43 protein-coding genes (2 of these 43 cut by a window edge) are annotated in these 57,671 nt (G+C 64.8%); 22 read left to right on the forward strand and 21 right to left on the reverse strand.

Going from position 1 to position 57,671, the window contains the following annotated elements; all coding sequences use genetic code 11:
- The 4 genes from FHR22_RS20775 to FHR22_RS20790 all read left to right on the forward strand — a co-directional run.
- Nucleotides 1–507, forward strand: partial view of a TetR/AcrR family transcriptional regulator gene (locus FHR22_RS20775; RefSeq protein WP_166945883.1) — the 3' portion only. The gene continues 111 nt to the left of window position 1, outside the view; 507 of the gene's 618 nt are visible here — the last part of the coding sequence; the start codon falls outside the window, past its left edge; its stop codon occupies nt 505–507.
- A 69-nt stretch (nt 508–576) separates the two neighbouring features.
- Nucleotides 577–2,205 carry an NAD(P)/FAD-dependent oxidoreductase gene (locus FHR22_RS20780; protein ID WP_166945885.1) on the forward strand — a complete coding sequence of 543 codons (1,629 nt, stop codon included), beginning with the start codon at nt 577–579 and terminating at the stop codon, nt 2,203–2,205.
- Complete coding sequence (locus FHR22_RS20785; protein WP_166945887.1) at nt 2,202–2,750, forward strand: pseudouridine synthase; 549 nt, start codon at nt 2,202–2,204, stop codon at nt 2,748–2,750. Before FHR22_RS20780 ends, FHR22_RS20785 begins: the two co-directional genes overlap by 4 nt.
- Before the next feature lie 127 nt (nt 2,751–2,877).
- On the forward strand, nt 2,878–5,022 hold the full coding sequence (locus FHR22_RS20790) for a TonB-dependent siderophore receptor (RefSeq protein WP_208417849.1): 2,145 nt from the start codon (nt 2,878–2,880) through the stop codon (nt 5,020–5,022).
- A gap of 51 nt (nt 5,023–5,073) precedes the next feature.
- Here the strand turns inward: FHR22_RS20790 and FHR22_RS20795 are convergent, their stop codons facing one another.
- Complete coding sequence (locus FHR22_RS20795) at nt 5,074–5,994, reverse strand: 4-hydroxy-tetrahydrodipicolinate synthase family protein (RefSeq protein WP_166945891.1); 921 nt, start codon at nt 5,992–5,994, stop codon at nt 5,074–5,076.
- A 173-nt stretch (nt 5,995–6,167) separates the two neighbouring features.
- Here FHR22_RS20795 and FHR22_RS20800 point away from each other — a divergent pair, with 173 nt between their 5' ends.
- Both FHR22_RS20800 and FHR22_RS20805 read left to right on the forward strand, forming a co-directional pair.
- On the forward strand, nt 6,168–7,508 hold the full coding sequence (locus tag FHR22_RS20800; protein ID WP_166945893.1) for a metal-dependent hydrolase family protein: 1,341 nt from the start codon (nt 6,168–6,170) through the stop codon (nt 7,506–7,508).
- A gap of 36 nt (nt 7,509–7,544) precedes the next feature.
- Nucleotides 7,545–10,349, forward strand: a complete 2,805-nt coding sequence (locus FHR22_RS20805) for a M16 family metallopeptidase (protein ID WP_166945895.1) — start codon at nt 7,545–7,547, stop codon at nt 10,347–10,349.
- On the opposite strand, the gene FHR22_RS20810 is transcribed toward FHR22_RS20805, so the two are convergent.
- The 5 genes from FHR22_RS20810 to FHR22_RS20830 are packed head-to-tail and all read right to left on the reverse strand — an operon-like array spanning nt 10,346 to nt 16,413.
- Entirely contained in the window at nt 10,346–11,605 is a 1,260-nt protein-coding gene (locus FHR22_RS20810; RefSeq protein ID WP_166945897.1) for an amidohydrolase family protein, read from the reverse strand. The two genes, FHR22_RS20805 and FHR22_RS20810, sit on opposite strands and share 4 nt — an antisense overlap.
- Nucleotides 11,602–13,002, reverse strand: a complete 1,401-nt coding sequence (locus FHR22_RS20815; protein ID WP_166945899.1) for an amidohydrolase family protein — start codon at nt 13,000–13,002, stop codon at nt 11,602–11,604. The genes FHR22_RS20810 and FHR22_RS20815 overlap by 4 nt, the downstream gene beginning before the upstream one ends.
- Nucleotides 13,003–13,004: 2 nt before the next feature.
- Complete coding sequence (locus tag FHR22_RS20820; RefSeq protein ID WP_166945901.1) at nt 13,005–13,727, reverse strand: hypothetical protein; 723 nt, start codon at nt 13,725–13,727, stop codon at nt 13,005–13,007.
- A complete protein-coding gene (locus tag FHR22_RS20825) occupies nt 13,724–15,007 on the reverse strand; it encodes an amidohydrolase family protein (RefSeq protein WP_166945903.1) in 1,284 nt (427 codons plus the stop codon). Before FHR22_RS20825 ends, FHR22_RS20820 begins: the two co-directional genes overlap by 4 nt.
- Nucleotides 15,004–16,413 (reverse strand): amidohydrolase, encoded by a 1,410-nt coding sequence (locus FHR22_RS20830; protein WP_166945905.1) that lies wholly within the window; start codon nt 16,411–16,413, stop codon nt 15,004–15,006. The genes FHR22_RS20825 and FHR22_RS20830 overlap by 4 nt, the downstream gene beginning before the upstream one ends.
- A 151-nt stretch (nt 16,414–16,564) precedes the next feature.
- Here FHR22_RS20830 and FHR22_RS20835 point away from each other — a divergent pair, with 151 nt between their 5' ends.
- The 5 genes from FHR22_RS20835 to FHR22_RS20855 are packed head-to-tail and all read left to right on the forward strand — an operon-like array spanning nt 16,565 to nt 21,941.
- Nucleotides 16,565–17,767, forward strand: a complete 1,203-nt coding sequence (locus tag FHR22_RS20835) for an aminotransferase-like domain-containing protein (protein ID WP_166945907.1) — start codon at nt 16,565–16,567, stop codon at nt 17,765–17,767.
- A complete protein-coding gene (locus tag FHR22_RS20840) occupies nt 17,764–18,885 on the forward strand; it encodes an ABC transporter ATP-binding protein (RefSeq protein WP_166945910.1) in 1,122 nt (373 codons plus the stop codon). The genes FHR22_RS20835 and FHR22_RS20840 overlap by 4 nt, the downstream gene beginning before the upstream one ends.
- On the forward strand, nt 18,882–19,931 hold the full coding sequence (locus FHR22_RS20845; protein WP_166945912.1) for a polyamine ABC transporter substrate-binding protein: 1,050 nt from the start codon (nt 18,882–18,884) through the stop codon (nt 19,929–19,931). The genes FHR22_RS20840 and FHR22_RS20845 overlap by 4 nt, the downstream gene beginning before the upstream one ends.
- A 37-nt stretch (nt 19,932–19,968) precedes the next feature.
- Entirely contained in the window at nt 19,969–21,105 is a 1,137-nt protein-coding gene (locus FHR22_RS20850; RefSeq protein ID WP_208417851.1) for an ABC transporter permease subunit, read from the forward strand.
- Nucleotides 21,102–21,941, forward strand: coding sequence for an ABC transporter permease (locus FHR22_RS20855; protein WP_166945916.1), 840 nt, complete (start codon nt 21,102–21,104; stop codon nt 21,939–21,941). Before FHR22_RS20850 ends, FHR22_RS20855 begins: the two co-directional genes overlap by 4 nt.
- On the opposite strand, the gene FHR22_RS20860 is transcribed toward FHR22_RS20855, so the two are convergent.
- From FHR22_RS20860 to phhA, 12 genes are all read right to left on the reverse strand, one after another.
- Nucleotides 21,915–23,024, reverse strand: coding sequence for a dipeptidase (locus FHR22_RS20860; RefSeq protein WP_166945918.1), 1,110 nt, complete (start codon nt 23,022–23,024; stop codon nt 21,915–21,917). The genes FHR22_RS20855 and FHR22_RS20860 overlap by 27 nt on opposite strands.
- On the reverse strand, nt 23,021–24,244 hold the full coding sequence (locus FHR22_RS20865) for a M1 family metallopeptidase (protein ID WP_166945920.1): 1,224 nt from the start codon (nt 24,242–24,244) through the stop codon (nt 23,021–23,023). Before FHR22_RS20865 ends, FHR22_RS20860 begins: the two co-directional genes overlap by 4 nt.
- Entirely contained in the window at nt 24,241–26,049 is a 1,809-nt protein-coding gene (locus FHR22_RS20870) for a DUF885 domain-containing protein (protein ID WP_166945924.1), read from the reverse strand. Before FHR22_RS20870 ends, FHR22_RS20865 begins: the two co-directional genes overlap by 4 nt.
- A complete protein-coding gene (locus FHR22_RS20875) occupies nt 26,046–27,857 on the reverse strand; it encodes a DUF885 family protein (protein WP_166945927.1) in 1,812 nt (603 codons plus the stop codon). The genes FHR22_RS20870 and FHR22_RS20875 overlap by 4 nt, the downstream gene beginning before the upstream one ends.
- Nucleotides 27,854–29,824, reverse strand: a complete 1,971-nt coding sequence (locus tag FHR22_RS20880) for a S9 family peptidase (protein WP_166945931.1) — start codon at nt 29,822–29,824, stop codon at nt 27,854–27,856. Before FHR22_RS20880 ends, FHR22_RS20875 begins: the two co-directional genes overlap by 4 nt.
- 43 nt (nt 29,825–29,867) lie before the next feature.
- On the reverse strand, nt 29,868–33,221 hold the full coding sequence (locus FHR22_RS20885) for a TonB-dependent receptor domain-containing protein (RefSeq protein WP_166945934.1): 3,354 nt from the start codon (nt 33,219–33,221) through the stop codon (nt 29,868–29,870).
- A gap of 491 nt (nt 33,222–33,712) precedes the next feature.
- The gene (locus tag FHR22_RS20890; RefSeq protein WP_166945937.1) at nt 33,713–34,690 is read right to left on the reverse strand and encodes a FecR domain-containing protein; all 978 of its coding nucleotides are present in this window, start codon (nt 34,688–34,690) and stop codon (nt 33,713–33,715) included.
- Nucleotides 34,662–35,252 carry an RNA polymerase sigma factor gene (locus FHR22_RS20895; protein WP_166945940.1) on the reverse strand — a complete coding sequence of 197 codons (591 nt, stop codon included), beginning with the start codon at nt 35,250–35,252 and terminating at the stop codon, nt 34,662–34,664. The genes FHR22_RS20890 and FHR22_RS20895 overlap by 29 nt, the downstream gene beginning before the upstream one ends.
- 129 nt (nt 35,253–35,381) lie before the next feature.
- Entirely contained in the window at nt 35,382–36,107 is a 726-nt protein-coding gene (locus tag FHR22_RS20900) for a hypothetical protein (RefSeq protein ID WP_166945943.1), read from the reverse strand.
- 13 nt (nt 36,108–36,120) lie between these two features.
- The gene (locus tag FHR22_RS22720; protein WP_166945947.1) at nt 36,121–37,818 is read right to left on the reverse strand and encodes an alpha/beta hydrolase-fold protein; all 1,698 of its coding nucleotides are present in this window, start codon (nt 37,816–37,818) and stop codon (nt 36,121–36,123) included.
- A gap of 213 nt (nt 37,819–38,031) precedes the next feature.
- Nucleotides 38,032–39,219, reverse strand: a complete 1,188-nt coding sequence (locus tag FHR22_RS20910) for an amino acid aminotransferase (protein ID WP_166945949.1) — start codon at nt 39,217–39,219, stop codon at nt 38,032–38,034.
- Nucleotides 39,216–40,082 (reverse strand): phenylalanine 4-monooxygenase, encoded by an 867-nt coding sequence (phhA, locus tag FHR22_RS20915; RefSeq protein WP_166945951.1) that lies wholly within the window; start codon nt 40,080–40,082, stop codon nt 39,216–39,218. Before phhA ends, FHR22_RS20910 begins: the two co-directional genes overlap by 4 nt.
- A 94-nt stretch (nt 40,083–40,176) precedes the next feature.
- Here phhA and FHR22_RS20920 point away from each other — a divergent pair, with 94 nt between their 5' ends.
- Together FHR22_RS20920 and FHR22_RS20925 are read left to right on the forward strand one after the other, a co-directional pair.
- A complete protein-coding gene (locus tag FHR22_RS20920; protein WP_166945953.1) occupies nt 40,177–40,647 on the forward strand; it encodes an Lrp/AsnC family transcriptional regulator in 471 nt (156 codons plus the stop codon).
- A 208-nt stretch (nt 40,648–40,855) separates the two neighbouring features.
- Nucleotides 40,856–43,252, forward strand: coding sequence for a penicillin acylase family protein (locus tag FHR22_RS20925; RefSeq protein WP_166945955.1), 2,397 nt, complete (start codon nt 40,856–40,858; stop codon nt 43,250–43,252).
- Here the strand turns inward: FHR22_RS20925 and FHR22_RS20930 are convergent.
- Complete coding sequence (locus FHR22_RS20930) at nt 43,236–44,153, reverse strand: LysR substrate-binding domain-containing protein (RefSeq protein ID WP_166945957.1); 918 nt, start codon at nt 44,151–44,153, stop codon at nt 43,236–43,238. The genes FHR22_RS20925 and FHR22_RS20930 overlap by 17 nt on opposite strands.
- 245 nt (nt 44,154–44,398) lie before the next feature.
- Between FHR22_RS20930 and FHR22_RS20935 the strand changes: the two genes are divergently transcribed.
- The 5 genes from FHR22_RS20935 (at nt 44,399) to FHR22_RS20955 (ending at nt 51,963) form a co-directional block, all read left to right on the forward strand.
- Nucleotides 44,399–47,602, forward strand: a complete 3,204-nt coding sequence (locus tag FHR22_RS20935) for an efflux RND transporter permease subunit (RefSeq protein ID WP_166945959.1) — start codon at nt 44,399–44,401, stop codon at nt 47,600–47,602.
- Complete coding sequence (locus tag FHR22_RS20940; protein ID WP_166945961.1) at nt 47,595–48,797, forward strand: efflux RND transporter periplasmic adaptor subunit; 1,203 nt, start codon at nt 47,595–47,597, stop codon at nt 48,795–48,797. The genes FHR22_RS20935 and FHR22_RS20940 overlap by 8 nt, the downstream gene beginning before the upstream one ends.
- Before the next feature lies 1 nt (nt 48,798).
- The gene (locus tag FHR22_RS20945) at nt 48,799–50,187 is read left to right on the forward strand and encodes an efflux transporter outer membrane subunit (RefSeq protein ID WP_166945963.1); all 1,389 of its coding nucleotides are present in this window, start codon (nt 48,799–48,801) and stop codon (nt 50,185–50,187) included.
- Between the two features lie 558 nt (nt 50,188–50,745).
- Nucleotides 50,746–51,324 (forward strand): DUF308 domain-containing protein, encoded by a 579-nt coding sequence (locus FHR22_RS20950; protein ID WP_166945965.1) that lies wholly within the window; start codon nt 50,746–50,748, stop codon nt 51,322–51,324.
- Nucleotides 51,325–51,381: 57 nt separating this feature from the next.
- Nucleotides 51,382–51,963, forward strand: coding sequence for a TetR family transcriptional regulator (locus tag FHR22_RS20955; RefSeq protein WP_166945967.1), 582 nt, complete (start codon nt 51,382–51,384; stop codon nt 51,961–51,963).
- 87 nt (nt 51,964–52,050) lie between these two features.
- Here the strand turns inward: FHR22_RS20955 and FHR22_RS20960 are convergent, their stop codons facing one another.
- A complete protein-coding gene (locus tag FHR22_RS20960; RefSeq protein WP_166945969.1) occupies nt 52,051–52,326 on the reverse strand; it encodes an HU family DNA-binding protein in 276 nt (91 codons plus the stop codon).
- Nucleotides 52,327–52,723: 397 nt separating this feature from the next.
- Here FHR22_RS20960 and FHR22_RS20965 point away from each other — a divergent pair, with 397 nt between their 5' ends.
- The gene (locus FHR22_RS20965) at nt 52,724–53,446 is read left to right on the forward strand and encodes a hypothetical protein (RefSeq protein ID WP_166945971.1); all 723 of its coding nucleotides are present in this window, start codon (nt 52,724–52,726) and stop codon (nt 53,444–53,446) included.
- A gap of 15 nt (nt 53,447–53,461) precedes the next feature.
- On the opposite strand, the gene FHR22_RS20970 is transcribed toward FHR22_RS20965, so the two are convergent.
- Nucleotides 53,462–54,910, reverse strand: coding sequence for a hypothetical protein (locus FHR22_RS20970; RefSeq protein ID WP_166945973.1), 1,449 nt, complete (start codon nt 54,908–54,910; stop codon nt 53,462–53,464).
- A gap of 126 nt (nt 54,911–55,036) precedes the next feature.
- Between FHR22_RS20970 and FHR22_RS20975 the strand changes: the two genes are divergently transcribed.
- From FHR22_RS20975 to FHR22_RS20985, 3 genes are all read left to right on the forward strand, one after another.
- A complete protein-coding gene (locus tag FHR22_RS20975; protein ID WP_166945975.1) occupies nt 55,037–56,596 on the forward strand; it encodes a hypothetical protein in 1,560 nt (519 codons plus the stop codon).
- A gap of 1 nt (nt 56,597) precedes the next feature.
- The gene (locus tag FHR22_RS20980) at nt 56,598–57,341 is read left to right on the forward strand and encodes a hypothetical protein (RefSeq protein ID WP_166945977.1); all 744 of its coding nucleotides are present in this window, start codon (nt 56,598–56,600) and stop codon (nt 57,339–57,341) included.
- A gap of 215 nt (nt 57,342–57,556) precedes the next feature.
- Nucleotides 57,557–57,671: the beginning of a hypothetical protein gene (locus FHR22_RS20985; RefSeq protein WP_166945979.1), read on the forward strand. Its footprint extends 1,091 nt past the window's final position; the window shows 115 of its 1,206 coding nt (coding positions 1–115); its start codon is at nt 57,557–57,559; its stop codon lies beyond the right edge, outside the window.

Here is a 57,671-nt window from a genome sequence, read left to right on the forward strand (position 1 = left end):
CTTGGTGTGACGCGCGGCGGTTTCTATCATAATTTCAAGGATCGGGACGATTTCTTCGACCAGTTGATCCGGCACTGGGAAGACACCTGCCGTTTCCTGCCCGACGCCCCGCCGCCGGCCCGCCCCGCCGACGCGATCGACTGGTTCGACCGGGTGATCAGCCGCCTGATCGATGCCGATGGCTATGACTATCATTTCGACCTCGCAGTGCGCGAATGGGCGCGCGCCGACAAACGCGCCGAATGGGCGGTCGAACGCGCCGACCGCGAACGGCTCGACACGCTACAGAAATTCTTCGAAGCGATCGATTATGACAGCGAGCATGCGGCGATCCGGGCACGCGTCTTCTACTATCACCAGATCGGCTATTACGCGATCGGCGTGCAGCAGAGCATTTCCGAACGGCGGAAGAACGCGCAGCTTTATCTCGACATATTGTGCGGCGAGCAAGCCATAGCGGCCGCCCGCGCGAGTTCGCGAAAGGCCCGCAAGCCGAAGGCTGCCTGACGCTTTCCGCCCGTCGCGCCCGGCCGGCACGATTGGCGCGGCCGCCATTGCCCGCTACAGGCCTCAGCCATGCTTCGCCTGACCGAACTGACACTGCCGCTGCACCACGCACAAGAGGCGCTGCCCGCCGCTATCTGCAAGCGGCTGCGCATCACCCCGCGCGAACTGGTGCGCCATGTCGTGGCCCGGCGCGCGCACGATGCCCGCGACAGGACCAATATCCAGCTCGTCTATTCGATCGATGTGAATGTGAAAGACGAGCGTGCGGTGCTCGCGCGGTTTCGCAAGGACCGCAACGTCCAGCAAACGCCCGACACCAGCTATAAATTCGTCGCAAAGGCACCCGCCGCCGGATCGAAGCGGCCGGTGGTCATCGGCGCCGGACCGTGCGGGCTGTTCGCGGGACTGATCCTCGCGCAGATGGGATTCCGGCCGATCATCCTCGACCGCGGCAAGGTGGTTCGCGAGCGGACGAAGGACACCTGGGACCTGTGGCGGCGCAGCGTGCTGCACCCCGAATCGAACGTCCAGTTCGGCGAAGGCGGCGCCGGGACCTTTTCCGACGGCAAGCTCTACAGCCGGATCAAGGATCCCCGCCATCTCGACCGCAAGGTGCTGACCGAATTCGTCAAGGCCGGCGCGCCGCCCGAAATCCTGACCGAGGCGCATCCCCACATCGGCACATTCCGGCTGGTGACGATGGTCGAAAGCCTGCGCGAGACGATCGAGGGCCTGGGCGGCGAATATCGCTGGCAGCACAGGGTCGATGGGCTCGATATCGAAACCGGCGCGGACGGGACGCGGCATATGCGCGGACTGCACCTCCACGATGGCGGCTATATCGAGGCCGATCATGTCGTGCTGGCGATCGGCCACAGTGCGCGCGACACCTTCGCGATGCTGCACGCGGCGGGGGTGCATGTCGAGCCCAAGCCCTTTTCAATCGGTGTCCGCATCGAACATCCGCAATCGTGGATCGACCGGTCGCGCTTCGGCGCCGATGCCGGCAACCCGATCCTCGGCGCCGCCGAATATCATATCTCGCATCACTGCCGGAACGGGCGCACCGTCTATAGCTTCTGCATGTGTCCCGGCGGCACCGTCGTCGCCGCGACCTCCGAGGAGGGGCGCGTCGCGACCAACGGCATGAGCCAATATTCGCGCAACGAACGCAACGCCAATTCGGGCTTCGTCGTCGCGATCGACCCGGCGCGCGATTATCCCGGCGATCCGCTCGCCGGCCTTGCATTTCAGCGGCACTGGGAATCGCTCGCCTATGTCGCGGGCGGTTCGAACTACCGGGCGCCCGCGCAACGGGTCGGGGATTTCCTCGCCGGCCGCGCATCGACTTCGCTCGGCAGCGTCATCCCCTCCTATCGCCCCGGCGTGACGCCGACCGACCTTGCACAATGCCTGCCCGCTTTCGCGGTCGAGGCGATGCGGGAGGCGATCCCGGTCTTCGGGCGCCAGATCGCGGGCTATGACCATCCCGATGTCGTGATGACGGGGGTCGAGACGCGCACCTCGTCGCCGGTGCGCTTCACCCGCGGCGACGATTTCCAAAGCTTGAATACCGCGGGCCTCTTCCCCGCCGGCGAGGGGGCGGGTTACGCCGGGGGCATATTGTCGGCGTCGGTCGACGGCATCAAGGTTGCCGAGGCGGTGGCGCAAAGCATCGTCGGGGGCATCACGCGGTGACGCTGATCCTGTTCAACAAACCCTATGACGTGCTGAGCCAGTTCACCGATCGCGGCACCGCGGGATCGACGCGCCGCACGCTGTCCGACTTCATCGACATGCCGGGCGTCTATCCGGCGGGCCGGCTCGATCTCGATAGCGAGGGGCTGATGCTCCTGACCGACGATGGCCGGTTGCAGGCGCGGATCGCCGATCCGAAGTTCAAGATGCCGAAAACCTATCTCGTTCAGGTCGAAGGCGATGTGACCGAGGCGGCCCTGGCGATGTTGCGCGGCGGCGTCCGCCTGAAGGACGGCCTGACCCGCCCCGCCGAAGCCGAACGGATCGCCGACCCCGAGCTATGGCCGCGCGACCCGCCGATCCGTGTCCGCAAGAGCGTCCCCGACAGCTGGATCAGGCTGACCATCCACGAAGGGCGCAATCGTCAGGTTCGCCGGATGACCGCCGCAGTCGGTCATCCGACATTGCGGCTGATCCGCTGGAGCATCGGCTCCTGGACGCTCGAAGGGGTGCCGCCGGGGCAATGGCAAAGGGCATCACCCTAAGCGGCAACGGACGTCCATCGCCGTTCCGCAAAAAAGCGTTGCCTGCCGATCCGCCGCGCCTTGCAAATGCGAATAACTATCATTAGGGCGCCCTCCAAATCGGATATATCCGCAAAGGGGGACAATGATGCGTCGTTCATTTCGCTTGCTACTGACCGGATCGGTGTTGATGTGCGCACCGGCATGGGCCCAATCGCAGCAGGACCAGCGGCCGATCGCAGCCGAAGACGAGCAAGGCGATGCGATCGTCGTCACCGGCTACGGCCGCACCGACCAGCCCACCGCCGCCACCGGCCTGCCCCTGTCGCCGCTCGAAACGCCGCAGACGATCAGCGTCATCACGCGCCAGCAGATCGACGATCAGGCGTTCAACTCGATCAACGACGCACTCGATTTCACCGTCGGCATTTCGAAGAAGGACGTCGACCGTGGTCGCAGCTCGATCTCGTCGCGCGGTTTCGAGGTCCAGAATTTCCAGCTCGACGGAGCCCCGTTCGTCAACGGCAACGTCGGCTTTGGCGAGACCAGCACGGCGCAATATGAACGCGTCGACCTGGTCCGCGGCGCCGCGGGCCTGATGCAGGGCGCCGGCGATCCGTCCGCGGTCGTCAACCTCATCCGCAAGCACGCCACCGAGCGCGAATTCGCCGGCTACGTCAGCCTCGAAGCCGGCTCGTGGAACCGCTTCGCCGCGACGGTCGACATTCAGTCGCCGCTCAATAGCGCCGGCACCGTGCGCGCCCGCGCCGTTGCCCAAGCGTTCACGCAGGACGGCTTCGTCAATCTGGAAAAACGAAAGGGCCTCCTCCTCTATGGCGTGATCGACGCCGACCTCGGCGAGCGCACGACCTTGTCCGTCGGCGCCAGTTATCAGCGCGACGAGCGCGACGGCATCATGTGGGCGCAGCTTCCCTATTGGTACAGCGACGGCACGCGCACCGATTGGCCGCGCTCGAAGACCACGGGCACCGACTGGGGCCACTGGAACACCACCGAGATTTCGGCCTTTGCCACGCTGGCGCACGAACTCGGTGGCGGCTGGCACATTCGCGGCGATGTCGGCTATCACAAGGGTCTCGAAGATTCGAAGCTGTTGTGGCTCGAAGGCATGCCCGACCGCGTTACCGGCGCGGGAATGGGAACCTATGGCTATTGGTTCAATGCCAATCCCGAACAATGGCACGGCAGCATCCAGGCCAACGGCCCCTTCACGCTGTTCGGTCGCGAGCACGATCTCGCCGTGGGCGCGATGGCGAGCCGCATCGATGGCGGCTGGACCAATCGCGACCCCATTGATCTCGAACCGATGACCGATTTCAACAGCTTCGACGGCACCCAGATTGCCGCGCCCGAATGGGGCGACCGGTATATATCCGACCATGGCAACACGACGCAGGCGGCGGTTTATGCATCGACCCGGCTCAGCCTGGCCGACGGACTCAAGCTGATTGCGGGCGGCCGCCTCAGCTATACCAAGCGCAACGAACTGGGCGCGACGCCTGACATCGCCGACTATAGCGTGACCTCGAAGGGCATATTCACGCCCTACCTCGGGCTCATCTATAATTTTACGGACAATGTGTCCGCTTACGCGAGCTACACCAGCATCTTCAAGCCGCAGACCTACTTCCGCGACCGCAATGGCGACTTTCTCGATCCCGTCGAGGGGAGCAGCTACGAGGTCGGGTTGAAGGCGCTGCTCCTCGACGGCAAGCTGCTGGCGACGGCGTCGGTATACCGTATCGAACAGGATAATCTTGCCGTTACCGATCCCGGGTTCCTCGTGCCCGGCACCGCGATGCCGGCCTACATCGGCGCCAAGGGCGTCGTCGCCAAGGGCTATGAACTCGAAGTGGTCGGCAAGATCACCCAGCAATGGGACATCAGCGCCGGCTGGAGCGATTATAGCGCGAAGGACGCCGATGGCGTCGACGTGCTCAATTTCCAGCCGCGCCGGGCGTTCAACCTCTCGACCAAATATGCCTTCACCGGCGCGCTCGACGGGCTCAGCCTCGGCGGCGCGGTCAAATGGGAAAGCCGGCCGCCGGTAACGGCGGAAAATCCCGGCACCGGGCTCGAAACCCGCATCGGCCAGCCTGCCTACGCAATAGCCAACATCATGGCGCGCTACGACCTGACCGAAGCTTTGTCGCTCCAGCTCAACATCGACAATCTCTTCAACAAGCGTTTCTACAGCGGCAACGGCTGGTTCCCGGGCTTCGTTTATGGCGAACCGCGTAACGCCCGGGTCATATTGAAATACCGTCTCTGACGGGAGCCAACAGCCGGTCGCCGCTCGGGCCGTGGCGGCGACCGGATGCCATCAGCGCAAGACATAGCCATATTTTGCGTCGAGCCCGAGGTCGCGGATGATCTCCACGCCCGCCGCAACGGCCCCGGCATCGAGTTCGCGAAGCGGTTTGCGCAGCGCGCCGACCGGCAGCCCGCACGCACGCATCAGCGATTTCACCGCGACGGGGTTGATCGCCGAATAGTTGAAATGCATCAGCGGCAGCAGGGCCAGATATTGCTCGCGAAAGGTCGCGGCCTCCCCCTCCCCCGACCATGGCGTCGAGATCGCCGCCATTTCGGCGGGCGCAAGATTGCCGCCCATATTGGCCGTGCCATGCCCGCCCAGCGCCATCGTCGGCACGACCAGGCCGAGGTTGGGGGAATCGCAGCACATCACCGCGACATCGGGCGCCGCGGCCAATAGCTGCGCCACCTGCCCGACCCGCGCCGTCGATTCCTTGTGAATGACGATGTTGGGGTGGCGGAACAGCCGCAACAGCTGATCCCAATGCAGATCGGTCTTCACCCGCGGCGGATTGTTATAGATGCCGAGCGGCAGGTCGACCGCATCGGCAACCTCCAGATAGAATTGCTCGATATCGCTCTCCGACGCGCAGATATAGGGCGGCGGCGCGATGATCGCCCCGTCGGCGCCGTTCGCGGCGGCAAAGCGGACATTCTCGATCACCTGCTGGGTCGACGGGCCGGTGCAGCCGTAGAAAAAGGCGATGCCCTCGGGACGCATCTTCGCCGTTTCGACGACCACCCGCTTTTTCTCTTCGGGCGACAGCAGTGATGGCTCGCCGGTCGACCCCATGAACAGGATCGCGCGCGTGCCGTGACGGTGCTGATGGTCGATCAGCGTCCGCCAGGCGCCGAAATCAATCTCGCCCTGTCCGTCGAACGGCGTGACGGTGGCGACGAACGAGCCGGTGATCTTCGATTTCGACATATGGCAAATTCCTTGGAGCCCTGATGGATATCGGGAACGATGGGTAAGGGCCCCAGAATCCGCTATTCGGGATGGCGGAATTACGCTTCCAATCCATCGTAGGATGCGGGGCGTCCAAATCCCGGCCGGGGTCGGGATCCATAAGACCGTCGAAGATCGCGGGGGATCGTAAAATGCAGAAAGCCGCCCATCGCCTTACGCGTGCCTTTGCCGCCTGCGCGCTGCTGCTCTGCGGCTGGTCCGGCACCGCCGGATCGGCGCAGGATGCGGCGGAGACGACTGTGCTCCGTGCGGCAAGAATGTTCGACGCGACGAGCGAGCGGATGCGCACCGATGCGGTCGTCGTCGTGCGCGGCGGACGCATCGTCGGCGTCGGCGCCGAGGCCGTAGTCCCTGCTAATGCCCATATCGTCGACCTCGGCGACGCGACGCTGCTTCCCGGGTTCATCGACGCCCATTCACACCTGACGCTCGAACCCGACGAAAATTATTATCGCAAGACGCTCAACGAGCTGATGCGCAATCCCACCGAAATGGCGTTCTACGCCGCCGCCAACGCGCGGCGCACCCTTGAGGCCGGGTTCACCACCGTGCGCCATGTCGGCGCGCGCGAATTCATCGATGTCGGGCTGCGCAACGCGATCGCCGCCGACCTGACCGACGGTCCGCGCATCCTTGCGGCGGGCAACGCGATCACCGCCACGGGCGGAAGCTGCGATCGCCCGCCCTTCCCGCCGCAACGCGTCGCGCCGATGACCCCGAAGGAAGGCGTCTGTACCGGCGCCGACCAGTGCCGCGAAGCGGTGCGCAACCAGATCAAATGGGGCGCCGACGTCATCAAGGTGTGCGCGTCGGGCGGGGTGCTCTCCTACGATCCGGTCGACGTGCCCCAATTCACCCGCGAAGAACTCGATGCCGCAATCGGCGAAGCGCACCACTGGGGCCGCAAGGTTGCGGCGCACTCGCACGGCGACACCGCCTCGCGGCTCGCGATCGAGGCGGGGGTCGATTCGATCGAGCATGGCAGCTTCCTCTCCGAAGACACGCTGAAGCTGATGCACGCGAAGGGCGTCTTCCTCGTCCCGACCTTCATGGCGCTCGACTGGGTGAAGCAGAATGCCGACGGCTACCCGCCGAACATCGCCGAAAAGGCGCGCGTTGCGGCGGCATCGCACAGCGGCATGTTCAAGGCGGCGCTGCGCCTCGGCGTCCCGATCGCGCTCGGCACCGACGCGACGGTCCGTCCCGACGGCCATGGCCGCAACGCGATGGAGTTCGGCCTGATGGTCGACGCCGGCATGCGCCCCGCCGCCGCGCTGCTCGCGGGGACGAGCAACGCCGCGCGGTTGCTCGGGCTCGATGCCGAAATCGGGACGCTCGCCGCGGGCAAGGCGGCCGACATCGTCGCAGTGCCGGGCAATCCGCTGACCGATATCCGCGTCACCGAACGACCGCTGTTCGTCATGCAGCACGGCCGCGTGATCCGGCAGGAAGGCAAATCGCTGCTGCGATGACGCCGCGCGCTTTCAACTGAACCAAGGGGAATTTCGATGCGCCGACTGTTGACCGTCCTGCTGCTCGCCGCGAGCCCCCTGCCCTATGCCTCGGCGACCGCGCAGACCGAAGCGGCCGCCCCCGCGCTGCTCGACGTTCCCCGGCTCGATTTCACCAAGCGCATCCTTGCCAATGGCGCGACGCTCTATGCGATCCGCGACACGAGCACGGCCACGGCCTCGATCAACATCTGGTACGATGTCGGCCAACGCGACGATCCGCCGGGCCGCGGCGGCTTTGCGCATCTGTTCGAACATCTGATGTTCAAGACGACGCGTAACCTGCCCGGCGGCGTGCTCGAAACGGTCAACGCGATGGGCGGCAATACCAATGCGTCGACGCTGTTCGACTATACCGATTATTACATCACCGTGCCGGCGAACGAGCTGGAGGGCATGCTCTGGCTCGAGGGCGAGCGGCTGCGCAATCTGGTGATCGACGAAAAATCCTTTCACTCCGAACGCGATGTGGTGAAGGAAGAACTCCGCCAGCGGGTGCTTTCGCAGCCTTATGGCCGCATCCTCTATACGCTGCTCCCGGCCTTCACCTTCGACGGCCATCCCTATGAGCGGCCAATCGGCGGTTCGATCGCCGATCTCGACCGTGCCGAACTCGCCGACGTGCGGGCCTTCCACGCGGCCTATTACCGCCCCGACAACGCCGTCTTCGTCGTGTCGGGCAATTTCGATCCGGCAAAGCTCGATGCCTGGGCCGACCGCTACATCGGTTCGATCGCGAAACCCGCCCGCGCGATCCCGCGCGATCCGGCGAAGGGAAAGCCGATCGCGGCGCGGACGATCGATGCCTATGCGCCCAACGTTCCGCTCCCCGCGCTCGCAGTGGCGTGGCGGGCGCCGTTCGCCGGCGATGCCGATGCCGCGGGGATCGACCTGATCGAGGCGATCCTGACCCGCGGCGCGTCGTCGCGGCTGCGCCGCGCGCTTGTCGATGAACAGGGCGTCGCGTCCGCGGTCACCAGCTACAATCTGCCGGCGCGCGACGGGCATGCCTTTGCCCTCGTCGTGACGCTCGCCAAGGACCGCGAGATGGCCGACGCCGAAGCGGCACTGACGAGCGAACTCAAGCGGATCCGCGATGAACCTGTTGGCACCGCCGAACTCGGCGCGGCGAAGAACGGTCTGTTCGGCGACGCGCTTGCGGCACGCGAAACGGCGCGTGGGCGCGCCTATGAACTCGGCGGCGGCGCGGCGCTGACCGGCGATCCGGCGCTCGCCGACAAGCGGCTCGACCTCATCCGCCGCATGACGCCCGCCGACGTCCAGCGCGTCGCGGCGGCGTGGCTTGGTGATACGAAGCGCGTCACGCTGCGCTATCGCGACGAAAGCCAGCGTCCCGCGGGCTATACGGGGGACCGCATCGCCGATGTCTCGGCGATGGGACCGGCGGTGCCGCCCGTCAGCCAGCCGCCTGTCGTCATCGCCGATGACAGCGCGCGCGAAAAACGCCCTGCCCCGGCGCAAGCAGTGGCGCCCGCGCTGCCGGTACTAACCGAAAGGCGGCTCACGAACGGCCTCCGCGTCGTCGTCGCCAAATCGTCGGACGTACCGCTCGCGACGCTCAAGCTGGTGATCGATGGCGGCGACGCCGCCGATCCCGCCGGTCAGGCCGGGCGCGGCGATATCGCCGCAGCGCTCGCGCTCAAAGGGGCGGGCGGACGCAGCGCCGACCGCCTCGCCAGCGAGATCGCCGCGCTGGGCGGAATGATTGCCGCCAGCTCAGACCCCGACGCGACGGTCCTGTCGATCAATGCGCCGGCCGCGAATATCGAAGCTGCGGCGCGCATCCTCGCCGATGTGGCGATGCGGCCGACCTTGTCAGCGGAAGCATTCGAAAGCGTCCGCAACCAGCAGCTGTCAGCAATCGCCGTGGGCACCAAGCAGCCGATGCAGGTCGCCCTGCGCGCGCTGCCCGCGGCGATGTTCGGCAAAACAGCCTATGGCGCAGTGCCGACCACCGCCTCGCTCGGCGCCGTAACGCGCGACGATGTGGTCGCCGCGCAGCGAGGCGGCTGGAGCCCTCACGGCGCAACATTGGTCATCACCGGCGCGCTCGATCCCGACGCCGCCTTCGCGCTCGCCGAACGCGTGTTCGGCGGGTGGACCGGGGGCGAGGTCAGGGAGAAGTCGTCGCGCGCACCGACCAGCGCCGCGCCGCGTGTCATCGCGATCGATATGCCGGGCACCGCGCAGGCGGCGGTGATCGCGGCGCTTCCGGCCGTCGGTCGCAGCGACGCCGACTGGGCCGCGCTGCGCATTGCCAATGCCCGGCTCGGCGGCGGCTTCCAAGGCTGGCTGACGCAAGAGATACGCGTCAAGCGCGGGCTCAGCTATGGCGCGGGCAGCCTGCTCGATGCGCGTCGCGATGCGGCGGTGCTGATGGCCGTGACCCAGACGAAAAATGAATCGGCGGTCGAGGTTGCCCAGCTCATCCTCGACCAGATCGCGCGGCTTTCGCGCGAACCGGTCGACCGCGCGGGCGCGGCGGAACGCAGCGTCTATCTCGCCAATGGCCTGTCGAACCAGATAGAGCGCGCGGCCGGGCTCGCCGACTATCTGACGACGCTCGTCGCGACAGGCGCGCCGCTGGACACGCTAAAGGCCGAACTGTCCGCCAACGCGCCGCCGGCGCCCGAGGCCGTCGCCGCCGCGATCGCAGCACATCTGCGCACCGATCGGGCAACGATCATCGTCGCGGGCGATTCCAAACAATGGACGGCGGCGCTCCGCGAGCGCTTCCCGGCGCTCGAACGCATCGATATCGACGGAAAGCCGCTGCCCTAGCGCGGCAGGTAGCGGTCGCGCAGTTCGAGCGGACGCGCGGTCAACGGCTTTTCCACGCCCTCGACGAAGATCGCCTGCGGCTGCGACAGCGGCTCGAGGGGATCACCGTTCCACAGAACCAGATCGGCTGCCCGACCCGCTTCGAGCGACCCGACCCGGTCGGCAACCCCGAAAACGCGCGCTGGATTGACCGTGATCGCCGCCACCGCCGCATCGTGCGGCAAACCATAAGCAACCGCATTGCCCGCCCCATAGCGCAGTTCGCGCGCGCGGTGCGCGACCCCGCTGCCGGTCTTGATGATGACCATCACCCCGGCGGCATGAAGCCGCGCGGCATTTTCCATCGTCGCGCCGAGTTCGGAGAAGCTGTGCGGCAAATCGGCGAGCGGATCGAGGATGACGGGGAACTTCGCCGCGGCGATATCGGCCGCGACGCGCCATCCTTCTTCCGCTCCGTCGAAAATGACGCGCAGCTTCTCCTCTCGCGCGAGCGCGATGATTTCGCGGATATCCGATGCCCGATCGACCTTGACGATCAGCGACATCCGCCCTTCCGCAACCGGGATCAAGGCTTCGAGGTCGACCCGCGACAATTTTTGCGGGCGCCCTTCGCCGCGATCATAAGCGACGCGGTGCGCCGCGAAATGCCGCACATCGGCCAGCGTCGCCTTCAGTTCGACGATCGCCGATCCGCGCGCGCCACCGGCGCGTTCGGCCCCGCCCTCGCCCATTTCGAGCACCATCGCGGCGCGCGGCCGCGTCACCATATCGGGCCGCTGTGCCAGGTCGATCACCGCCGCCTGTCCCGCGAACTGGAGGTCGCGGCCGCCGCGGTCGTCGTAGAGCGGCGTCGTCACCGCATGGGTGATCCCCGCCAGCCGCGACACCGGCAGCAGGATCGAGTCGGGATTGAGACCCAGCGAAATGTCGAAGCCCGCGCTGATCGCGGCGCTGTGGGTAGCCCGGTCGGCGCTTGCCGGCACCTGGCTGACCTCGACCGCGCCGAGGGTGCTGTCGGCCTGGATGAAGCCCGGCGTCACCGTGCCCCCGCGCCCGTCGATCACCCGCGCTCCGACCGGGACCGCCACGCCCGGCCCGATCGCGGTGATGCGGCCGTCACGGATGACGATCGTGCCGCGTTCGACCTCCCCCGCCGCCGTCATCGTCATCAGCCGCGCATCGACGATCGCGATCGTCTCGGCGCTGGCCGAGGTCGCAAAGGCGAGCGCCGCAAGAGCGAGCAGGCGGCGGGTCATCGTGTTTCTCCGGGTTGGCCGAGCAGGAAGTCCGAATGGCGCCGATACGCCGGATCGCCGCGGTCGAAGACGATGCCGCCGTCGATCCACACTTTTTCGGCGCGGGCATAGATGCTGAACGGATCGGCGCTCCACAGCACGACGTCGGCGTTCTTGCCGGCCTCGAGGGTGCCGACCTTGTCGGCGATGCCGAGCGCCTTCGCCGGATTAGCGGTGAACCAGCGGATCGCATCGGCCTTGGTGATCCGGATGCCCGCACGCCATGCCGAAGACAGCGCCGCCGCGGCTTCCTGGTTCAGGTGCTGGATCAGGACCGGATCGTCCGAGTGGATGATCGCGCAGCCGCCGGCGGCGTCGACAAGCGCGGCATTTTCCTCCAGCGCGTCGAACACCTCCATCTTGTATCCCCACCAGTTCGTCCAGGTGGCGACGCAGATATCTTCCTTCACCAGCAGCGGCGCGATCTTGTACGCCTCGTTCGCGTGGTGGAAGGTGCGGATCCTGAAACCGAATTCGTGCGCGATATCGATCATGTTCGCCATTTCGTCGGCACGGTAGCAATGGTTCTGGACAAGAATCTCGCCCTTCAGCACCCCGGCGAGCGTTTCGAGTTGCAGGTCGCGTTTCGGGGCATCGCCGACGCGCCCGCCCTTTTCCCATTTGTCCCAGCGGCGGGCATAATCCTGCGCGTCGATCCACGCCTTGCGATAGCCCGCGACATTGCCCATCCGCGTCGCCGGCGAACGCCCGCGCCCGCCATAGACGCGCTTGGGATTCTCGCCGCATGCGATCTTCAGCCCATAGGGCGCGCCGGGAAATTTCATGCCCTGCATCGTCACCGACGGCACATTCTTCAGCGTCACCGTGCGGCCGCCGAACAAATTGCCCGACCCCGGCAGCACCATCATCGTCGTCACCCCTCCCTCGCGCGCGGTGTCGAACCCCGGATCCTGCGGCCAGATCGAATGTTCGGCCCACACCTGCGCGGTATTAGGATCGGTCATTTCGTTGACGTCGTTATTCGCCTCGACGCTGTCGGGCTGCGACCACACGCCGAGGTGCGAATGCGCGTCGATCACCCCCGGCGTCACCCATTTGCCACGCGCGTCGATGCGCGCATAGCCGTCGGGCACAGTAAGCCCAGCGCCCACCGCCACGATCTTGCCGCCGTCCATCAGCACCGTGCCGTTCGCGATCTCGTCCCCCGTCGCGGTCAGCACCGTTGCGCCGACCAGCGCGACCTGGCCCGCCGCCGGCGCGCGATAGGTGCTGGGATAGGGATCGCGGTCGATCGGCGGCGCAGAGGCTTCGGCGGTCGGCGCGACGGACGGCTGCGGACGCTCGCCCGCCGCACATCCGGCGAGCGCGATCGCCGCGATGACGGTGATCGCGCGCATCCTCATTTCGCGTCGGGGCTCACCGAACGGAGCACGGCGCCCTTTTCATCGAGGAAGTCGATCGACGCCTTCCCGTCGGGCGTGACCTTCATCATGATGCGCGGGCGCCCCATCGCGTCGCTCAGCATCACCGCCGACTCGCGATCGCGTGTCTTGCCGACATAGAGCCGCTGGCGGCCAAAGGTGCCGTCCGCCTGTATCTTTTGTAGCGCCGCGGTCCGCTCCGGCCCCTCGGGCATTTTCGAGATACGCTCGGCCATGTCGAAATCGAGCGCGTCTTCGGGCCGGTCGTTGACCACCATCGCCGCCCACCGCTTGCCGTCATATTCATTCTGGGTCAGCTGGATCACCTGATCCTGCTCATATTGGTCGAAGCTCAGATGCCCGCCGCCCGACACTTTGCCGTCGGGGCCCTTCTGGCCGCTGAAGGTCAGGCCGCCGTTTTCGGACCCCTCATTGTTGTAGAAGATGATGCCGGCGCCGCGGTTGCCGCTGGGATGCGGGCGTTCCTTGCCGTGCATGATGATCCCGGGCGACCGGCTGGTGTTCGACACGATCATGCGGATCGTGCCGTCATCCTCGCGGACGTTGATCCGCTTGACGTCGATCTCGTCGAACGCCGCCTTGGCGGGAGCGGTGCCGGCCCCGGCATTGGTCGCAAGCCCGAAGGCGAGCGCGGCGGTCAGCACGCCCGAATAAAGGACGAGCAGCTTGTTGGCATTCATGGCTTTTCTCCATTGGCAGGCGAAAGGACGGTAGGAAGATAACGGTCGCGAAGTTCGGTCGCGCGCGAATGCATCGGCTGTTCGGCGCCGCGGATCAGCACCGCGACCGGGCGCGCCAGCGTGTCGAGCGGATCGCCGTCCCAGACGACGACATCGCCGTCCTTGCCGGGGTCAAGCGACCCGATGCGATCGGACAGGCCAAAGATGCGCGCCGGGTTGATGGTGATCGCGGCCAGCCCGGCCTGCCAGTCGAGCCCGTTCGCGACCGCGTTGCCGGCATTATATCGCATCTCGCGCTCGCGATGATTGCCATTGCCCTGGATCGCGACGGTGACGCCCGCCTCGCCAAGTCGGCGCGCGTTGCTCAGCGTCGCGCCGAGCGCTTCGAACGAGGCTGGCGTATTTTCGACCGGGGTCACCAGCACGGGCACGCCCGCCGCGGCGATGTCGGATGCGACGCGCCACCCCTCGCTGGCGCCTTCGAGGATCAGCTTCAGCCGCTCGCTCCGCGCCAGCGCCAGAACGTCGCGGATGTCCGACGCGCGATTGACGCTGACGAGCAGCGGCATTCGCCCCTCGACCACCGGGACCAACGCCTCCAGATCGGCGCGCGAAAGCGTGTAAGTACGCGTTTCGCCGCGATCATAGGCGGCGCGGCGCGCCTTGAAATCGCGCACCTCGGCAAAAATCGCCCGAAGCGCGACCAACTCCGCCGCGCGCGCACCGCCCGCGCGTTCCGCACCGGCGTCGCCCATTTCGAGCACCATCGCGACCCCGCGCCGCATCAGCATCGGCGCCCCGTCGAGCGCGATCGCCGCCGCCTGCCCCGCGAACAACAATTCGCGGCCCGCCTTGTCGTCATAGGCCGGGGTTGCGATCGCGCGCGTGATCCCGCCCAGCCGGGCGACCGGGATCAGCAGCGAGTCCGGATTAAGCCCATAACCCGCATCGAAAGCCGCGCTCAGGTCGCGTGCGCTGGTCCCGCGATCGTCGGTCGTCTCGACCGTGCGGACCTCGATCAGCCCGAGCGCGGTGCCCGACGCGACAAGCCCCGGCGTCACCGTCTTGCCGGTCGCATCGATAATCTTCGCGTCCGGTGGGACCGCGACATGCGCGCCGACCGCAACGATCCGGCCGTCGCGAACGACCACCGTTCCCCGCTCGATCTCGCCGCTCTGTCCCATGGTGACGACGCGGCCGCCGGTGATCGCGACGGTCTCGGCAGCGGCCGGCAGCGTGAAGACGCACGCCAGCAGCGCGGCGGTTGCGGCGCGGATCATCGGGCGAACTCCTGCCCCGGCTGGCCGAGCAGGAAATCGGACGGCGCCTGATAGCGCGGATCGCTGCGATCCCACATCGGCACGCCGTCGATCCAGACGCGGTCGGCCAGCGCATAAACGCTGAACGGGTTCGCGCTCCACAGCACGACGTCGGCCATCTTGCCCGGCTCGAGCGTGCCGACGCGATCGGCTATCCCCATCGCCTTCGCGGGGTTGGCGGTGATCCACTTGATCGCTTCGCCGCGCGAAATCGACAGGCCGGCGTGATTGGCCGCGGTCATCGCGATCCCCGCTTCCTGATTGAGCCGCTGGATCAGCAGCCCGTCATCCGAATGGATAATCGCACAGCCGCCCGCGGCGTCGATCATCGGCGCGGTTTCCTCGATACCGTCGAGCGATTCCATCTTCGCGCCCCAGCTGTTCGCCCAGGTCGCGACGCAAATATCCTCCTTCGCGAGCAACGGCGCGATCTTGAAGGCTTCGTTTGCATGATGAAAAGCGCGGATCTTGTAACCGAACTCGCGCGCGACATCGATCATCACCGCCATCTCGTCGGCCCGGTAACAGTGATTCTGGACCAGGATTTCGCCGTTCAGCACCCCGGCAAGCGTTTCAAGCTGCAGGTCGCGCTTGGGCGGATCGCCGGCACGGCCGTCCTTTTCCCATTTGTCCCATTTGCGCGCATAGTCGGCGGCGTCGATCCACGCCTTGCGATAACCCGCGACATTGCCCATCCGGGTCGCGGGCGACCGGCCCTTGCTGCCGTAGACGCGCTTCGGATTTTCACCGCACGCCATTTTAAGGCCATAGGGCGCATGCGGGAATTTCATGCCCTGCGTCGTCACCGCGGGGACGTTCTTCAAGGTCACCGACCGGCCGCCAAACAGATTGGCCGACCCGGGCAGGATCATCAGGCTGGTCACCCCGCCGGCGCGGGCAAGCCGGAATTTCGGGTCCTGCGGCCAGACCGAATGTTCGGCCCACACCTCGGCGGTATTCGGCGCGACCGCCTCATTGCCATCCTCGTGCGACGGCGTCGCAGGGGACGGATAGACGCCCAGATGCGAATGCGCATCGATGATGCCCGGCGTCACCCATTTGCCGCGCCCGTCGATCTCGACATAGCCTTCGGGCACCGGCAGTTTCGCCCCGACCGCTTCGACCGAACCGTCGCGGACCAGCACCGTCGCATCGGCGATCTCCGCCCCCGTCCCGGTCAGCACCGTTGCGCCAACAATTGCAAAGGGCGGCTGGGCAGCAGCTTGATAGGTGCTCGGAAACGCATCGCGCGGCGCTGCGTCCGGCGCGGCAAACGCGCCGCCGCCCGTAAAGATCAGCGCCGTCGCCAGTGTCGTCGTCAGTGTCGTCGCCCGGCCGCCGCGTAACAATTTATCTGCCAGCCCCATTTGGTGCCTCCCCGCCTGAACGAGCGACGGGCGCATCAAATCCGCCACTTGCTTTTTGATCGGGCGGCGATGGCGGATTCGTCACGGCGGATCATCGTCTTGGGCAGGGTGAGCCGCTTTTACCGATGCGGCGTTCGAGGAGGGGCCAATCTTGTTCAATGACGATCGTCTGGCGCGTCGGGCAAAGACGCTTTCGGCCCGCATGCCGGCGCCGCATTTCCCGTCCGAATTCGGCGAAGAAACGATCCTGTTCGATTCAGGCTTCGCCGCGCCGCAATTGTTGCCCGCCCTTGGCGCGCTCGCGCAGCGCGCGCTGACCGACCATCGCGAGGAAGTGCTGCAATATGCGTCGGGCCGCGGCCAGCCCTATTTGCGCGAATGGCTGTGCGACTGGATGAATGCCGATGGTTGCGCGCTGACCCCCGACCATATCCTGGTCACCAACGGGGCAAAGCAGGGTATCGACCTGATTTGCCGGTTGCTGCTCGACGAAGGCGACGCGATCGTCGTCACTGCTCCAACCTATTTCACCGCGATCCCGATCTTTCGCAATTATGGCGTCGAATTCGTCGAGGTCGGCCAGGATGCGCACGGCTTCGACGTCGCGGCGCTCGCGGCGGCGCTCGATGCGCGGGCGGCGGAAGGCCGCGCGCTGCCCAAGCTGATCTATAATATTCCCGAATTCCATAATCCCACCGGCGCCACCATGTCGGCCGAACGCCGCGTCGCGCTCGTCGCGCTCGCCGAGGCGCGCGGCATCCCGATCGTCGAAGACAGCCCCTATCGCCGGGTCCGTTTCGAAGGGGCCGACGAACCGTTGCTGAAGGCGCTCGACCGGTCGGGCAACGTCTTTCATCTTGGCACCTTTTCCAAACTCGTCGCACCCGGGCTACGCATCGGCTGGGTCGCCGCCGAACCGGCGCTGATCGCGCGGATGATCCAGCTCAAGTCCGAAGGCGGCTCGTCGCCGCTTATCCAGCGGATCATCTATGAGTTCGCCCGCTCGGCAGACTTTCCCGCGCATATCGAACGGGTTCAGGCCGCCTATTGCGAGCGGCGCGACGGCATCGTCGCCGCGGTCGAACGCGAACTGCCCGGGGCGCGGATCGCCATCCCTGCCGGCGGCTATTATGTCTGGCTGTCGCTGCCGCCCCATGTCGATGGCGACATGCTCGCCGCAAAGGCGGGCGAAGCGGGCATCCACCTGATCGCCGGCAGCCGCTTCTTCGCGAGCACCGGTGCCGACATTCCGCGCAACCATATTCGCCTGGCCTTCAGCTTCACGACGCTCGATCAGATCGCGAACGGAATCGCGCGGCTTGGCGCCGTCTACCGGTCGATCGCCGGCGAATGACCTCCCCCGGCCAACCGCTTGTCGAGTTTCGCGGCGTCGAAAAGCGCTATAGCGCCGACGCGCGCGCGGCGGTGACGCGGCTCGACCTGACCGTCGAGCGCGGCGAGTTTCTGACGCTGCTCGGCCCCTCGGGTTCGGGCAAGACGACGACCTTGATGATGCTCGCAGGGTTCGAGGCGCCGAGTGCGGGCGATATCCTGCTTGAAGGAAAATCGCTCGCCGACCGGCCGCCCTACAAGCGCAACATGGGCGTCGTATTCCAGAATTACGCGCTGTTCCCGCATATGAGCGTTGCCGAAAACCTCGCCTTCCCGCTCGGCGTGCGCAAGATCAAGGGCGCCGCTGCCAAGGAAAAGGTCGACGCCGCGCTAGCGCTGGTCAGACTCGATGGGCTGGGTGATCGCCGTCCCGACGCGCTGTCGGGCGGCCAGCGTCAGCGCGTCGCCCTCGCGCGCGCGCTGATCTTCGAACCCGATCTCGTGCTGATGGACGAACCGCTGGGCGCGCTCGACCGCCAGCTCCGCGAACATCTCCAGGCAGAGATCAAGCGTATCCAGCGCGCGCTTAGTCTCACCATCGTCTATGTCACGCACGATCAGGGCGAAGCGCTGACCTTATCGGACCGCATCGCGGTTTTCGCCGACGGATCGATCCAGCAAATCGGCAGCCCCGAACAGATTTACGACTATCCCTCCAACGCTTTCGTCGCGGGATTCGTGGGTGAAAATAACATGTTGTCAGCGACAGTTGTCACGCGGCAGGATCGGCAATGCACGATCCGCCTGCCTGGCGGCCAGATCTTACATGCCGTGGCGACGGGCGACATCGCGGCGGGCGACGATGTCGTCGCCGCCATCCGTCCCGAACATGTCCAAACCGGCGATAACCAGCCTTCTCGTTGCAACACGCTCGACGCCCGCATCGGCGAACTTGTCTATCACGGCGATCATAGCCGCATCCGCGCGGAGCTCGACGGCGGGGGATCGCTGGTCATCCGTACGCCAAGCCGGGACGGGATCGCCGTATCGGACCGGCTGCCGATCGGCTGGTGCAGCGACCGCTGCTTCGCATTTCCCGTACCCGATATCACCGGCGTTTCTACGGGAAACAGGATATGAAGGTCGCATTGCGCATATGCGGCGCGCTGGCGATGCTCGCCGCAGCCGCGTGCAATTCAAGCTCCGAGCTCCGCCCGCTGACGGTGGTCGGCTGGGGCGGATCATCGCAGGATGCGCACCGGCAGGCCTATTGGAACGGCTTCACCAAAAGTACCGGGATCGCGCTCCGCGAAGACAGCTGGCGCGGCGGCGTCGGGGTCATCCGCACCAAGGTGGTCGGCGGCGATGCCAGCTGGGACATCGTGCAGGTCGAAACCGAAGATTTGATTCTCGGCTGCGAAGAGGGATTGTTCCAGCGGCTCGACTGGGCCGCGCTCGGCGGCCGCAAGGCCTTTCTTCCTTCGGCCGTTCACGATTGCGGCGTCGGCGCGATGCTCTGGTCCTATGTGATCGGCTACGACGGCGATCGCATCAAGGGGCCGGGTCCGCAAAGCTGGGCCGACTTCTGGGACGTCAAACGCTTCCCCGGCAAGCGCGGCATGCGCAAGACACCCAAATATTCGCTCGAATTCGCGCTGATGGCCGATGGGGTTCCCGCCGATCAGGTCTATCCGACACTGCGCACCCCGGCGGGTGTCGACCGCGCCTTTCGCAAGCTCGACCAGATCAAGCCGCACGTCATATGGTGGTCGTCGATCTCGCAGGTTCCCGATCTCCTCGGGTCGCGCGAGGTTGTCATGTCGGTAACCAGCCCCGGCCGCCTGATCGTTGCGAACCGTACCGAAGGCCGCAACTTCAAGCTCGACTGGCACGGCAACATCTATGCCGTCGATTATTGGGTCATCCTCGCCAACAGCCCGCGCCGCGCCGAAGCGGCACAACTGCTCCGCTACATGACGCGTCCCGAAAACCAGATGCGGCTCGCCAGCTATATTCCGACCGGCCTGACAAATGTCGAGGCGAACCGCCTCGCCGACCCCGCGCTCAAGAAGGATACGCCGAGCGATCCCGCCAACATGACCGACGCGCTCGAACTCGATGCCAATTTCTGGGTCGAATATGGCGATCAGCTCACCCAGCGATTCAATGCCTGGGTCGCACGCTAGGTCCGCGGCGCCCCGGCGCTGGTGGGCGTTTGCCCTCGTGGCGCCGCTGCTGCTGTTCCTGCTCGCCAGCTTCGTCCTGCCTGTGTTGCTGATGTTGTCGCGCGCCGTCACCGACCGCGAGCTTCACACCGTGTGGCCCGAAAGTGCCGCAGCGCTCCGGCAATGGGACGGCCGCGGCCTGCCGCCCGATGCGCTCGCGCATGAGGTGGCACGCGATATGATCACCGCCCGGCAGGCCGGAACGCTCAACCGCGTCGCCAACCGTCTGAACTACGACATGGTCGGATCGCGCAGCCTGCTCTACGGAACCGCCGACATGCTGCTGTCCGGCGTTCCCGGCGACAGCGTCGCCGCGCTCGCACGGATCGATCCGCGCTGGGGCCAGCCGGGCATCTGGGCGGCGATGCGGCATGCCGACGGACCGTTCACCAGCCATTACCTGCTCGCGGCGCTCGACCGGCGCCTCGACAATGACGACCGCGTCATCAGCGTCGCGCCCGAGCAAGCGGTGTTCGCCAACATCTATCTGCGAACGTTCAAGATCAGCGCTCTCGTCGCGTTGTTTTGCGTCATCCTCGGCTATCCGATCGCCTATCTGCTCGCCTCGCTTCCCGATCGGAAAGCCAATCCATTGCTCATCCTGGTCCTCCTCCCCTTCTGGACCTCCGCCCTCGTCCGCACCGCAGCGTGGGCAGTGCTTCTGCAGACCAATGGGGTCGTCAACCATGCGCTTCAGAATATCGGGCTGATCGATGCGCCGGTGCAGCTCATCTACAACCGGCTGGGGGTCTATATCGCGATGACGCATGTGCTGCTGCCCTTCCTCATCCTGCCGCTCTACGGCGTGATGAAGGGGATTTCGCCGGTCGCAATGCGTGCGGCGAGCTCGCTTGGCGCGACCCCGCTTCGCGCCTTCCTGAAAGTCTATCTGCCGCAAACGCTGCCGGGCGTGGCGGCGGGCGCGATCATCGTCTTCACCCTCGCGCTCGGCTACTACGTCACCCCCGCGCTCGTCGGCGGCGGCGCCGACCAGATGATCAGCGCTTCGATCGCCTTTTACACCAACCAGTCACTCAACTGGGGCATGGCGGCGGCGCTCAGCCTGTTACTGCTCGTACCGCTGCTGCTGATGCTGTTCGCGGGGCGGACGCTTGCCCGCACGGTGCCGGCATGAGCGGCTATCGCTCGCGGTCGGAACGGATCGGAAGGGCATTGCTCATCGCCCTTTGCACCTTGATCTTTGCCTTTCTGGTGCTGCCGATCCTCGCGGTCATCCCGCTGTCGCTCAACCCCGGCAGCTTCCTGGTCTTTCCGCAGGAAGCGCTGTCGCTGCGCTGGTACCGGACCCTCGCGGAGTCGCCGCAATGGACGCACGCTTTCGGCAACAGCCTGAAGATCGCCGTCGCGACAACGCTGATCGCCACCCCGCTCGGCACGCTCGCCGCGATCGGGCTCGCTTATATGCGCTCGCGCGCGAAGACATTGATTGTCGCGATTATTACCGCGCCGCTCGTGGTCCCGGTCGTTGTCGTCGCGATCGCTTTCTATTTCCTGTTTGCGCCGCTGGGGCTGGTGAACGGGCCGGTCGGGCTGATCGTCGCGCATAGCGCGCTGGCGCTGCCTTTTGTGGTGATCGTCGTGCACGCTTCGCTGCGCGGACTGGACCTTGAATTGCTGCGGGCGGCGGCCAGCCTGGGGGCGCCGCCGGTGACGGTGCTGTTACGCATTTTGGCACCATTGATCGCGCCCGGGATCGCCGCGGGCGCGGTTTTCGCGTTCATGACGTCGTTCGACGAGACGACGATCGCGCTGTTCATCGCCGGGCCCGAGCAGCGCACGCTGCCGATCCAGATGTTCGAAGGGGTGCGCGAACAGGTCAGTCCGGCGATCGCGGCGGCGGCGACGCTGCTGGTGATCGCATCGACGCTGCTGCTGGGGACCGCCGAACTGCTCCGCCGCCGCGGCGAGCGGATGCGGGCGGGATCAGCCGCCCCAGACCTCGGCGCATAGCCGCGCAAAATTGGCGCCGAGCAGCTTTTCGATCCGCCGCGCCGGCCAGCCGCGCGCGGCCAAATCGTCGGCCAGCTTCAGGAAGCGCGCCGGCTCGTTATATTCGGGGACCAGGTTGAAGACGTCGGGCGCCTCGCCCGGCGCCGCAATGCCCAGCGCCTTGCGCTCTTCGTAGAAGCGGCGCTGGCCCTCGGCATATTCGGCATCGAGCTCGACCCCGCGGATGCCGCCGTCGGTGCCGAGCGCGACATGATCCTCACCCGCGACCTTCACCGCATGCTCGATATGGCGGATGACGTCGTCGGCGCGCGGCTGGCCGCTCGCGCGCAGGAAGGGCATGAAATAGATGCCGGCAACACCGCCCTTGTCGGCAAGCGCCCGCAGCTCGGCGTCGGTCGTATTGCGCGGCACGTCGTTAAGGGCGCGGCAGCCGGTGTGGCTGATCGCGATCGGCGCCGCCGAGACCGCGATCGCCTCGGCAATCGTGCGCTGCGCCGCATGGCTCGCGTCGACGATCATCCGCCGCGCGTTAAGCCCCGCCACCACCTCGCGGCCAAAGTCGCTGAGCCCGGCGTTGCCGGGTTCGAGACAGCCGTCGCCGACGAGGTTGCGCTTGTTATAGGTGAGCTGGACCACACGCACCCCGAGGACATCGAAGAGGTCGAGCCGCTCCACTTCGGTTTCGAGCGGGACACTATCCTGGAAACCGAAGATCACGCCGAGGCGCCCGCTCGCCTGCGCGGCGCGAAGGTCGGCCATCGTGCGGATGTGCAGCAGATGATCGGGCAGCGCCTGGATGAAGCGCGTATAGCGCGCGATGCGGCGCAACGTTTCCTCATAGCGCCCCGGCGTACTCCCGGCCGCGCCGACCGTCTGGTGGATCGCGGTCAGTCCCGAGGCGCGATAGGCAGCGAGCTGCGCGGCGATGCCGGGCGCTTTCGGACCGAGGCCGCCGAGCGACGACAGCCCGTCGATGACCATCGCCTTGCCATAGCGCCCCGCTCCATAATCGGTGGCGCGCACCGGCCCCGCCAATACCAGCGCGGCCGCGCCGCCGATCAGCGCGCGGCGCGAGACGGTCATGTGTGGAGCGCCGTTTCGAATTCGCGCGCGGCATCGGCGCCGGCGATTTCCGTGAGATGTTTCAGGAAGACCGGCGTCGTGTGGACGGGCTCCTTCGCCATCGCGATCATCAGCCGGTCCATCGCCGGGCGGCCGATGCGATGTTCCAGGTCGAGGAGGAGCAGCGGCCCCTTGCCATAAAGCTGGATACGATTCGGCCGGCCGTGCCCCATCACCGGCCCCGCTTCCTTCGTCGCATCGCGCTTGGCCGCGACATTCTTCGCCAGCTCTGCCGCCCCGAAAGCGTGCTCGACGTACCGCATCGACATATATTCGGCGGCGGATTCGACGAGCCAGAAATCGTCGGTCAGCGGGCTGGCCAGCATCCACCAGGCGTGCGCGACCTCATGCGCGACATAGCGGCCGGGGTTGACTTCGGTGATGTCGGGCGTGTTCCGCCCGCCTTCGGACAAGACGGTATAAGCGGTGCGCGCGTAGCCCATCGAGCGGTCGCGCCAGACCTGTGCCATGCGCACCTTGCGCGGCAACGGGCCGTACATTGCCTCGAAATAGCGCGCCGCGCCCTCGGCATGCTTGACGTACCAGCCCGACAGCTGGGTCGAAAGGTCCCGGGCGTAGAATTCGACGCCATGCGCGTCGGCACGCTGCAATCCGTGCATCGCGACCATCGGCAAATCGATGTCGAGGAAATCGCGGTGAATGCGCACCCCGGTCGGGGTCCGCGTCACATCGCCCTGCGCAACGACGACCAGGTCAGGTGCAAGCCCGTCGATCGTCGCGTCGACGGTGAAACGCGTCTGAACATCGGCGCCAACCGGAAACCACATATGGTCGATGAACAGCTCATAGCCTTCGGGCCGCAGCGGCTTGTTGCCGCTATCATGCTCGGTGAGGATCGGTCCGGCATAGCGGAAGCGCAGCTTGACGGGATCCGCGCTGGGCTTGGCGAAGTGGAACATATATTTGTTGAGCGCCGGCATCGGCGACGCCGACGGCTCGACCGACATCGTCACGCCCGGCGGCAAATCCATCGGCTGGAGCGCAAAGCGGTCCGATAGCAGAAAGTCCTTTTCGGCTTCGGCTTCGCTGAGCGTGATCGTCACGTCGGCTTCGAGCGCGCCCTGCGGATCGAATTTCGCCGCGACGTCGTAATGCGGTGGCGCCGCATGCGCCGCGGCCGATCCGCCGAGCGCCAGCAGCAGCGCAATCATATTCTTCATGCCGATTGTCCTCCCCCGGCGATCCATGCGTCGATACGTTCGTCGAGCAGCGGCAACGGCAGCGGCCCGGCGCCCAATGTGATGTCGTGAAAGCGGCGAAGATCGAAGCGATCGCCAAGCCGTTCGCGGGCGCGGCTGCGTAGTTCGATGATCTTCTGCATCCCAATATAATAGGAGGTCGCCTGTCCCGGGATGACGATATAGCGCTCGACCTCGCGCTGATTGTCGTAATGGCTCGATGGCATGTTCGCGTCGAAATAGGCGATGCCCTGTTCGCGCGTCCATTGCAGCGAATGGATGCCGGTATCGACGACGAGCCGGCACGCGCGCATCAGCGACAGCGACAGGCGGCCGAAGTCCGAATAGGGGTCGGCATAAAGCCCCATCTCCTTCGGCAGCAGCTCCGAATAGAGCCCCCAGCCCTCGGAAAAGGCGGCAATGCTGGCAAAGCGGCGAAACTTCGGCAGTCCCTCCATCTCGTGCGCGATGCAGGTTTCGACATGATGCCCCGGGATCGCTTCGTGATAGAGGGTCGCGGCAAGCTGGTAGCGCGGCTGCGCCTTCATGTCGGAAAGGTTGATGTAGAAAATGCCCGGCGCCGATCCGTCCTGCGGCGGGTTGCGGTAATGCGCCTTGGGTGCCGATTGCTCACGCCACGCCTCGATCGGGCGGACCTCGACCGGCGCTTTCGGCAGATGATCGAACAATTCGTCCTGTCGCGCCCGGATTTCGTCGAGCAGGGCATTGGCTTCGGCGACATAGGCGGCGCGGCCGGCGTCGGTGTCGGGATGATAGAAGCGCGGGTCGCTGCGCATGAACGCAAAAAAGGCCTGGAGATCGCCCGCGAAACCGGTCTGCTTCATGATCGCGCGCATCGCGTCGTGGATGCTCGCGACCTCTTTGAGGCCGAGCGCGTGAACCTCGGCCGCCTTTAGCGGCAAGGTCGTATAGCTTTCGAGCTGCGCCGCATAATAGGCTTGCCCGCCGGGCAGCTTCCAGACTCCGGCGGTCTCGTCGGCCTTCGCCTCGGCGGCGCGCAGATGCGCGATCAGCGTGCGATAGCCGGTCGCGAAGCCGCCCTGCAGCGCTGCGGTACCGCGCGCGAGAAGATCCGCACGCTCGGCGTCGGACAGCTCCGCTTTGGCAACCTTGCCGCGGAAGTCGGCGAGAATCGGGCTGTCGCCCTCGCCTTCGAAGGGCGCCCCCTTGAGCAGGTTGAGGCACGGTTCGAGCACGAGGCCGTAGACGAAGCGCGGCGGGCGAATATCCTTCGCCTCCTGCGCCGCCAGCCGCTGGACCGCCTGCACCATCAGCGGCGCGACGCCATCGAGCCGCTTGATATAGGCTTCAGCGTCGGCCTTGCTCGCAATCGGGTGGCTGTTGGTGAGCGTGCTCGGCACGCGCGTGTGCATGCCGCCCATCTGGGTCATCACATAATCGTGGTGGCGCCATGGGAAGTCGCGCAGCGCGAGCTCGGTCGAGCGCGCGAACATGCGGTGGCTGAGCCGCGCCTGTGGTGAAAGTTTCGCGACGTCGAAGGCATTCAGCCGGGTCTGGTCTGCTTCGCGGAGCTGGTGATCCTCGATCTCGCGCGCTTCGCTGATATCGTCCCATTTATCCTGATCGCGGCGGATACCGAGCGCCGACTGGCGCGTCGGGCTGCGATCGAGCGAGCGCTGGAAGACCGCCTCGAAAAAGGCGTCGAGCCGCGCATCTTCATCGGTCTGGATCGCGAACACCGGCGGGGCGAGCAGCGTCGCGCTGGCGAGCGCGGCCGAACCGATGAAATTCCGCCGGCTGATCATGCCTGTCCTCCCTTCGCGATCCATGCGTCGATCTGCGCGTCGAGCATTGGCAACGGCAGCGGTCCACTGCCGAGCACCCGGTCGTTGAAGCGGCGCAGATCGAACCCTGCGCCCAGCTTCGACCGCGCGCGGTCGCGCAGGTCGACGAGCTTCAGCTTGCCCATCTCATAGGCACAGGCCTGCCCCGGGGTGACGATATAGCGCTGGATCGCGGTGACATTGTCGGCATGGTTCGCTGGCGTATTATCGTCGAGCCACGCCACCGCCTGCTCGCGGCTCCAGCGCAGCGCATGAACGCCGGTGTCGGTAACAAGGCGACCGGCGCGCATCAATTCCATCGAGAGCCGCCCGAACTCCTGCCACGGATCGTCGTAAAGCCCCATGTCGATCGGCAATTGCTCGGCGAACAACGCCCAGCCTTCGCTGAATGCGGTATAGCCGCCGAACGCCCGGAATTTCGGCAGCCCGGTCAGCGCGCGCGTCACCGCCTTTTCGAGATGATGGCCCGGCACGCCTTCGTGATAGGAGAGCGCCGACAGTTCGAAGATCGGCAGGTTCCGCATGTCGCGGGTGTTGACGTAGAGGATGCCCGGGCGCGACCCGTCAGCCGACGGCGCGAAATAGCCTGCGGTACCCGCCGATGCCTCGAGCCAGGGTTCGACCGGTTTCACCAGCACCTCGGCGCTCGGGACGTGGTTGGTGAGCTCGCCCAGCCGCGCCGTTACTGCGGCGATTTTTGCGCGCATCGCGTCGAGATAGGCCGCCTTCCCGTCCGCTGTGCCGGGGTAATAGAAACGGTCGTCGGTGCGTACGTGCACGAAAAGTTCGGCGAGCGTGCCCGAAAAGCCCACGCGCTTCATCACCGCGCGCATCTCGCCGTGGAGGCGCGCGGTCTCTTCGAGCCCGACGCGGTGCACCTCGGCGGGCGAAAGCGGCAGCGTCGTGTTCCAGCGGAGCTGCGCGGCATAATAAGCATCGCCATCGGGCAGCCGCCAGACACCATCGTTGCAGTCGGCGCCGCATGAACCGGTGCGCAGATAGGCGATCAGGTGGCGAAAGCCGGGGCCGAAGCCTTCGACCAGTCCCGCCTCGGCCGCCTTCAGCAACCGGATCTTCGCGGCGTCCGCCAGCGCAAGCCTAGCGATCTTGCCGCGAAAATCGGCGAGGATCGGACTGTCGGGGGTGCCCGGCCGGAACGGCGCGCCCGTGATCAATTTCTCGCAATTGCCGGCCACCAGCGGAATCGCAAAGGCGGGCGGCGCGACGCCGTTCGCGGCCTGACGCTCGAGCCCGGCGACCACGGCGGCGAGATAGGGGCGCACCGCGTGCAGCCGCGCGACATAGGCCTCGGCGTCAGCGACGCTCTCGATCGCATGGTTGTTGATCAGCGTTTGCGGGATATCGCGCTGCGGTCCGCGCATCTGGCACACCGGATAATGATTGCCGCGCCAGCGATGCCGCTCGATCGCTTCCTCGGCGTCATAGGCGAAAAGATCGTAGCTGAGCTGCGCCTGCGGGTCCAGCGCCGCGCGGTCGAAGCGCTTCAGTTCGGCAAGGTCGCGCCGCACCAGCGCGACATTCTCTTCGGCGCGCGCCTCGCCGACGTCAGGCCACCAGCCCGCCGCGCCGCCCTTGATCCCCATCGACGATTGCGCCGCAGGGTTCCGCGCCAGATCGCGCTGAAAGACGCTTTCGAAGAAGGCGTCGAGGCGCGCGCTTTCATCCGGTGCCCCGGCCCAGGCGGGCGTCGCCGCGACGACGGCGGTCGCCGCGATCATCTCGCGGCGGCTGAGACGAAAACCGGTCACTGGCCGATCGGGAAGTCGCCGAGCGGCGAGATGCTCGCCTGCTCGGCGGGCGGCGCCTTTGCCGCGGCCCGCTTCACATGCGTGTCGAGGAAATCCAGTATCTTGCGATAGGCGGTGATCTGGTTTGCTTTTTTGCGGAAGCCATGGCCTTCGTCGTTGAAAACGACATAGTCGACCGGGACGCCGTTCGCCTTCACCCGGGCGACGATATCCTCGGATTCGACGGGCAGCACGCGCGGGTCGTTCGCACCCTGCAGCACGAGCAGCGGTTTCTTGATATTTTCCGCGTGAAAGACCGGCGAAATCTTGCGGAGATATTCGGCATCCTTCGCGGGATCGCCGACTTCGGTGAACAGCAGCCGGCGCAGATCTTCCCACCAGCTTGGCGTGTTGGCCAGCAGGCGCGGCCAGTTGGAGACGCCGTAGATGTCGACCCCGGCGGCGAAAGCATCGGGGCGGAAGGCGAGCCCGGCGAGCGTCATATAACCGCCGTAGCTCTGGCCCTGGATCACGACCTTGGCCGGATCGACATAGCCGGTGGCGGCGAGCATCTTCTTCGCCGCGACGACGTCGTCGAGGTCGGCATCGCCATGCTTGCGGTCGTCCAGATGATAGAAGGTGCGGCCCGACCCGCTGCTGCCGCGATTGTTGATCTCGAACACCACATAGCCGTGGTTGGCGAGAAATTGCTGCAAGGGGCGATAGCCGATACGGCTTTCGTCGCCCGGGCCGCCGTGGACGTGGATTACCGCGGGGAGCGCATCGCCCTTCTTCGCGCCCTTCGGCACATAGAGGATGCCGGGCACGGTCACGCCGTCATAGGACCGGAAGCGCACGACCTCGCCCGCGACCAGATCGCCGGGCGCCACGCCGGGTGCGCGCGCATTGAGGAGAGGCGTCCGCTGGCCCGAAGCAAGGTCGAGCAGCAGGATTTCGCCCGGCGTGGCACCGTTCGAGGCGCTGACGAGCGCCTTCGTAGCGTGATTGGCGAGGAGCAGGCCGACGCTCGCGCCCGGCATCGGATCGGCGAAAGGCCGCGGCTTGAAGGTCGCGGCGTCGAACAGATAGGGACGCGACCGTGCATCCGCGTTGACCGACACGATCAAGGTCCCGCCGTCGCGCGACAGGTTCGCGCCCTCGACGTCCCATTCGGGCTTGAACACGGTGACGCGGTCGCCGGTGCTCAGGTCCTGGCGAACGAGGAAGGCGAATTCGCCGCCGTCGTCGGTGGTGTAGAAAAGCTGCGCGCCCGTACCCGCTCTCGTGCCGGCGAAGACCTGCGGCTCGCACGCGACGGGCTTGCCCTCGGCGGTGAGCTGGATCAGCTTGGCCGCATTGCGGTCGTAGACATAGCAATGCTTCGTCGCATTATCGACGATGCGGCTCAATCCGACATAGCGGCGGTCGGGGCTGACCGCGCGGACCTGATACGCCTTGTCGTTTTCGAACAACAGCGTCTTGGCATAGCCGTCGGCCTGAATCTCGTAGAGGTCGAAGTAGCGCGGGTCGCGTTCATTGGTCTGGACGAAAAAGCTTTTGCCGTCCTGCGCCCATTCGACGAAGCGCGCGACATGCTTCGCGCCGGGGGTCACGTCGTGCGTCGTGCCGCCCGGCTCGCGGACATAGATATGCGCGAGTTCATTGCCGCCCTGATCGCTCGAAAAGAGGATGCGCGCGTCGGCCGGGAAATAGCCGATCGCGTTCACCGTCTCCTTGACCGAGTTGGTGAGCGCGGTCGCCTTGCCGCCGCCCGACGGCATTTCATAGATATTGGCGATGCCCGTGCGGTTGCTGGTGAAGATCAGCTTTTTGTCATCGGGCGACCATGACAGGCCGCCGATCACATCAGAATCCATCAGTTGCTCGATCGTGTAGCTTTTGGATGGCGCCTCGCCGGCAAGGGCGGGGACGGCGTGGCAGGCCATGGCGATGCCGAGCAGCAGATATTTGCGCATCTTGTCCCTCATATGGGTGTCCGGGGCGGCACGGACGCGCCGCCCCGGAAGATCGTCAGAAGGTGGCGCTCGCCGTCACCATGTAGCTGCGCCCGAGGAAGTCGAACGAGCCGAAGGCACGGCGGACGATCGCGGCATAGGGAATGTCGCGGTCGAAGATATTGTTGACGATCAGCTGCAACCGGAAGCGGTCGTCGACGTTGAAGCCGATCGTTCCGTTGACCAGCGTGTAGGAGCCGACGTTATTGACCGGCGTATCCTCGATCGTCTGGATCAGGCTGAATTTCGTCTTGTCGCGCCAGAGGATCTGGACGTCGAGATCGACTTCGCCAAGCGTCGCGCCGATGTTGCCCTGAACGCGCCATTTCGGCAGCCCGACCGTCCCGGCGGCCTGGGTCACCGGCTGGCCGTCGAACAGCACCTGTTCGAAGGTATCGGTATAGAAAAGCTTCGTCCCGAACCGCATCGAATTGCGGCCGTCCGAACTCGGTGCGATACCGCTGATGTCGAGATTATAATCGGCAGCGACGATCAGCCCGGCGAAGTGCAGCGTCGAGGTGTTGACGAAGCCGGTGTTGAAGCCCCCGGCGATATCGCCCGGGTTGCGGGCAGCACCGCCCGTTCCGTTGCCCGAAGCGATGTCTTCGGCGGTCAGGCGGCGGAACGAGCTGCAAGCGGTGGTCGTCGGATATTCGGCGCTGTCGTAACAGGACGCCATCAGCGAATTGATGTCGAGATTCTCGATGCCGCCGGTCAGGCGAACGTCGGTCCAGTCGGCCGCGAACCGGAAGCCGGGGATCGCCGGCGGCTGGTAGACCAGGCCGAGCGACCAGCTTTTCGCCTTTTCATTGTCGAGCGCGGGATTGCCCGACACGGTGCCCGAGACCGAGCGATTGTCGGTCGTCGGATCGAACACCCCCGGTGCCGGTGCCCCGACCGCGGCAAGCGCCGCGGCGCAATTGGCGGTGCGGACAGCGGGGTTGTTGCCGCGGTCGAAATTATTGTTGCCGCACGGATCGGCGAGCGTGTTGGTCACCGGCGAGATGCCGGTGAACAATTCGCTGACCGCCGGCGAGCGGATCGCGCGGGTATAGACGCCGCGGAAGGTCAGCCCTTCGCCGATTCCGCCAAGCTTCGGCGAGATGCGGCCGCCGGCCGACCAGGTCACCGCGCCGCCCGCGAGCGAATGATCGACATAACGTATCGAGCCGTCGAATTCGGCGCTGCGGATCAGCGGGAAATCCTGATCGGCCGAAACCAGCGGCACGACGAGCTCGCCGTAAACTTCCTTGGTCCCGAATTTGCCCTTGACCGGCGAATAGGCGCCGATCCCGTCGCCGAGCAGCCGGTCGCCCGCCTGCAGGACCGCATCGGGTTCGAAGACCGCCTTTTCGACGCGGCGCTCGACGCCGATGTTGAACGCGACATGCTCGCTCGCAATCCCGAACGGCAGCTTGCCGCCCAGATTGGCGGTCAGCACGGTCTGGGTGTTCGTGCTCTTCGAACGCCCCAACTCGCTGACATATTCGGATGCCTCGGCGCTGGGCGAGCCATAGCCGAACAGGTTGATCGGGACGCAGCCGGCAGGCGCGGCGCCGCCGCAGATGATCGTGCCGCCGGGCCCCTCGACCGCGTTGACCGCGGCAAGGAAGCGTTCGGGGTTGATATAATTGACCTGCGAATTGTTGCGGACACGGCCGTAGTTGTACGAAACGTCCCAGTTCCAGCGCTCGCCCGCGACATCGAACTTGCCTTCGACCCCGCCAACGAAACGATAGAGATTCTGCACCGTCTGCTGCGGCTTGCGCTGGACGACATCGTTGAGGTTGCGGTTGAGGTTGAAGGTGGTGAGCCCGTTCGCCTGCAGGATCGAGCGCGCCTGGTCCGACAGGAACGGATTGTCGACCGAGAAGGTCAGCTTCGGCCCGCCGATCAGTCCCGGCGCCGACAGCGACGTCAGATCGGACAGGCGAACGACCTTGCTGTGCGCATAGGCGCCTTCGAAGAAAACGCGGATGTCGGGCGTGATATCATAATGCGCCAGCAGATTGCCGAGCACGCGATAGGTCGGCGTCAGCAGCGACGTATTGTCGGCAAGGCTGAACCCGTCGCCGCCCGACGTTCCGAGCGGCAAGGAGCCAAGCCCGGTTGGGGCCAGCACGTCCTCGACCACCGTACCGACGTTGAAGGGCACCAGGTTACCACCCGGACCGAACTGCAGCGGCCGCCCCTGCGCGTCGAAAATATAGTTTCCGTTCGGTGCAACGCCGAATCGCGGCAGGGACAAGCCCGGCCCGTCGAAGCCCAAGAGGCCTTCGGCGCCCGAATCGAAATAGGGCAGCCCGCCTTCGTTGAAGATCGCGTAGCGATAATCGTCGACGACCTTCAGCGCCGAAATGCCGTCCGACGAATTGACATTGTCGGGATTGGCGATGGTGTTCTTGAAGCCGCCGAAACGGTCACGATACAAAAGGCCGCTCTGCCGCGTATATTCGGCCCCGACGACGATATTGCCGCGGCCTTCGGAAAAGTTCGTGCCGGCGAGGCCGCGGATCGCATATTGCCGCGAATCGCCGTCTTCATTGATCCCCGCGAGCCCCGATATCTGCAGGCCGTCGAAATTATCCTTGAGGATGATATTGACCGTCCCGGCGATGGCGTCGGACCCATAGATCGGCGCGCCGCCGATCGCGATCGTTTCGACCCGGTCGACCAGGCCGGCGGGAATCAGGTTGAGATCGACCTGCGACCCCGCCGAGGCGTTGCCGCTCGCCGCCGCCGAATTCGCCGACACGAAACGGCGCCCGTTGACCAGGGTGAGCGTCCGCTGCGATCCCAGGCTGAACATGTTGACGAACCGCTGTCCGGTCCCGTTGATCGCCTGGTTTCCGCCCACCGCGCTGCTGTCCGACGTCCCGAACAGCGGGTTCGCCTCCAGCGCTTCGGCGACGTTCACATAACCGCGCTTTTCGATCTGCTTGCTGTCCTCGACCATCGCCGATTGCAGCGTGTCGAAACCGGCGCGCAGGATGCGCGAGCCGGTGACGATGATGTCCTCGCCGGTCGTCTCGCTGCCCGCGCTCGCCTGCGGGCGTTCCGCCGCGCGGCGAATGACCACCGCGCCATTGGCGCTCCGGACAACTTCCAGCCCCTTGTTCGCGAGCATCAGGCGCAGCGCTTCGATCGGCGTATAATTGCCGTTCACCGCGTTGGTCTTGATCCCCGAAAGATCGGCGTCGGGAACCATGACCTGCACGCCCGACTGGACCGCAAGGCGCTGCACCGTCTGTGCGGCGTCGCCTGCGGGAATCGAATAACGCTGGCGTTCCTGCGCGACGGCGGGCGCCGCCCAAAGCATCGATGCCGCCACCCCGGCCATCAGCACCGTGCGCGAATTCAATCGGCTCACTTGCCCCCACCTCATCGTCTTGCCTCCCTTTTGCCCCGGAGCGATCACGCGCTTCCTAAGGCAAATGAGCGACGGCGTGTGGAAATCCGCTACTTGGGTCCGCACGCAATTGCAGCCGCGTCGAGGTTCGACGCAAAATGGCCACGAACGGGCAGCCATATATCGCGATTTCCACGCCTGGCGATGAAACATGTCGGGCGCAAGCACCGGGGTCGGCAAGCCAGACTGCGCCTGCCCTTGTGGAAACGGCGGCTTTGGGGTGGATTGAAGACATTCCCACGCCGACTAAAAACCGTCGCCCCCGCGAAGGCGGGGGCCGCCATCGGCCTTAAGCAAGCTTGCCAGCGGCCAGTTAAGGGTTGGACATGCCCCCGGCATGTCCAAGAATGGTCCGGGGGACCATTCGACCCTTCACTCCTTCGCGGGGGCGACGGTTATTTGGCTAGTGTCTGCTATCAGCCGTCAACGGACGTCGAGATCGCCCACGCCGCCTAGTGCGAGGGACTATTCCGCTGACGCACCAAAACCAGTTCGTTGCCGCGGCGGATGACTTCGCCGTTGAACGCCTGTGCGGCAGCGCCGGCGAAGGCATGCGCGTCGCCAAGCTTGAAAACGCCCATGAATTCGGCGCGCGCCAGCGTGGGGTCGTCGATCACGACGCGCAGGTCGGTGTAGCGGTTCACCTCTTCGGCCGCCGCACCCAGTTGCTGGCCGTTGAAAACCAGTAGCCCCTTGCGCCAGGCGATCCGGCGTTCGACGTCGGCGGCATCGAGCACCGCCTTGCGCGGCCCGGTGTCGGCGGCGGCGACGAATTGCTCGTTGCGGCGAAGATAACGCGGCTTGGCCGAGCCGCTCGCGGCGCCGCCCACCGCGACCACGCCTTCCTCGACGGTGACTTCGACGCCATCCTTGTCGAGTCCGACGACGAATTCGGTGCCGACCGCGCGGACGTCGAGCCCCTCGGCGGTTACCACGAACGGACGCTGTTTATTGTGCGCGACCTCGAACGACGCCTCGCCGCGGCGCAGGATCACGCGCCGGATATCATCCTCGTAACGGATCTGGACCGCCGAATTGCCGTTGAGCGTGACGATCGATCCATCATCGAGCGCGATCCGGCGCACCTCGCCGCGGTCGGTCGAAACACGCCCGGCGAGATGATCATAGGTGACGACGCCGCCGAACGCCGCAAGCGCCACCGACGCGGCCATCGCATAGCGGCGCCACGGACGCTCGCGGACGGGCGGCGCATAGTCGCGCTGCGTTCCGCCATCGAGCGCGGCGATCCGGTCGATGTCGAGCCACAGCGCCTGCGCGCGCACATAGGCGCCGAGGTGGCGGCTGTCGGCCGCCAGCCACGCATCGAGTTGCTGCTGCTCGATATCGTCCAGCGGGCGCTCGGCCGACCGCACCGCCCAGGCTGCGGCCTGGGCGTCTATGTCAGCCCCATTTCCAGAACCTGCGCTCACGCTGTCTTCCATCCTGGGCGCCCGCGGGCGCCTGTTTCATTCCTTCGGAAACCAGCCGAAGCGCCTTGGCGAGATGTTTCTCGACCGTGCTTTCGGCTATTCCCATATGTTCGGCGATCCGGCGCTGCGAGAAGTCCTGGAACTTCTTCAGCTCGAACGCCTGCCGGCATTTTGGCGGCAGCGTCTGCAATATTTCGTGCAGACGCGCCAGTTCTTCCTGTCCACTGAGCCGCCGATGGACGCTCATCTCTTCGTCAATGATGTTCAGCGAGTCCAAATCCGCCACCAGGTCGATCGCGACGATCCGCGAGCGGCGCAGATGTTCGCCGACGATATGGCGGGCCGTGACGAACAGATAGGCGCGGGCGTTGCGGATCGCGTCGGCGTCGGAGGTCCACAGCCGCGCATAGGCTTCCTGCACCACTTCGTCGACGTCGCAGGAATCGAGCCCGCGAACACGCCCGACGAGCCATTTGCGCAGATCGGGCTCGTGCGGCAGCACTTCGCGCGCAAACCAGCGGAGTTGAGCCTGATGATCCATCGCTTGCAATGGCAACAGCATTCGCCCGGCGCGTCAAGCGAAAATGACAATATTGTGAATTTTTTTATTTAAAATCAAGAATTTAAATGAACGCGCGCAATGCCGCCGGGAACCGCAATCCCGAACCGGCATGCGAAGGAAGAAGCGGACCTATCGGGTGATGCGCTTGACCACCTTGCCCGCGTCGTCGAGGAACTCGATGCTCGGTTCGCCCTTCGCGTCAACCTTGAGCAACAGCCGCGGCTTGCCGCTCTTGTCGGCGAGGCGGACGATCGTATCCTCCAGCGCCTTGCCGGCAAAGAAGCGTTCGGCCCCAGCCCCGCCGTTCGCCATCGCATAGGCGCGCATTTCCTCGCGGATGCGGTTCTTGCCGGCTTCGTCGGGCGCGGCGGCGGCCTCTGCGCTCATTTCCATCAGCGGCTTGATCGACCAGTCGGGGCGGTCCCAGACGCGCAGCCCGGCGGTGCGTTTGCCGTTCGCCTCATTATATTGAATGCCGACGGTCTGGTCCTGCTTATACTGGTCGAACATCAACGATCCCGACGCGCGGCGGTCACCGCCCGCCGCTTTGCTGCCGAAGGTCAGTCCGCCGACCTCGTCACCCTCGTCGTTGAAGAACAGCATGCCGCCGCCATCGCGGCTGTGATGCTTATATTCCTTGCCCTCCATGAACAGGCCCGGGAAGCGCTCGGAATTGGCGAGCACGAGGCGATATTTGCCGTCGGGCTCGACGATATTGATGCGCTTGACGCTGATCTCGTCGAACACGCCCTGCGGCGGGCCGCTGTCGGCCATCACCCACGCCGTCGGCGCCGCCGCCCCCGCCATGAAAGCCACCACGACCAGCGCCAGGCGCCCACCCCTCAACTCGACCATATCGGCGGCCTCCTCAATAATTCCATTGGTCGACCGGCGCGCCCGCGGGCGCGGTCTTGCGGACATGATCGGCGACTTCGCGCACGACGCCCGCCCAGTCCTTATGGTGCCAGTTATGCCCCTTTTTCGGGCGGCCATATTCGAAGCGGATCGGATAATCCTTGCCCGCGACCTCGGTGATCATGTCCTGAAACTGATAGACCGCGAGGTTGAGGTAGAAATCGTCCATCTCGCCGGCGAAGAAGTTGAGCTTGCCGCGCAGCTTGGGGCCGAGCGTCGCCCAATTGTCGCGCGCATAGGCCGACAGGTCGAAGCCGTTTTCGCGCATATATTTGACGACGTCCTTGTTGATGACGCCGGTCTTGTAATCATAGAGCATGACCGGATAGCCGTCGGGCCCGACCGGGCCGTGCGTCGTCTGCCAGATGCCGAGCTGGTAATAGCTGCGCCCCTTCGATCCCAGCACGCCTTCGAGTGCGGCAAGCGTGCGCAGGTCGACGAGCGGATGGCCTTCGCGGCTGCGGCGGAACGGCTTTTCCTGCGTGATCCAGTCGTTGATCTTCAAGGTGAACATATTGTCCTCCTTGTAGATGTCGGTGAGCTGGTAGCGGGTGAAGTCGATCGGGTCGGGGTTGAACACCCATGCGCCGCCGAACAGGTCGGGATAATGGAGTTGCAGCGCCAGCGCTTCCCAGCCGCCGGTCGACGCGCCCTCGACGATCCGGCCATAGGGCTGGTCGATCAGCCGGAAGGTCTTTTCGAGATAGGGCATCAGCTCCTTGGTGATCGCATCGCCCCACGGGCCGTTGTTGGCCGAATTGAGCGCATAGGATTCGAAGAAATAGGGCCCCGGCGTTTCGAGCGTGATGCCGACCATGCGCGGGAAATTCTCCCCGCTCCATTCCTGCGAGAATTGATAGCCGGTCTTGACGTTCGCATCGGCGGCGGCGCGGCGCGCGCCTTCGCTGTCGCCGGCCGGATCGGGGTCGAAATTGAACGAGCCGCCGAAATGGCCGTAGGTATAGATTGCCGGATAGCGCGCACCCGGATGCTTGTCGAAATCTTTGGGGATCAGCACCTCGGCACCGATCGTCATCGGCATGCCCCAGAAATCGGACAATATCTTGCTCTTGATGCGGACCCGCTTGATCCACGGCGTGTCGGCATCGCGCGCGATCGGGCCGATCTTTTCGGTGAGCGTCAGCGCGACCGGCGTGTTCGCCGCGGGATCGATCCGGACGTCGGCGGGTTTGCTGTACGGATTGCCCGGAAACATCGGCGCGATAACGCGCTGGTCGTTCATCGGCACCCAGATGGTGTGCCCGTCGGCACGCTTGGCCTGCTTATAGGGGATCAGCACCGCCTGGACGCTGTAATCGCCCGCCGGAAGCTGGTCGAGGCCGAACGGAAAGCCGTCGGCTTTGGCATCGACGGTGACCGTCGCACCGGGGCGGAGATTGTCGACATCGATGCCGAAGGCGGGCGGGCCGTTCATACCGATGGTCAGCCGCGGCTCGACCTTCGCCGCGGTTCCGTCCGCCGAGCGGCGCGTGGTGACGACGATCAGGCGGCCGGTAACCGGCTCCTTCGCCGCCGTCGCCGGCAAGGTCACCGAAAAGCTCGTCTGCGCGGCAGCGGGCGTGCCGGCTGCGAGCGCGAGCAGGGCTAGGCCCCATGATATCCCGAATCCGCCGTTGCTGAAAAATGCCACGCTCGCTCCCCCTGTTCACATTCGTCAACAAGGCACGATGGTCGGAACGGAAGAATCCGCCACTCGCTGGCGGCGGGACCGGAAGCGGCGCCCCGGGCTCTCGCACCGCATCAGCGGTGCAAGAGCCCATGCCGCAGTCCGAGGGACCGGACATGCGGCGAAACCCGGCGAGGCCGCCAGGTTTCAGCGAAACCATGTCAGCGGGTCAGAAGGTCACCCGCCCGCGGCCAGAAAGGGATCGAGCGCCGCGGCAAAGCGCTCGATCGTTTCCTCGCCGAGTCCCGCGATGTTGATGCGGCCGTTGCCGACCATGTAGATCGCATGCTCGTCACGCAACGCCGCAACGCTGGCGGGCGCGAGCGGCAGGAGCGCGAACATGCCCTGCTGACGCCCGATCGGCGCGAGACGCGGATGGCTGGCGGCGAGACCCTGGCGCAATGTCGCGATGCGGCCGCACATCGCGGCCAGTTCAGCCTGCCAGTCTTCGCGCAGCGCGGCATCGTCGAGGATCGTCCGCACCACCGCCGCGCCATGGTCGGGCGGCATCGACCAGTTGATGCGGGCGAGCGCATAGAGGTTCGAGCGTACGATGTCGGCGGACCCGCTCGATGGTGCCAGCGTCCACAGCGCGCCGACGCGATCGCGGTAGAGGCCGAAATTCTTGTCGCAGCTATAGGCCAGCACCGCTTCCGGGACGCGATCGAAGAGGATGCGGAACCCGGCGGCGTCCGCCTCCAGCCCCGCCCCGAGTCCCTGATAGGCGAGATCGACGAAGGGCAGCAGCCCGCGCGCCGCGATAAAATCGGCAAGCGCCAGCCACTGCGCGTCGCTGAACGACACCCCCGTCGGATTATGGCAGCAGCCGTGGAGGAGGGCGATGTCGCCCGGCTGCGCCGCGTCCAGATCCTCCATCATCGCCGGAAAATCGATGTCCGAGGTCGCGGGATCGAAGAAGCGATGGCGGCGCACGGCGAGGCCGGTCCCCGCGAGCAGGGGTTCGTGATTGGCCCAGGTCGGCGCTCCGACCCAGATCGTTCGCCCCGGAACCGCGCGCGCGAGCAGTTCGGCGCCAAGGCGCAAGGCGCCCGTTCCGCCCGGGGTCTGCAAGCCGACGAGCCGCGGCGATGCGGCAAGGCCGGCGCCCAAGGCGATCGTCGCGAGCGCGTCGGTGAAGTGGGCGTCGCCTTCGGGCCCCAGATAGGATTTGCTCGCCTGCTGCGCGACAAGGCGGCGCTCGGCTTCCTTGACCGCGGCGAACACCGGGGTGCGCCCCGCCGGATCGCGATAGACACCGACCCCGACGTCGATCTTGTCCGGCCGCGGATCGGCGGCATGAAGGCCGATCAGCGCCAGCAGCGCGTCGGGCGCTTCGGGAGCCAGCCCGGCGAACAGGCCGCTCATGCGGTCTCGGCCTTTGACAAGGCATAGGCCTGGGTGCCGCGCGAATGGAGTTGATCGTCGGGCAACAGTTCCTCTGGCGCGATATCGGCGGTGCCCGCGAGGTCAGAATAGATCGGCGCGAAATCGGTGCGCAGCGTCTGATCGAGCAGGTCTTCGAAACTGTCGATGACGAAATAGGACTGCTGGTAGTCGTCGATGCGGTACCGCGTCCGCATCAACCGGCGCAGGTCGAAGCCGATGCGGTTCGGCGACGCATCGTCGAGCGCGAAGACCGATTCGCCGTAAGAGGAAACGATGCCCGCACCATAGATGCGCAGGCCCTCGACCGTGTTGATCAGCCCGAATTCGACCGTGTACCAATAGAGGCGCGCCAGCCGGTCGATCGCGCCATGTTGCGCGGCGCGCTGTCCGCCCTGCCCATAGGCCTGCATATAGTCGGCGAAGACCGGGTTCGCGAGCAGCGGGACATGGCCGAAGACATCGTGAAAAATATCGGGTTCCTGCAGATAGTCGAGTTGCTCGGGCGTCCGGATGAAATTGCCCGAAACGAAGCGCCGGTTGGCCAGATGGTCGAAGAAGACGTCGTCGGGAACGAGACCGGGAACCGCAACGACCTGCCACCCGGTCGCCTTCATCAGCCGTTCGGACAATTCGTCGAAATCCGGAATCCCGGGTTTCGAGAGGCGAAGAATGTCGAGCCCCTTCAGGAATTCGGGTGCGACGCGCCCCGGAAGCATCCGCGCCTGGCGGTCGAACAGCCGGTCCCACATCGCATGTTCCGCGGGAGAATATCGATCCCATCCCTGCGGGATCGTCCAATCTTCGGCCGCGCCCTCGGGGCGCACGATATCCTTGTCTGCCATGTGAAATATATTGCATGACCATGCCGAATTTTCTTTTCAGAATTGAACGTTTCTGTGCAAAATATGATTTACTCATTTCACTTATGGCAAAAACATGAAATCAAATCCGGCCATCGACGATATTGACAAGCGAATCCTGAAGGAGCTTCAGGTCGACGCGCTGCTCAGCCATGCCGAACTCGCCGAACGCGTCGGCAGTTCGCCGGCATCGTGCTGGCGCCGCGTCAAGGCGCTCGAGCATGCGGGCATTCTGGGCCCTGCCGTCCGCCTGCTCGACGCCGGCAAGATCGATCTGGGCGTCAACGTCTTGTGCAATGTCCGGATGCGTAGCCACGCCCGCGCGAGTATCGAAGAGTTCGAGGACTTCGTCGCGCGCCGTGCGGAAATCATGGATTGCTATTCGATGTCGGGCGACTGGGATTATCTGCTCCGCATCGTGGCGGTCGATGTTGCCGATTACGAACATTTTCTGATGCGGATATTGCTCGGCCATCCCAGCGTCGCGACCGCCTCATCGCATTTTGCGCTGTCGCAGACGAAATATTCGACACGGCTTCCGGTCTGACCGGATCATCGCGACTGTATCGAGCACGGGACAAAAGCGTCCTCAAAAATTGCCGCGGCATGCTTCTCCGCTTCCATAAACTCTTGGGCTGGACCGCTTTTTGGGCAATGCAGGCGATTGTCGCGGCGATGTGCGAGGGCGCGGCCCTGGTGCCGCACCGTCGTTTCGCCGCCCAGGGTCAGGACCCTGGCTCAACCGGAGTATCTGCATGATCCGACACCTCATCGCCATAGTGGGAGCCCCGATCCTCGCAGCAGGAACCCCGGCTTTTGCCCGGGCGCCGGCCGCCGATGTTGTATCGACCGCGGCCTCATCGGACGACTGGACAGTAGCTGGCCTCGATCAGCCAGCGGAAATCGTCGTCGACCGCAGCGGATTGGCGCATATCTACGCCGCGAACGAACGCGACGCCTTTTTCCTACAAGGTTACAATGCGGCGCGCGACCGGCTTTGGCAGATTGATGTGTGGCGCAAGCGCGGCCTTGGCCAACTCGCCGAGAATTTCGGCGCGGCCTATGTCCGGCAGGACCGCGCCGCGCGGCTTTTCCTCTATCGCGGCGACATGGCGGCCGAATGGAGCCGCTATCCCCCCGGCACGAAGAAAAGCTATGAGGCGTTTGCCGCCGGCATCAACGCCTATGTCGACGCCGTACAGGCGGGCGACCGTCCGCTTCCCGTCGAATTCGGCCTGACGCAGAGCCGGCCCGCGCGCTGGACGGCGGACGAGATCGTGCGCATCCGCAGCAACGCGCTGGTATCGAATGTCCGGCAGGAAGTGTTGCGCGCGCAAACGCTGTGCCAGGGCGGGGCGGCCGCCGAACGGGTGCGGCGCCGCCTTTATCCCGACCGCGCGCCGGTCGTCCCGACGGGGCTCGATCCCTGTTCGATCCCCGCGGACGTCCTCGCCGATTATAATCTCGCGACGGGGGATGTCGCTTTCCCTGCGCCGGCTGCAAAGGCCGGGACCGCGAATGCCGATCCGGTCGACGGGTCGAACGCCTGGGTGATCGCCCCGTCGCGCACCGCGACCGGGCGCCCGATCCTGGCCAATGATCCGCACCGGGCGTTCGCGGTGCCGAGCCTGCGTTATGTCGTGCACCTCGACGCCCCCGGCCTGTCGCTGATCGGCGCCGGCGAGCCGTCGCTGCCCGGCGTCGCGCTGGGGCATAATGGCGAGGCCGCGTTCGGCCTCACCATCTTCAGCACCGACCAGGAAGACCTTTACGCCTATGAACTGAAACCCGGCGATCCCGATTCCTATCGCTATCGCGGCGGCTGGGAAAAGATGCGCTCCGTCGACGAGACGATCGCGGTCAAGGGCGGCGCCCCGGTGACGGCGACATTGCGTTTCACACGGCACGGCCCGCTTTTGTGGCACGATGATCAGGGGCTCCGCGCCTTTGCCTTGCGCACCGTGTGGAACAGCCCGGGCGCCGCCGCCTATGCCAGCGCGATGTGGCTCTCCGATGCCAGAGGATGGGCCGATTTCCAGCGCGCCCGCGCTCATTGGGGGACCCCGCCGCTCAACCTGATGTGGGCCGATCGCAGCGGCACCGTGGGATGGAGCGCGGCGGGGATCGTGCCGGTGCGGCGCAATTGGGACGGGCTGCTCCCGGTGCCCGGCGACGGGCGCTATGAATGGGAGGGCTTTCTTCCGCCCGAGCGCCTGCCCTCTTCCCGAAATCCCGAAAACGGCTGGTTCGCCACCGCCAACGAATATAATATCCCCGCCGGCCACCCCGCTTCGCCGCCGATCGGATATGATTGGCCCGATCGCAGCCGCTTCGACCGCATCACTGACGTGTTGAAAGCGAACCCCCGCATGGCGATCGACGACGTCGTGCGGTTGCAGATGGACCAGCACAGCGCGATGGCGCCGCGCCTCATCGCGCTGGCCGCCGCGATCGAACCCCGATCGGACGACGCACGGCGGGCGCTCGATCGGCTGCGGGCATGGGATTTCAACGTCGCGAGCGAAAGCGTCGCCGCGAGCATCTATGAAGTCTGGCTCGGCCGCCATCTCGGCCCGGCGCTGATCGGCCGTGTCGTGCCGGAAGCCGCGCGCAAACTGCTCGACACCGGCTCGCCCGATGCGACGCTCGCCGTCCTCGAGCGGCGCGACCCGCTGCTTGGCGACGCCCCCGACGCGCTGATCGCGGCGGTGCTGGCCGAAAGCCTCGAAGCCGCATTGGCCGACCTGCGCACGCGCCTCGGCCCCGATATGGACGAATGGCAATGGGGCCGGCTGCACCGGCTGACCATCGACCATGCGCTGGCGGCGCGTGCCGGTCCCGATCTGGCCGCACAGATGCGGGTCGGGCCGGTTGCCGTCGGCGGGTCGGGAACGACGCCCGCGATGACGCTGTATCGCGACGGCAGCCTGGCGGCGATCCATGGCCCATCGGTCCGGCTGGTCATCGACGTCGGCGACTGGGACCGGTCGCTGTTCCTCAACATGCCCGGCCAGTCAGGCGACCCCGCCGATCCGCATTACCGCGACTTGGTGACCGGATGGAAGGACGGCGCGTTTCGCCCCCTGCCTTTCAGCCGCGACGCGGTGATGAAGGAAGCCGAACGCGTGATCCGCCTCAAGCCGCGGGGATAACCGGCACCGCCGGAGCCTCGGGAAGCAATATCGTGCGCAGGAACGCATCGCCGACGGCTGACAGCGTGTGATTGTGGATCAGCCACAGGCTGCTCGTCACGGGCGTCGCGAACGGGCGATTGACCAGCGTGTCGACGTGCAGCCGCGCCATCGACCGGGCGATGATCGTCGGCCCGAAACCGGCGGCGGCCAAGCCGAGCAGCGTCGCCAGGCTGCGGGCCTCGTGCGCGATTTTCGGCACGAACCCCGCCTCGGCGCACAGCGCGAAAAAATGCTCGTTGAAGCCGGCGCCGTTGGGCGCGCCGTAAAGCACCAGCGGCTCCTCCGCGAGGTCGGCGACGTCGGGGTCCGCGGCCCGCTGCGCCAGCGGATGGTCGGACCGCACGGTCAGCACGACATCCTCGGTCAGCAGGCAGCGGCAGACCATGGCGTCGGGCAGCACGGGGCGCTCGAAATCGCGGATGATGCCGATATCGACCTCGTGCGTGCGCACCGCTTCGATCTGTTCGTCGCGGCTTAACTCGCGCAGCGCCAGTTCGACGTCGGGGTGCGACTGGCGAAAGCTGTAGAGCGCGCGCGCGACCTGCGGCACGAAGGGGCCCGACACGGTAAAGGCGAGGCCCAGCCGGCCGGCCTCGCCCCGTTGCGCGCGCCGCGCGATCTCTGCCGCGCGCTCCGACTGCTCCAGCGTCGCCCGCGCCTCGGGCAGGAACAGCCGTCCCGCCTCGGTCAGCTGCACCCGGCGGCTGGTACGGTCGAACAGGCGAACCCCCAATTCCTGTTCCAGCGTCCGGATTTGCTGGCTAAGCGGCGGCTGGGAAATGCCCAGGCGCATCGCGGCCCGGCCGAAATGCCGCTCCTCCGCAACCGAGACGAAATAACGCAGATGCCGCAATTCCATGGATCATGTCGTCCTGTGTATCGATCGTGCCATATTATATATTAGACGTGGATCGTCCAGACGCGCATTGCCCGCAATGGATGTGGCGGCGACCCCGCCTTCCTGCAGTCGCGCGCGGATCAGCCCCCCTGCCCTGCTGCGCCCGGGAAGCGGTCCGCCGCCACATTCGTCTTGGGAGAGCGAGCCGCAACGGCATGATCCTTCGGTACCGGCAGTCCTGCCGGCGCCGCGTCCTGGAGCGTTGAATGATCGGTATCGTCAAGGTTGCGCTGAACCGGCCGCTGACCTTCATCGTCATGGCGATATTGATCGCGATCATGGGCATTTTTGCGATGCTGCGGACGCCGGTCGATATCTTCCCCAATATCCGCATTCCCGTCGTTGCCGCGGCGTGGAAATATTCGGGGCTCCCGCCCGAGGAGATGGCGAACCGCATCATCGGCCCTTATGAGCGCGTGCTGACGACGACGGTCAACGACATCGATCATATCGAAAGCCAGTCGCTCCAGGGCATCGGCATCGTCAAAATCTATTTCCAGCCCGACGCCGATATCCGGACCGCGACGGCGCAGGTCACGTCGGTCTCGCAGACCGTGCTGAACCAGATGCCGCCCGGCGTCACCCCGCCGCTGATCCTGAACTACAGCGCGTCGACGGTGCCGATCCTGCAGCTCGCCCTGTCGGGCAAGGGATTGTCCGAACAGCAATTGTTCGACCTTGGCCAGAACCAGGTCCGCCCGTCGCTGGTCACCATTCCGGGCCTCGCCATGCCCTATCCGTCGGGCGGCCGGCAGCGGCAGATCCAGATCGACCTCAACCCGGTGGCGCTGCAATCCAAGGGGCTGACCGCGCAGGATGTCGGCGCCGCGATCGCCGCGCAGAACCAGATCAACCCCGCCGGCTTCGTCAAGATCGGCGCGACCCAATATAGCGTGCGCCTCAACAATGCGCCGGGCACCATCGAGGCGCTGAACGACCTGCCGGTCAAGGTCGTGAACGGCGCGACCATCTATATGCGCGACATCGCCTATGTCCGCGACGGCAGCGGTCCGCAGACGAACGTCGTTCATGTCGAAGGCAGCCGGTCGGTGCTGCTGACCGTGCTCAAGAATGGCGCGACGTCGACCCTGTCGATCGTCAACGGCGTCAAGGACGCCTTGCCGAAGATCAGCGCGACGCTGCCCGATACGCTCAAGATCCTGCCGATCGGCGATCAGTCCCTGTTCGTGAAGGGCGCGGTGGAGGGCGTCGTCCACGAAGGCGCGATCGCGGCCGCGCTGACCTCGCTGATGATCCTGCTGTTCCTCGGTTCATGGCGATCGACGGTCATCATCGCGCTGTCGATCCCGCTCGCGATCCTCGCCGCCATCGCCGCGCTCGCCGCCTTCGGTCAGACACTGAACGTCATGACCCTGGGCGGCCTGGCCCTCGCCGTCGGCATCCTCGTCGACGACGCCACGGTAACGATCGAGAATATCAACTGGCATCTGGAACAGGGCAAGGGCGTGACCGAGGCCATATTGGACGGCGCGGCGCAGATCGTCACCCCCGCCTTCGTCGCGCTGCTGTGCATCTGCATCGTGTTCGTGCCGATGTTCTTCCTGCCGGGGGTCGCGGGCTTCCTGTTCGTACCGATGGCGCTGTCGGTGGTGTTCGCGATGATCGCGTCCTTCATCCTGTCGCGCACGCTGGTCCCGACGATGGCGATGTATCTGCTGAAACCCCATCGCGCCGGCGACGAGGATGCGCATCTGGCCGGGACGGCAAATTCGCGCAACCCGCTGGTCCGGTTCCAGCGCGGCTTCGAACATCGGTTCGAAAAGATACGCGCCGATTATGTCGGCCTGCTCCGCCGGGCGCTCGGTGCGCGCAAGCCGTTCCTGCTGGGCTTCATGGCCATCGTCCTCCTGTCCTTTGCCCTGCTGCCGATGCTGGGCAGCAATTTCTTCCCCTCGGTCGATTCGGGGCAGATCGCGATGCATGTCCGGGCACCGGTCGGATCGACGATCGAGGATACGGCAGCGCGGTTCGACCGTATCGGCCGCACGGTGCGGACGCTGGTGCCCGCCGGCGAACTCGGCGCCATTACCGACAATATCGGCCTGCCGGTCAGCTCGATCAACACCGTTTACAACAACAGCGGCACCATCGGCCCGCAGGACGGCGACATGATGATCACGCTGAAGGAAGGGCATCGCCCGACCGACGAGATCGTCGCCCTGCTGCGCCGCGAACTGCCCAGCCGTTTTCCCGGCACCACCTTTTCGTTCCTGCCCGCCGATATCACCAGCCAGATCCTGAACTTCGGTTCGCCCGCGCCGATCGATATCCAGATCGCCGGCAAGGACGCCGCCGCCAACCGCGCCTATGCGCAAAAGCTGCTGGCGAAAATCAGCACCATTCCGGGCCTCGCCGATGCCCGCATCCAGCAGCCCGGCCGTTCGCCGCAATTGAACGTCGATGTCGATCGCTCGCGCGCCGGCCAATATGGCCTGACCGAACGCGACATCACCGCCAGCCTCGGCAGTTCGCTCGCCGGCACGTCGCAGACCGCGCCGGTCTTCTTCCTCGATCCCAAGACCGGCGTTTCCTATCCCGTCGTCGCGCAGACGCCTGAATATCTGGTCGGATCGATCAGCGCGCTGTCGAACGTTCCCGTCGCTGCCGCCGGCAGCCGCGATGGCGCGATCCAGACGCTGGGCGGGCTGGCGACGATCAATCGTTCGAACACCCTGCCGGTCGTGTCGCATTATAATATCGCGCCGGTGCTCGACGTCTTTGCGACGGTGCAGGGCCGCGATCTGGGCGCTGTCGCAGGGGATATCGAACATATCCTCAAGACGATGAAAAAGGACGAGCCCAAGGGCGCGACGATCACCATCCGCGGCCAATATGCGACGATGAACACCGCCTTCTCGGGCCTTGGCTTCGGCCTCGCCGGTGCCATCGTGCTGATCTATCTGCTGATCGTCGTCAATTTCCAGAGCTGGGTCGACCCCTTCGTCATCATCACCGCGCTCCCCGCAGCGCTCGCCGGGATCGTGTGGATGCTGTTCGTCACCGCGACGACGCTGTCGGTACCGGCACTGACCGGCGCCATCATGTGCATGGGGGTCGCCACCGCCAATTCGATCCTGGTCGTCAGCTTCGCGCGCGAAAAGCTCGCCGAATTGGGCGACGCCGCGCAGGCGGCGCTGGAGGCGGGCCGGGTTCGCTTCCGCCCGGTGCTGATGACCGCGCTCGCGATGATGATCGGCATGGCGCCGATGGCGCTGGGCCTTGGCGATGGCGGCGAACAAAATGCCCCGCTCGGCCGCGCGGTCATCGGCGGGCTGTTCTGCGCGACCATCGCCACGCTGTTCTTCGTCCCGACCGTCTTCGCGGTCGTCCACCGCCGCCACAAGCAGCCCGCACAACCCCAGATGGAAATGCAGCCCAGCCATGCCTGAAACATCTCTCCCCGATGAAGCCAGCGGCCCGGACAGCCGGACCCTGAAGCGCGTCGGCATCGGCGCCGCCATCGCCGCGCTGCTGATCGTCGCCGCGGGCACCGCGTCGCGTCTCGGCGCGATGAACGACCTGCGCGACACCGCCGGACAGGCGGCGGTTCCCACCGTCGCGGTCGTCCGGCCGCAGACCGGCGCCGGAGTCGGCGCGCTCGTCCTGCCGGGCAATGTCCAGGCGTATAACAGCGCCCCTATCTATGCGCGCACCAACGGCTATGTCCGGCGCTGGCTGGCGGATATCGGCGACAATGTCCGCGCCGGACAGCCACTCGCGATCCTCGACGCGCCCGAAGTCGATCAGCAACTGGCCCAGGCACAGGCCGATTATCAGACCGCGCTTGCCAACCAGAAGCTCGCGGGAAGCACCGCGACGCGCTGGAATACCCTGCTCGCGCAGGATGCGGTCTCGCGGCAGGAAGCCGATGAAAAGGCCGGCGACCTTGCCGCCCGGTCGGCACTTTCCAACGCCGCGCTCGCCAATGTGAAGCGCCTGCGCGCGCTGCAGGGCTTCACCCGCCTTGCCGCGCCCTTCGACGGCGTCGTCACCAGCCGCGCGGCGCAGATCGGCGCGCTCGTGGTCGCGGGTAATGCCGCCTCGCAGCCGCTCTTCACCGTATCCGACGTTCATCGCATGCGCATCTATGTCCGCGTGCCGCAGGCCTATTCCGCCGGGGTGAAGACCGGCATGAACGCCGCGCTCACCCTGCCCGAATATCCCGGCCGCAGCTTTGCCGCGACACTGACCCGCAGCGCCGGGGCGGTCGACGCCCAGTCCGGTTCGGTGCTGGTCGAACTGCAGGCGGACAATCCCGATCGCGCGCTCAAACCCGGCGCCTTCGCGCAGGTCCGCTTCGATGTCGGCGCAGGGAACGGCAACGGCCTGACCCTGCCGAGCAGCGCGATCCTCTATGGCGGCGAAGGCCCGACAGTCGCCGTGGTCGGCCGCGACAGCCGCGTGACCGTGCGGCCGGTGACGATCGGCCGCGACGAAGGCGCGACGGTCGTCATTTCGGGCGGCGTCCGCCCTGGCGACCGCGTGATCGATACGCCCCCCGACGCGATCCGGAGCGGGGACAAGGTGAAGGTGCAAGCCCCCGCGGCGACCGGGGGCGGCAAGGGCGCGGCGCATGCGGGCTAGCATGAACCGTCTGGCGGCTGTCGCCGCGCCGGTGCTGCTCAGCGCCTGTTCGATGGCGCCCGCCTATCATCCGCCGCAAACCGCCACGCCCCCGGCCTATAAGGAAGTCGCCGGCTGGACCGAAGCAACGCCGCTCGATGCCGCCCCGCGCGCGGCGTGGTGGGAAGCCTTCGGCGACCCGGTGCTGAACGACCTCGAGGTGCGCGCCGAGAAAGCGAGCCCGACCCTCGCCGCCGCGCTTGCCCGCTATGATCAAGCGCGCGCGGCCGCACGGGTCGAGCGCGCCGACCTGTTCCCGGCGATCACCGCCGGCGCCGACGCCAGCCGCCAGCGCGTGTCGGGCACCCGCTTTGGCGGCGACGGCAGCCCGCGCACCTACAGCGATTTCAGCGTCGGCGGCGCGCTCGACTATGAACTTGATCTCTGGGGCCGGATTCGGAACGGCGTCGCCGCCGCCCGCGCCGATGCCGAAGCGAGCGCCGCCGACCTCGCCTCGGCACGCCTCAGCCTGCAGGCGTCGGTCGCCGACGCCTATGCGCGGCTGCGCGGACTCGATGCCCAGGCGGACCTGCTGCATCAGACGGTCGATGCTTTTGGCAAGGCCTATGACCTGACCGTGCGCCGCCATGACGGGGGCATTGCGTCGGGTATCGACGTCAACCGCGCGATGACCGTGCTCGGCAATGCCCGCGCGCAAATCTCCGCCGTCGCCGCCGAACGCGCCGCGACCGAGCATGAGATCGCGGCGCTGGTCGGCGAAATCGCATCGGATTTCTCCATCGCGCCCGAGGTACAGCCGCTGGCGGCGCCCGACCTGCCCGCCGGCACTCCGTCGGAAATGCTCCAGCGGCGGCCCGACATCGCGGCGGCCGAGCGGCGCATCGCGGCCGCCAACGCGCGCATCGGCGTCGCGCGCGCCGCCTTTTTCCCGACGCTGACATTAGGCAGCGGCGCCGGGTTCGAAACCACCCATGGCCATTTGTTCCAGACGCCGAACAGCTTCTGGGGCCTTGGCCCGCTCTCGGCCGTGCTGACCCTGTTCGACGGCGGCCGCCGCGCGAGCGAAGTGAAGATGTCTCGCGCCGAATATGACGAGCTCGCCGCCGGTTATCGCGACATCGTGCTGGGCGCCTTTCGCCAGACCGAGGATGCGATCGCGGCCAACCGCCTGCTCGCCGTCCAGGCCGCCGACCAGCACACCGCGGCCGAGGCGGCGGCGCGTACCAGCGCGCTGGCGCTGATCCGTTATCGCAACGGCGCCTCCGACTATCTGGAAGTCGTCACCGCCCAGACCGAAGCGCTCGACGCGCAACGCGCATCGCTGGGGCTGGAAACGCAAATCATGCGGAGCCGCGTGGCGTTGGTGAAGGCGATCGGCGGGGGCGCTTAGGGCTGCAACATGCCATCAGGCGTCGTACGCCGGCCCATGAGCATGCATCGCTCGGTGCGGCATCGCCCCTCGAGCGCCGGATGCGCCGAGGGCGGAGAAATTTCCTCGGCAGGAAACGGCTGATTGCTGCCCTATCCATCACCGTCACCCCGGACTTGATCCGGGGTCCCGCTTGACCTCGAAAACTGCTGACACCCCCAAAAAAGCGGGATCCCGGGTCAAGCCCGGGATGACGAGGGAGAGAGCGAAAGCGGCCGATAGCGGACGTTCTTCTCCCCTCCTTTTTAGGGAGGGGCTGGGGGGTGGGTAGCCGCCGAAGGCGGCGCGCTTCCTCTTGCTCGCGGCGCTCGCGACCCACCCCTAACCCCTCCCTAAAAGGGAGGGGAATGTCTCAAATCCCCCCAATGCGGACTTTCAGCCTTCGACTTTGCGATCATCCCACACTACCCTTTCTCCAACGCCCACCGGAAATCTCATCGGCACCTCATCCCCAATCCGAAAGATATTGACCCAACCCAATCTACCTACTAGTAGGTAGTCTCTTTTCGGAGATTCGCCATGCAAGCTCAAACCACCTCCCCCTCCCCTGCTTCCGCCTGGCTCAAGGGATATTATTTTACGCGTTTCGCGGTATCTGCCGCCTGGGTCGTTCTCGCCTTCACGGTTGGGAAAGCGATGCCCGCACTCGCTGCGGTGATGCTGATCGCCTATCCGCTCTGGGACGCGCTGGCGAATTACGCCGACGCCCGCCGCAATGGCGGCCTGGGCGCGAACAAGACGCAGATGCTGAACGTCGTCGTCAGCCTGCTCACCGCGGTTGCGGTTGCGGTCGCGCTTGGCCGGAGCATGAACGCGGTGCTGGCGGTTTTCGGTGTGTGGGCGGTGTTCGCCGGCCTCTTCCAGCTTGCCACTGCGGTGCGTCGCCGGACGTCGACGGGTGCGCAGTGGGCGATGATCCTGAGCGGAGCCCAATCCGCCCTTGCCGGCGCCTTCTTCGTCAAGATGGCGAGCGGCCCGGCTACCGTCGGCATCACCGATGTCGCGCCCTATGCGGCCTTCGGCGCCTTTTATTTCTTCGTGTCGGCGGTCTGGCTCGCGGTAAGCGACGCCCGCCGCAAGTCCGCCAGTCCGGCTTGAAACGGCGCGGGCTTTCTCATATATATCAACCTACTAGAAGGTAGATTGAGAATGCCCGTGAACGATACTGCAAGCAAGCTGATCGACGAAGCCGGTCAACTGATCACCAACGCGGGCTATAATGGCTTCAGCTATGCCGACCTCGCGGAACGGCTGGGCATCCGAAAGCCGAGCATCCACCATCATTTCCCGTCGAAAGTCGATCTGGTCGTCGCGGTGGTCGAACAGCAACGCGCCGCGATCCGATCGCAGATCGCGGCGTTGGAAAGCGGCACCCCCGATGCCATCGGGCAACTGCTGGCCTATGTCGACTATTGGAAGCGGTGCATCGGGGATCAGTCGGCAAGCTTCTGCCTCGCCGGCGTGCTCGCGGTCGAACTGCCGGGATTGCCGCCCGAGGTGGGGGAGGCCGTGCAGCGACACTTCAATGATCTCGGGCTCTGGCTCGAACGCGTCATGACGCTCGGCGTCGAGCAAGGCTCGATCCGGCTCGAGCTTGAACCGCGAACCTCGTCACAATTTTTCCAGACGGCGATCTATGGCGCGATGGTGATGGCGCGCGCTTACGGCGATCCGGATAAATTCACCTTTGTCGTCGATGCTTTTCTCGCCCGCATGCGGACGAGCGCCCCGCACTGACGGGACGCGACAGGCTGCTTCGTGGCTTGCCACGGGCGCAACGAAGCCGGCCCCGCCGGATGACCGGCGGGGCACGGCGGTCGATTATCAGCCGTTCAGGCGATCCTTGACGGCTTTCGCCGGACCAAAGGTCAGCTTCTTCGCCGCCTTGATCTGGATCGTCTCGCCGGTCGAGGGGTTGCGGCCTTCGCGGGCCGGGGTCGCCTTCACCTTGAACTTGCCGAAGCCGTTGACCGAGACCTCGTCGCCTTTCGCGGCGGCGTCACCGATCGCGGCGAAGACGGCGTCGACGGCCTTGCGGGCGTCGGCCTTGCTGACACCGAGCGAAGCCGCAACGCTGTCGGACAATTCGGCATGATTCATAAATTATCTCCAAAGACCCGGGCGAGTCCTTCCCGCCCGGCGCGCGTTTATAGCCGCTGCTGTCATCTTCGCCATCACCTGAAACGCATCGGCGCTTATTTGCCGTTGCTTTTGACGCTTTACCGTATCCGGAAGCAGGTCTGGACCATGATGCAGGGGTCGACATCACCCGATATCCGCTTCTTTCGAAGCGTCTCAGACATTCTGGGAAGAAGAGTGGTGCCCGGGGACGGGATCGAACCGCCGACACTGCGATTTTCAGTTGTAACACTTAGGATATATATAACTGATATTAAATCATTAATATTTTTATGTGCTAGAATTGTGCTAAATTAACAGGCGCACATGGTATCCAGACGGTATGGTTTGGACGCCCAGCCTCCAAGGATTTGACAGCATGAACAGCCGCACCGACATGGTGAGCCAGATGCTATTCGATTATCTGAAAAGCCCCTCCCTCAAACATATTCGCGACCCTTATCAGGTACGAAAGCTCGCTACTGATATCGTTTCACGCCTCGATCGCGCCAATCCCCTTTGGCAAAAATGGGATCCGGCACGAGAGGAGTTAGCGCGGGCAACTGTGCCTAGCTGGATCCCGGTCGAGGCACTCACAGAGCATTTGAATGCGATGGGTGGCCCTCCGCTTACGCTCACGGATGTGCGTCAGCGGATGGCCGCGATGGAGTTGGAAACCTACGCGTCCTACCCCGATGAGCGCCTAAAGGACGCCTGCTTGGAACACTTCGTCCACCAAACCCACCTAGGCACGGAAATTCCAGCAATCATTGGTTTGCTGAGCGAGTTTGTCGAAAGCGAACAGGCTCGGCTGAAAGATGAGCACATGGCCGCATACAGGACGCGGCAGGAGGAAGAACGCTTAGCTTTGGAGCAACGCTTTCATTCTGGCGCCGACTGTAAGCGGACGCCGATAGCCAAATCCAAGGAAGTTTACTGCCGAGCGAACGGTCGGACATATCGCCTATCGCCAACCCCGGATGGCATGTGGCTTCTGCACCGTATCAAAGACGTGGGAGAGAGCGAACTGGTAGGACGATATCGCGGCAGACGTGAAGCATCTGCAACCTTGCAGAAAGTCGCGTTCACGCCAGAGGTTTGACGACTGCCTGTGTTCCTACGCTACTCTCAGATCCTCATCATTTTTGAGTACGGCCCCGCTCCGTTGCGCTGCGAGTCGATCAAGCCACACCTCGCACTCGTTGATATGCCTGATTGGATCACGCAGAGGCACATAGTCGATACTACCAGCGTCATTCGGGATGGGCTCTCCCTTGAACATCACGTCAATTATGCCCGATATAGTCGCGGTATCGACTGGCACGCGCCAGATTTCCGACCCGAAGAAAACATCATGGGCTTGGTCATGGGCAGCAACGAACGCCTGAACATTGTGGCGCATGAGCAGGTAGGAACTATCTACATCCAAACCTGATTTATCGCGTTGTCCCGCGACCTTGGCCTTGCCAACACAGAGGTCCGTCATGTGCAGCATGTTGCCGACCTCGCTGATCGCCGGGATCATTTCGCGCCCCAAGCGATCGGTCTTGCGGCCCAGTTTTTGCGCGCAGAAGGCGTTGATCGAAAGGCCCGTGTCTGCGTTGGAAACGATCGCGATATTAGTGGTGCGCACGGTCCAGCCATAGGAATCGAGCGCCTGTCCAACGATCATACCATTATTGGCAGCGTTGATGAACGGGCTGGCGCTGTCGAAACTGACCTGGAAATCTTCATAGCCCCAATATTGCCGAACGCATCGCTGAACCTTGCTCAATAGGCAGCCGACATCGAGCGTCGAGACGCCAAGGACATGGACCCAGCCGCATTTATGTAGGAGGCCGTCCTGATGGAGATCATAGAGGCGGCGTAGCAGCAGGCTGAAATTATTCTGGTGTGCGCCCGCAAACGCAATGCCCTCGAAGGGGTAATGCTTGACCGCTTCGTACCAAGCCTTGCTTTCGGCTTCGTTCCGGCCCTGTAGCACATTGAGCAGGCCAGTCGCGCCATGCGTTCGTTCGGCAACAAACTGGTCATTGTTGATCTTGGTCTGGAGCAGACAGGCGTTGAAGTCGAGCGACTGCCCATTGGCCTTGCACATCGCATCGAGATTATGGCCTTCTCCGAGCAGGCGCATGACGTGTTCTTTCATGAATCCCGCAGCAATACCGCCTGTGGGAAAGTCCAGAACCATCGACCAGTCGGCGACCCCCTCCATCCATTTCAGCATCCGGCGAGCCGTCTCGGCCTTCTCGAACTCTATCGTTCCCTTCGATACCTGAAAGCCCCCACTGTCACCGAGTACTATGGTTTCTCCGCGATCCCGCCGCGCGACCATGCAGGCCTTGGGCAACTTGGTTGGTGTGCGTATCACCTGCCCCGCGCTGTAGAGAGCGAACGGATAAGAGAAGTAGCGATTGTCGGGACGCAGGAAATCCAGATCGTCCGGCACCAGCCCAGCCATGGGCCGCTTAAATGTCCCGTTTCTCGCAAAGTCGGCATAGTTGGCACTGATCGCAGGCAGATAGATTGCGCGGTTTTCGGCCAATAGTCCGGCTTTGGTCAGCATGGGGCAGTCTCCTTGTGTCGCATTGCCATGCCCTCGCTGATATTGAAAAATGGTAAGCGTGAGCGTGGCAACCCTTTGAAAAGATTTTAGCCGCTAAAGATTCTCGGACTTTTATCCGAGGACCGCATGTCGTTTGCTTTGCTGAAAAACTCTCCTGAAGCCCAAATCGAAGAAATGGAGGATGCCTTCAAGGCGATCCGCCAAAAGGCGCAGGATTATGAGCGGCACGAGAAAGGTACGATCGCCAAGCTCTATACGACTCTGGCCGATCTTTACGCCTTCGGCGAGACGTCGCGCATCAAGTTCGATGAGACAGGCCGTCCGTTAACGCAGCAGTTTATCGAGCATCACAATGGCAAGTGGAGTAAGCCGGTGCGCGGTAATCCCTATATCGCCTTGCTGCCGCAGGCATTCACTAATCTCTCCGCTTCCCTCAAATCCCAATATGCTCAGGTGCTGCATCATGCGCATAGCATGAAAGTCATGGCAGCCGATTTCCAGCAATGGTTGATCGTGGGCGAAGGCATTAAGGGTCGTCTGGAAGAGGCAGCGGACCTCGCCAACGGCACGGCTCGGCAAATCAATGCGAGGGCAAAGCAATCTCGTCTCGTTCATGCCGGATCGGTGCTAACCGCCGGCCCGCGTTCCCAAATTGTCGCCTTGCCGACTGCAACCCCGCACAAGGGCTTTGCCACCGTATTGGTCGAAATCGACGGCAACAATAATGCCTCGATCTTACGGCTGCTCGACACGGACAGCAGTAAGATCGACCCCTTGATCCTGAAGCTTGTGCCAACGCAAGCGACCGAACGGGAACGATCCGCAGAACGTCCCATGGGTCGCCTGCATCGCGCTATCGAACTGATCCTGAATCTAATCGCCCCACAGAATCTCAATGATTGCCATGTGCGGATCGTCAATCGCATGGAACGAGGTAATGCTTGCTGCCATGTTGATGCCATTTCCACCAGTTATAGCTTTATGTGGGCGGGCATGGTTCTTGAAGGGCATGTCCCGCTTTTGCCCGTCGATCATATAGTGGCATTGGACGTGACCGCTGCGCACGATTTTCAGGACAGCTTCGGCAGGTTCGATGAGTGGGATATCGGGAAGGCAGTCAGCAGCCCGGATAATTATGAACTGACAGCCACGGCGCCGACGGCCAAAATCATTGCGCTATCGACCTTGCCACAGGATCAAACGTTCCGCATTGGTTCGCCTATCTTGAAGGGAAAGCAAGGCATTACGCTCAGCCATAACCTGTTGCCGGACATCCGCGCTTTCATCGACTGCTGGCGGGCCGACACGAAGCGGGCCAACGCGAAGCGCAAGATGCTGCGCGGATCACCTCGACGGCTTGCGATGCAACTGGACGGGGAAAGGCTACAATTGGTCAGAGACGACGCACCGAACATCGCGACGGACTTCCTGACCACCAAGCGCAAGATCGACTTTGCTGAACCTCGCTGGCTTGCCATTGCCGATGTCGAACGGCTCTGTTGGACACTTGGCGCCTATGAAAGCGATGCAACGGGTTGGTTCGTGGACAGCGATGTCGGGGACGCGGGCTTGCAGTTCAACACCACATTCCCGAACAATAGCGGGCAACAGGACATTCTTACCGTCCTGCTCCCCACGGTCATCAGCAATGGGATGCACTATGCCCAAGCATGTCAGGAAATATGACATGCAACAGGTCAACGGCTCCCTGAACGGGAATGGTGCGAAGATCATTGGCGAGGAGCTGGCGCGTTGGCTCCCTAGCCTCAGACTCATATACACAGAAAGCCATAAGCTAAGCGCGAACTTCCCCGGCACAGCCCCAGAGAAAAATATCGCGTTCCGAAAGCATCTGCATAAGCAATGGCGCATCGCATCCGCAAAAGGCGATAAAAACGAGAAAATTCGCTTGGCGAAGCATTATGTGTTCGATTGGGGTGGTGTGAGATCAAACAAGGATGAAACCATCGAACGATATGCTTCCATGCATTCTCGCGACCTCATCAGTCTGGGTATGCAGGGTATCTCTTCTTGGTCGAAGATCATATCTCTTCATAGTCCGCGCCAGTACCCTATCTATGATGCGCGCGTGGCGTTGTCGCTAAATGCCATGCAGGCTGTGCTGCTTGGGGAAATTCGGCTGTGGTTCAACATTCCATCGACCCAGATCAAGACGATTCCGATTGAAGCCAAGCGATTGCGAAATCTTCGCGTTGATGGGTGCCGCATTCGCCGGAAAGAAACTTACAAAACATATTTGGCGTATCTGGACGAGATGGGATTGGGCAGACGGCGACAAAGGACTGAATTACTATTATTTTCTGCATCTCCCCGGTTTGTCGATCTGCTTTCCGCCGTGCCATGCGCATCATTCAACGGAGCGACTTTGCAAGCTCTTCTCCCTGCGCTCCGGCAAGCCGTAAAAGTTTAGGGGCTAAACTTTTCTATTAAGAATAATGACGTGACCGGGGCGAGCCATATATCGTGATATGGCGCGGCGAGATGAAGCCCTGCGCTAAATATTCTGAACGGTGGGTGCTTCGCTGTTCGAGCGAAGGCCATCGGTTCTGTTTTCCTGAAATCTGGACCTGTCTGGCGATTGCACCCCGCCGAGCAGGTCCATTTTTATTCGGAGAACAGAACATAATGACGAAGAAATCTTACACGCCCCGCTGGCTCGATCTGCGCGACGAGGTCGCCAAAAGCATCGGCCTTCTCAATTCGCCAATTCCTGACCGCCAGACCATCAACGTTCTCAACA

The sequence above is a fragment of the Sphingopyxis panaciterrae genome (genome assembly GCF_011762125.1).
In the GTDB taxonomy this organism is placed as follows: domain Bacteria; phylum Pseudomonadota; class Alphaproteobacteria; order Sphingomonadales; family Sphingomonadaceae; genus Sphingopyxis; species Sphingopyxis panaciterrae.

What these genes read in the sequence shown, in the direction of transcription:
- FHR22_RS20900 (WP_166945943.1), bottom strand. Translation starts at nt 36,107, where the DNA reads ATGGTCGAGTTGAGGGGTGGGCGCCTGGCGCTGGTCGTGGTGGCTTTC.
- FHR22_RS20920 (WP_166945953.1), top strand. Translation starts at nt 40,177, where the DNA reads ATGAAATCAAATCCGGCCATCGACGATATTGACAAGCGAATCCTGAAG.
- FHR22_RS20870 (WP_166945924.1), bottom strand. Translation starts at nt 26,049, where the DNA reads ATGATCAGCCGGCGGAATTTCATCGGTTCGGCCGCGCTCGCCAGCGCG.
- FHR22_RS20975 (WP_166945975.1), top strand. Translation starts at nt 55,037, where the DNA reads ATGTCGTTTGCTTTGCTGAAAAACTCTCCTGAAGCCCAAATCGAAGAA.
- FHR22_RS20880 (WP_166945931.1), bottom strand. Translation starts at nt 29,824, where the DNA reads ATGAGGGACAAGATGCGCAAATATCTGCTGCTCGGCATCGCCATGGCC.
- FHR22_RS20795 (WP_166945891.1), bottom strand. Translation starts at nt 5,994, where the DNA reads ATGTCGAAATCGAAGATCACCGGCTCGTTCGTCGCCACCGTCACGCCG.
- FHR22_RS20820 (WP_166945901.1), bottom strand. Translation starts at nt 13,727, where the DNA reads ATGAATGCCAACAAGCTGCTCGTCCTTTATTCGGGCGTGCTGACCGCC.
- FHR22_RS20910 (WP_166945949.1), bottom strand. Translation starts at nt 39,219, where the DNA reads ATGAGCGGCCTGTTCGCCGGGCTGGCTCCCGAAGCGCCCGACGCGCTG.
- FHR22_RS20810 (WP_166945897.1), bottom strand. Translation starts at nt 11,605, where the DNA reads ATGACCCGCCGCCTGCTCGCTCTTGCGGCGCTCGCCTTTGCGACCTCG.
- FHR22_RS20845 (WP_166945912.1), top strand. Translation starts at nt 18,882, where the DNA reads ATGAAGGTCGCATTGCGCATATGCGGCGCGCTGGCGATGCTCGCCGCA.
- FHR22_RS20825 (WP_166945903.1), bottom strand. Translation starts at nt 15,007, where the DNA reads ATGATCCGCGCCGCAACCGCCGCGCTGCTGGCGTGCGTCTTCACGCTG.
- FHR22_RS20950 (WP_166945965.1), top strand. Translation starts at nt 50,746, where the DNA reads ATGCAAGCTCAAACCACCTCCCCCTCCCCTGCTTCCGCCTGGCTCAAG.
- phhA (WP_166945951.1), bottom strand. Translation starts at nt 40,082, where the DNA reads ATGGCAGACAAGGATATCGTGCGCCCCGAGGGCGCGGCCGAAGATTGG.
- FHR22_RS20800 (WP_166945893.1), top strand. Translation starts at nt 6,168, where the DNA reads ATGCAGAAAGCCGCCCATCGCCTTACGCGTGCCTTTGCCGCCTGCGCG.
- FHR22_RS20840 (WP_166945910.1), top strand. Translation starts at nt 17,764, where the DNA reads ATGACCTCCCCCGGCCAACCGCTTGTCGAGTTTCGCGGCGTCGAAAAG.
- FHR22_RS20945 (WP_166945963.1), top strand. Translation starts at nt 48,799, where the DNA reads ATGAACCGTCTGGCGGCTGTCGCCGCGCCGGTGCTGCTCAGCGCCTGT.
- FHR22_RS20965 (WP_166945971.1), top strand. Translation starts at nt 52,724, where the DNA reads ATGAACAGCCGCACCGACATGGTGAGCCAGATGCTATTCGATTATCTG.
- FHR22_RS20855 (WP_166945916.1), top strand. Translation starts at nt 21,102, where the DNA reads ATGAGCGGCTATCGCTCGCGGTCGGAACGGATCGGAAGGGCATTGCTC.
- FHR22_RS20830 (WP_166945905.1), bottom strand. Translation starts at nt 16,413, where the DNA reads ATGGGGCTGGCAGATAAATTGTTACGCGGCGGCCGGGCGACGACACTG.
- FHR22_RS20935 (WP_166945959.1), top strand. Translation starts at nt 44,399, where the DNA reads ATGATCGGTATCGTCAAGGTTGCGCTGAACCGGCCGCTGACCTTCATC.
- FHR22_RS20925 (WP_166945955.1), top strand. Translation starts at nt 40,856, where the DNA reads ATGATCCGACACCTCATCGCCATAGTGGGAGCCCCGATCCTCGCAGCA.
- FHR22_RS20865 (WP_166945920.1), bottom strand. Translation starts at nt 24,244, where the DNA reads ATGAAGAATATGATTGCGCTGCTGCTGGCGCTCGGCGGATCGGCCGCG.
- FHR22_RS20790 (WP_208417849.1), top strand. Translation starts at nt 2,878, where the DNA reads ATGCGTCGTTCATTTCGCTTGCTACTGACCGGATCGGTGTTGATGTGC.
- FHR22_RS20895 (WP_166945940.1), bottom strand. Translation starts at nt 35,252, where the DNA reads ATGCTGTTGCCATTGCAAGCGATGGATCATCAGGCTCAACTCCGCTGG.
- FHR22_RS20805 (WP_166945895.1), top strand. Translation starts at nt 7,545, where the DNA reads ATGCGCCGACTGTTGACCGTCCTGCTGCTCGCCGCGAGCCCCCTGCCC.
- FHR22_RS20970 (WP_166945973.1), bottom strand. Translation starts at nt 54,910, where the DNA reads ATGCTGACCAAAGCCGGACTATTGGCCGAAAACCGCGCAATCTATCTG.
- FHR22_RS20960 (WP_166945969.1), bottom strand. Translation starts at nt 52,326, where the DNA reads ATGAATCATGCCGAATTGTCCGACAGCGTTGCGGCTTCGCTCGGTGTC.
- FHR22_RS20815 (WP_166945899.1), bottom strand. Translation starts at nt 13,002, where the DNA reads ATGCGCGCGATCACCGTCATCGCGGCGATCGCGCTCGCCGGATGTGCG.
- FHR22_RS20860 (WP_166945918.1), bottom strand. Translation starts at nt 23,024, where the DNA reads ATGACCGTCTCGCGCCGCGCGCTGATCGGCGGCGCGGCCGCGCTGGTA.
- FHR22_RS20930 (WP_166945957.1), bottom strand. Translation starts at nt 44,153, where the DNA reads ATGGAATTGCGGCATCTGCGTTATTTCGTCTCGGTTGCGGAGGAGCGG.
- FHR22_RS20780 (WP_166945885.1), top strand. Translation starts at nt 577, where the DNA reads ATGCTTCGCCTGACCGAACTGACACTGCCGCTGCACCACGCACAAGAG.
- FHR22_RS20980 (WP_166945977.1), top strand. Translation starts at nt 56,598, where the DNA reads ATGCAACAGGTCAACGGCTCCCTGAACGGGAATGGTGCGAAGATCATT.
- FHR22_RS20940 (WP_166945961.1), top strand. Translation starts at nt 47,595, where the DNA reads ATGCCTGAAACATCTCTCCCCGATGAAGCCAGCGGCCCGGACAGCCGG.